Origin of the sequence: Mesorhizobium sp. M0185 (assembly GCF_040322175.1) — a bacterium.
In the GTDB taxonomy this organism is placed as follows: Bacteria; Pseudomonadota; Alphaproteobacteria; order Rhizobiales; family Rhizobiaceae; genus Mesorhizobium.
This window is the reverse complement of the sequence record NZ_JAMYSY010000017.1, coordinates 1-57,671: the sequence shown is the minus strand read 5'-3', so window position 1 is coordinate 57,671 and position 57,671 is coordinate 1. Positions and strand designations below refer to the sequence as shown.

Annotated in this window: 47 protein-coding genes and 2 pseudogenes (1 of these 49 running past the window's edge); 22 read left to right on the top strand and 27 right to left on the bottom strand. The window is 60.9% G+C overall.

Translation table 11 applies throughout. From position 1 onward, the window contains the following. Together NKJ20_RS15810 and NKJ20_RS15805 are read right to left on the bottom strand one after the other, a co-directional pair. Nucleotides 1-6,763, bottom strand: partial view of a LysM peptidoglycan-binding domain-containing protein gene (locus NKJ20_RS15810; RefSeq protein WP_352745162.1) — the 5' portion only. 3,107 nt of this gene lie to the left of the window's left edge; 6,763 of the gene's 9,870 nt are visible here — the first part of the coding sequence; its start codon is at nucleotides 6,761-6,763; its stop codon lies beyond the left edge, outside the window. A 76-nt stretch (nucleotides 6,764-6,839) separates the two neighbouring features. Next, nucleotides 6,840-7,715 carry a MurR/RpiR family transcriptional regulator gene (locus tag NKJ20_RS15805; protein WP_352745159.1) on the bottom strand — a complete coding sequence of 292 codons (876 nt, stop codon included), beginning with the start codon at nucleotides 7,713-7,715 and terminating at the stop codon, nucleotides 6,840-6,842. Between the two features lie 197 nt (nucleotides 7,716-7,912). Between NKJ20_RS15805 and NKJ20_RS15800 the strand changes: the two genes are divergently transcribed. From NKJ20_RS15800 to NKJ20_RS15770, 7 genes are all read left to right on the top strand, one after another. Then, complete coding sequence (locus NKJ20_RS15800) at nucleotides 7,913-8,095, top strand: hypothetical protein (RefSeq protein ID WP_126092905.1); 183 nt, start codon at nucleotides 7,913-7,915, stop codon at nucleotides 8,093-8,095. A gap of 123 nt (nucleotides 8,096-8,218) precedes the next feature. After that, on the top strand, nucleotides 8,219-9,223 hold the full coding sequence (locus NKJ20_RS15795) for a SctD/MshK family protein (RefSeq protein ID WP_352745156.1): 1,005 nt from the start codon (nucleotides 8,219-8,221) through the stop codon (nucleotides 9,221-9,223). Then, on the top strand, nucleotides 9,220-9,651 hold the full coding sequence (locus NKJ20_RS15790; RefSeq protein WP_352449141.1) for a hypothetical protein: 432 nt from the start codon (nucleotides 9,220-9,222) through the stop codon (nucleotides 9,649-9,651). Before NKJ20_RS15795 ends, NKJ20_RS15790 begins: the two co-directional genes overlap by 4 nt. A gap of 25 nt (nucleotides 9,652-9,676) precedes the next feature. Next, on the top strand, nucleotides 9,677-9,988 hold the full coding sequence (locus NKJ20_RS15785) for a tetratricopeptide repeat protein (RefSeq protein WP_352745154.1): 312 nt from the start codon (nucleotides 9,677-9,679) through the stop codon (nucleotides 9,986-9,988). Nucleotides 9,989-10,005: 17 nt separating this feature from the next. Next, nucleotides 10,006-12,153 (top strand): type III secretion system export apparatus subunit SctV, encoded by a 2,148-nt coding sequence (sctV, locus tag NKJ20_RS15780; protein WP_352745151.1) that lies wholly within the window; start codon nucleotides 10,006-10,008, stop codon nucleotides 12,151-12,153. A gap of 47 nt (nucleotides 12,154-12,200) precedes the next feature. Then, on the top strand, nucleotides 12,201-13,559 hold the full coding sequence (locus NKJ20_RS15775) for a type II and III secretion system protein family protein (RefSeq protein ID WP_352454230.1): 1,359 nt from the start codon (nucleotides 12,201-12,203) through the stop codon (nucleotides 13,557-13,559). Nucleotides 13,560-13,571: 12 nt separating this feature from the next. Continuing rightward, a complete protein-coding gene (locus NKJ20_RS15770) occupies nucleotides 13,572-14,021 on the top strand; it encodes a hypothetical protein (RefSeq protein ID WP_352745149.1) in 450 nt (149 codons plus the stop codon). Between the two features lie 83 nt (nucleotides 14,022-14,104). On the opposite strand, the gene NKJ20_RS15765 is transcribed toward NKJ20_RS15770, so the two are convergent. Next, nucleotides 14,105-14,902, bottom strand: coding sequence for a tetratricopeptide repeat protein (locus tag NKJ20_RS15765; protein WP_352449146.1), 798 nt, complete (start codon nucleotides 14,900-14,902; stop codon nucleotides 14,105-14,107). Between the two features lie 90 nt (nucleotides 14,903-14,992). On the opposite strand from NKJ20_RS15765, the gene NKJ20_RS15760 reads away from it, so the two are divergent. Next, a complete protein-coding gene (locus tag NKJ20_RS15760; protein ID WP_352449147.1) occupies nucleotides 14,993-16,033 on the top strand; it encodes an EscU/YscU/HrcU family type III secretion system export apparatus switch protein in 1,041 nt (346 codons plus the stop codon). A gap of 207 nt (nucleotides 16,034-16,240) precedes the next feature. Here the strand turns inward: NKJ20_RS15760 and NKJ20_RS15755 are convergent, their stop codons facing one another. The 6 genes from NKJ20_RS15755 to NKJ20_RS15730 all read right to left on the bottom strand — a co-directional run bounded on the left by NKJ20_RS15755 (nucleotide 16,241) and on the right by NKJ20_RS15730 (nucleotide 23,054). Further along, on the bottom strand, nucleotides 16,241-17,869 hold the full coding sequence (locus NKJ20_RS15755; protein WP_352449148.1) for an ABC transporter ATP-binding protein: 1,629 nt from the start codon (nucleotides 17,867-17,869) through the stop codon (nucleotides 16,241-16,243). After that, on the bottom strand, nucleotides 17,859-18,743 hold the full coding sequence (locus tag NKJ20_RS15750; protein WP_352449149.1) for an ABC transporter permease: 885 nt from the start codon (nucleotides 18,741-18,743) through the stop codon (nucleotides 17,859-17,861). Before NKJ20_RS15750 ends, NKJ20_RS15755 begins: the two co-directional genes overlap by 11 nt. Beyond that, nucleotides 18,740-19,786 carry an ABC transporter permease gene (locus NKJ20_RS15745; protein WP_352449150.1) on the bottom strand — a complete coding sequence of 349 codons (1,047 nt, stop codon included), beginning with the start codon at nucleotides 19,784-19,786 and terminating at the stop codon, nucleotides 18,740-18,742. Before NKJ20_RS15745 ends, NKJ20_RS15750 begins: the two co-directional genes overlap by 4 nt. 100 nt (nucleotides 19,787-19,886) lie before the next feature. Then, nucleotides 19,887-21,494 (bottom strand): ABC transporter substrate-binding protein, encoded by a 1,608-nt coding sequence (locus NKJ20_RS15740; protein WP_352745146.1) that lies wholly within the window; start codon nucleotides 21,492-21,494, stop codon nucleotides 19,887-19,889. A 112-nt stretch (nucleotides 21,495-21,606) separates the two neighbouring features. Continuing rightward, nucleotides 21,607-21,960, bottom strand: a complete 354-nt coding sequence (locus tag NKJ20_RS15735; protein WP_352449152.1) for a Rieske (2Fe-2S) protein — start codon at nucleotides 21,958-21,960, stop codon at nucleotides 21,607-21,609. An 11-nt stretch (nucleotides 21,961-21,971) separates the two neighbouring features. Next, complete coding sequence (locus NKJ20_RS15730) at nucleotides 21,972-23,054, bottom strand: amidohydrolase family protein (RefSeq protein WP_352745144.1); 1,083 nt, start codon at nucleotides 23,052-23,054, stop codon at nucleotides 21,972-21,974. Nucleotides 23,055-23,187: 133 nt separating this feature from the next. Between NKJ20_RS15730 and NKJ20_RS15725 the strand changes: the two genes are divergently transcribed. Further along, complete coding sequence (locus NKJ20_RS15725; RefSeq protein ID WP_352449154.1) at nucleotides 23,188-24,045, top strand: LysR family transcriptional regulator; 858 nt, start codon at nucleotides 23,188-23,190, stop codon at nucleotides 24,043-24,045. 91 nt (nucleotides 24,046-24,136) lie between these two features. After that, nucleotides 24,137-25,213 (top strand): FAD-binding oxidoreductase, encoded by a 1,077-nt coding sequence (locus NKJ20_RS15720; protein ID WP_352745142.1) that lies wholly within the window; start codon nucleotides 24,137-24,139, stop codon nucleotides 25,211-25,213. A gap of 234 nt (nucleotides 25,214-25,447) precedes the next feature. Here NKJ20_RS15720 and NKJ20_RS15715 read toward each other — a convergent pair whose 3' ends face one another. From NKJ20_RS15715 to NKJ20_RS15700, 4 genes are all read right to left on the bottom strand, one after another. Continuing rightward, a complete protein-coding gene (locus tag NKJ20_RS15715; protein ID WP_352449156.1) occupies nucleotides 25,448-26,593 on the bottom strand; it encodes a LacI family DNA-binding transcriptional regulator in 1,146 nt (381 codons plus the stop codon). A gap of 88 nt (nucleotides 26,594-26,681) precedes the next feature. Continuing rightward, nucleotides 26,682-28,211, bottom strand: coding sequence for an amino acid ABC transporter permease/ATP-binding protein (locus tag NKJ20_RS15710; RefSeq protein ID WP_352449227.1), 1,530 nt, complete (start codon nucleotides 28,209-28,211; stop codon nucleotides 26,682-26,684). A 76-nt stretch (nucleotides 28,212-28,287) separates the two neighbouring features. Continuing rightward, nucleotides 28,288-29,124 (bottom strand): ABC transporter substrate-binding protein, encoded by an 837-nt coding sequence (locus NKJ20_RS15705; RefSeq protein ID WP_352745139.1) that lies wholly within the window; start codon nucleotides 29,122-29,124, stop codon nucleotides 28,288-28,290. Between the two features lie 179 nt (nucleotides 29,125-29,303). Next, nucleotides 29,304-30,140, bottom strand: a complete 837-nt coding sequence (locus tag NKJ20_RS15700; protein ID WP_352449158.1) for a PfkB family carbohydrate kinase — start codon at nucleotides 30,138-30,140, stop codon at nucleotides 29,304-29,306. A gap of 90 nt (nucleotides 30,141-30,230) precedes the next feature. Between NKJ20_RS15700 and NKJ20_RS15695 the strand changes: the two genes are divergently transcribed. Together NKJ20_RS15695 and NKJ20_RS15690 are read left to right on the top strand one after the other, a co-directional pair. Beyond that, nucleotides 30,231-31,232: an SIS domain-containing protein gene (locus NKJ20_RS15695; protein ID WP_352745137.1), complete on the top strand. Its 1,002-nt coding sequence runs from the start codon at nucleotides 30,231-30,233 to the stop codon at nucleotides 31,230-31,232. Nucleotides 31,233-31,296: 64 nt separating this feature from the next. Beyond that, complete coding sequence (locus tag NKJ20_RS15690) at nucleotides 31,297-32,424, top strand: NAD(P)/FAD-dependent oxidoreductase (RefSeq protein ID WP_352449160.1); 1,128 nt, start codon at nucleotides 31,297-31,299, stop codon at nucleotides 32,422-32,424. Between the two features lie 682 nt (nucleotides 32,425-33,106). Here the strand turns inward: NKJ20_RS15690 and NKJ20_RS15685 are convergent. The 4 genes from NKJ20_RS15685 to NKJ20_RS15670 all read right to left on the bottom strand — a co-directional run bounded on the left by NKJ20_RS15685 (nucleotide 33,107) and on the right by NKJ20_RS15670 (nucleotide 35,558). Continuing rightward, nucleotides 33,107-33,544, bottom strand: coding sequence for a TA system VapC family ribonuclease toxin (locus tag NKJ20_RS15685; protein WP_352745134.1), 438 nt, complete (start codon nucleotides 33,542-33,544; stop codon nucleotides 33,107-33,109). After that, a complete protein-coding gene (locus tag NKJ20_RS15680; RefSeq protein WP_023679266.1) occupies nucleotides 33,541-33,768 on the bottom strand; it encodes a hypothetical protein in 228 nt (75 codons plus the stop codon). The genes NKJ20_RS15685 and NKJ20_RS15680 overlap by 4 nt, the downstream gene beginning before the upstream one ends. A 343-nt stretch (nucleotides 33,769-34,111) precedes the next feature. Next, nucleotides 34,112-34,705 (bottom strand): DJ-1/PfpI family protein, encoded by a 594-nt coding sequence (locus NKJ20_RS15675; RefSeq protein ID WP_352493019.1) that lies wholly within the window; start codon nucleotides 34,703-34,705, stop codon nucleotides 34,112-34,114. A 151-nt stretch (nucleotides 34,706-34,856) separates the two neighbouring features. Then, nucleotides 34,857-35,558, bottom strand: coding sequence for a GntR family transcriptional regulator (locus NKJ20_RS15670; protein WP_352569970.1), 702 nt, complete (start codon nucleotides 35,556-35,558; stop codon nucleotides 34,857-34,859). A 323-nt stretch (nucleotides 35,559-35,881) separates the two neighbouring features. Here NKJ20_RS15670 and NKJ20_RS15665 point away from each other — a divergent pair, with 323 nt between their 5' ends. From NKJ20_RS15665 to NKJ20_RS15655, 3 genes are read left to right on the top strand one after another with little or no spacing between them, the layout of a single operon-like run. After that, nucleotides 35,882-37,108: an iron-containing alcohol dehydrogenase gene (locus NKJ20_RS15665; RefSeq protein WP_352745131.1), complete on the top strand. Its 1,227-nt coding sequence runs from the start codon at nucleotides 35,882-35,884 to the stop codon at nucleotides 37,106-37,108. A gap of 18 nt (nucleotides 37,109-37,126) precedes the next feature. Next, entirely contained in the window at nucleotides 37,127-38,614 is a 1,488-nt protein-coding gene (locus NKJ20_RS15660; protein WP_352745128.1) for an NAD-dependent succinate-semialdehyde dehydrogenase, read from the top strand. Between the two features lie 8 nt (nucleotides 38,615-38,622). Next, entirely contained in the window at nucleotides 38,623-39,444 is an 822-nt protein-coding gene (locus tag NKJ20_RS15655) for an alpha/beta hydrolase (protein ID WP_352745126.1), read from the top strand. Here NKJ20_RS15655 and NKJ20_RS15650 read toward each other — a convergent pair whose 3' ends face one another. The 6 genes from NKJ20_RS15650 to NKJ20_RS15625 form a co-directional block, all read right to left on the bottom strand. Beyond that, nucleotides 39,445-40,194 (bottom strand): ribonuclease activity regulator RraA, encoded by a 750-nt coding sequence (locus tag NKJ20_RS15650; RefSeq protein WP_352745123.1) that lies wholly within the window; start codon nucleotides 40,192-40,194, stop codon nucleotides 39,445-39,447. Between the two features lie 22 nt (nucleotides 40,195-40,216). Then, nucleotides 40,217-41,380, bottom strand: coding sequence for a mandelate racemase/muconate lactonizing enzyme family protein (locus tag NKJ20_RS15645; protein ID WP_352745121.1), 1,164 nt, complete (start codon nucleotides 41,378-41,380; stop codon nucleotides 40,217-40,219). A gap of 33 nt (nucleotides 41,381-41,413) precedes the next feature. Continuing rightward, the gene (locus tag NKJ20_RS15640; RefSeq protein WP_352745118.1) at nucleotides 41,414-42,511 is read right to left on the bottom strand and encodes an ABC transporter ATP-binding protein; all 1,098 of its coding nucleotides are present in this window, start codon (nucleotides 42,509-42,511) and stop codon (nucleotides 41,414-41,416) included. 10 nt (nucleotides 42,512-42,521) lie between these two features. Beyond that, nucleotides 42,522-43,412 (bottom strand): carbohydrate ABC transporter permease, encoded by an 891-nt coding sequence (locus NKJ20_RS15635; protein WP_023679256.1) that lies wholly within the window; start codon nucleotides 43,410-43,412, stop codon nucleotides 42,522-42,524. Next, nucleotides 43,409-44,368 (bottom strand): carbohydrate ABC transporter permease, encoded by a 960-nt coding sequence (locus NKJ20_RS15630; RefSeq protein WP_352745116.1) that lies wholly within the window; start codon nucleotides 44,366-44,368, stop codon nucleotides 43,409-43,411. Before NKJ20_RS15630 ends, NKJ20_RS15635 begins: the two co-directional genes overlap by 4 nt. 76 nt (nucleotides 44,369-44,444) lie before the next feature. Further along, complete coding sequence (locus tag NKJ20_RS15625; protein WP_352745113.1) at nucleotides 44,445-45,923, bottom strand: ABC transporter substrate-binding protein; 1,479 nt, start codon at nucleotides 45,921-45,923, stop codon at nucleotides 44,445-44,447. A 209-nt stretch (nucleotides 45,924-46,132) separates the two neighbouring features. Here NKJ20_RS15625 and NKJ20_RS15620 point away from each other — a divergent pair, with 209 nt between their 5' ends. The 4 genes from NKJ20_RS15620 to NKJ20_RS15605 are packed head-to-tail and all read left to right on the top strand — an operon-like array spanning nucleotide 46,133 to nucleotide 50,699. Continuing rightward, nucleotides 46,133-46,843 (top strand): GntR family transcriptional regulator, encoded by a 711-nt coding sequence (locus tag NKJ20_RS15620; RefSeq protein WP_023679253.1) that lies wholly within the window; start codon nucleotides 46,133-46,135, stop codon nucleotides 46,841-46,843. Between the two features lie 54 nt (nucleotides 46,844-46,897). Beyond that, a complete protein-coding gene (locus tag NKJ20_RS15615) occupies nucleotides 46,898-48,064 on the top strand; it encodes a mandelate racemase/muconate lactonizing enzyme family protein (protein ID WP_352449172.1) in 1,167 nt (388 codons plus the stop codon). Between the two features lie 56 nt (nucleotides 48,065-48,120). Beyond that, on the top strand, nucleotides 48,121-49,482 hold the full coding sequence (locus NKJ20_RS15610) for a mandelate racemase/muconate lactonizing enzyme family protein (protein WP_352745110.1): 1,362 nt from the start codon (nucleotides 48,121-48,123) through the stop codon (nucleotides 49,480-49,482). A 17-nt stretch (nucleotides 49,483-49,499) separates the two neighbouring features. Further along, nucleotides 49,500-50,699, top strand: coding sequence for a mandelate racemase/muconate lactonizing enzyme family protein (locus tag NKJ20_RS15605; protein ID WP_352745108.1), 1,200 nt, complete (start codon nucleotides 49,500-49,502; stop codon nucleotides 50,697-50,699). Between the two features lie 275 nt (nucleotides 50,700-50,974). On the opposite strand, the gene NKJ20_RS15600 is transcribed toward NKJ20_RS15605, so the two are convergent. Next, nucleotides 50,975-52,561, bottom strand: a complete 1,587-nt coding sequence (locus NKJ20_RS15600) for a serine hydrolase (protein WP_352745105.1) — start codon at nucleotides 52,559-52,561, stop codon at nucleotides 50,975-50,977. Nucleotides 52,562-52,787: 226 nt separating this feature from the next. On the opposite strand from NKJ20_RS15600, the gene NKJ20_RS15595 reads away from it, so the two are divergent. After that, nucleotides 52,788-53,015 carry a hypothetical protein gene (locus tag NKJ20_RS15595; RefSeq protein WP_352745103.1) on the top strand — a complete coding sequence of 76 codons (228 nt, stop codon included), beginning with the start codon at nucleotides 52,788-52,790 and terminating at the stop codon, nucleotides 53,013-53,015. A 294-nt stretch (nucleotides 53,016-53,309) separates the two neighbouring features. On the opposite strand, the pseudogene NKJ20_RS34155 reads toward NKJ20_RS15595, so the two are convergent. Continuing rightward, nucleotides 53,310-53,471, bottom strand: a pseudogene (locus NKJ20_RS34155) (IS91 family transposase); the annotation flags it as partial. 21 nt (nucleotides 53,472-53,492) lie between these two features. Further along, a complete protein-coding gene (locus NKJ20_RS15590) occupies nucleotides 53,493-53,801 on the bottom strand; it encodes a hypothetical protein (protein WP_156937426.1) in 309 nt (102 codons plus the stop codon). Between the two features lie 88 nt (nucleotides 53,802-53,889). On the opposite strand from NKJ20_RS15590, the gene NKJ20_RS15585 reads away from it, so the two are divergent. Beyond that, complete coding sequence (locus NKJ20_RS15585) at nucleotides 53,890-55,566, top strand: winged helix-turn-helix domain-containing tetratricopeptide repeat protein (RefSeq protein ID WP_352645696.1); 1,677 nt, start codon at nucleotides 53,890-53,892, stop codon at nucleotides 55,564-55,566. Nucleotides 55,567-56,051: 485 nt separating this feature from the next. Here NKJ20_RS15585 and NKJ20_RS15580 read toward each other — a convergent pair. Further along, nucleotides 56,052-56,683, bottom strand: a pseudogene (locus NKJ20_RS15580) (tyrosine-type recombinase/integrase). Nucleotides 56,684-57,115: 432 nt separating this feature from the next. Here NKJ20_RS15580 and NKJ20_RS15575 point away from each other — a divergent pair. Further along, a partial coding sequence (locus tag NKJ20_RS15575; protein ID WP_352745100.1) for an ABC transporter substrate-binding protein occupies nucleotides 57,116-57,671 on the top strand: 556 nt, incomplete at its 3' end.

Sequence of the window (57,671 nt, the reverse complement as noted above, 5' to 3'; positions counted from 1 at the left end):
CCTGCGAGGAGAGGAACGTCAGCACGCCGTCGGCAACGTTCTGGCGCACGAAGCCGCCATCGACGATCGACGGGCCGAATTCCGTCCGGAATTGCTCTATCGCCGCGCGCTGGTCGGGTCTCGCCTTCTTTTCCAGTTCGCCGAGGAACTGCTCCAGGGAGGCCTTGCCACCCTTCGGAATGGCTGTCGCCGCGCCGTCACGCGAGGTTTCTAAGGCATGAGCAAGCCAGGCCGGGACCGTCAGCGTTTCATTCTGTCCATCGGCTCGATCGAAGGTCAGCGTCGCTGTTTCATCCTTGGCGATTGAAGGAGCGATCTTGGCAGCCTTGGACTTGTACTGGATTCTCACTTCAGCACTGAAAGCCACCGCCCCGGCAGGCAGAGGAGGTGTCGACAGTGAAAGCGTGTAGCGCGTCGCCGGCGTGCCGTGCGAACCGTACAGGTTCTGATAGATGTTGCCGGCGCTCGGCATATAACGGGGCTGCGGCGTCCCGTCGGGACTGAAGCGCGCCGGCAGCCACGACTGTACCGTCGATTTCACCTTATAGGCCGCGGAAGTTATCGTCCGGTCGGGATTGAAATCCAGCACACCGGGAAGCCTGTTGCGGTCGTTGAAGATGATGTCGACCAGCATCGCCTCGGGATTGACGACGCGTGCCTTCTCACCGGTCAGCAAAACGATGTCTGCCGTGGGCGCCTTGCCCGGTACGGCCGAAAGCCGCAACCCGCTTAGCGTCGGTTCATCAACAAACGAAACTGTGTTCGACGGATCGATCTGACCAGATTTGACGAGGTCGCGGATCGACCGGATGCCATCACCCTGTCCGATCGCTGCGATGAGTTCGGACGCCTTCGCCGGATCCTCGACCGCGAACTGGATCTTCAGGCTTGTCGAGCCGAGAGCGGACTGGATCTGGTCGTAGGTCTGCTTCGACACGATGTCACCCGGCTGGAGCGTGTCCTTGACGGGCACTTCCGGGCGCTTCTCGAAGCCGACGCGTGGCATCTGGTCGACCGCCCCGACATGATTGGCCACGATCGGCAGCCGCAGTCCGACCTTTGTTTCGGTCATGACACGGTCGAACGGAAGCGCACCTTCCAGCTTGACGTGGCCAGCGCTGTTTTCCGCCGGCACGCCAAGGAAATCGTGCTGGCCGGGGGCGAGCGTGACCTCCTCGCCCTTGAGCGAAGGCGTATAGGTCATCTCGATCACGGTGCCTTCGCCGTCTGGCGTCACGCCGACGATGGCAGCATCCAGCGGCTTGGCGTTGTAGCCAGTCGCATCGCTGAATATCGCCTTGGTTGCCGCCGCCGAAAGATCGCTGCTGCGAACCGGGAAAGCCGTCTGATTGGACACCGGCCAGACACCGGCCTGAAGGCCGGTGATGTTCCTGTATTCCCGTGCCCGGTAGGATACGACGCCTTGAGTGCCGAGCGCATCCGTGAATGGTGTCAGGCTGCGCTGGCTGATGCTGTCGACGACCGACCACCCGATCATGCCGACATCGGTCTTTGTCCCAATACCGAAGCCCACGGCCGCGACCGTCGGCGAGCCGATGTCGAAGCCCTGGCCCGTATTTAAGCGCGTCCGGAATGTGACGCCGATGCGGAAGTCGGGCAGTATGTCGCGGAGCGGCGTGCGCGGTATCTGAACGCCATCCGGGCCGTAGCGCTCGGCCAACTCGCGGTTCGAATAATAGCTCTTTTCTGCCTCGTATCGCGCTACAAGCTGCTCGACGCTCAGCCCGTCAAGATAGGCTGAGGGAGTCTTGGTATCCTTGCCACTGGTGTAGATGTACCCGCTTGTGTCGGGTTCCGGCATGCCGGTGAAGCTGCGCGTCTCCGGATCCCAGACGAGGCGCATCGAGTCGTCTTTTCCTGCCGGCTTGTTCGGCACAATGATGGGATCGCTATCAGCGGGAGGCGGTGAATTGCGCCCGGTCGACCCATGCGGATTGCGGCCCGGCAGCATCGTCGGACCGTCACCGCTGGCGTCGCTGGTCTTGATCACTTCTCCCGGTATCACAGGATGGTTGGGATCCTGGAAGACCCGCTCCCCCGTCGGCCTGTAAACGCCGTCGGCGCCAATTTCATAGACATTCATCGGACGTCCGGAGGGGCCGGGTTCCAGCGCCGGAGGCGACTGCCGTGGTCCTCTGCCGTCGGACCAGGGCGGCGGCTGGTGCGGTCCGCCGCTGCCCGGTGGCTGGTTGGCGCCGGGACCATTGGCGCTTGCCTGCGTGCCCGTTCCAGGTCGCAGTGTCCGCAGACCGTGAATGCCGAGGCCCGTGCCGGCAATGCCGGTGCCAAGGCCCGTAAGCGCGTTGGCAAGCTGAAGACCGTTCATCTGGTCTCCGTTGACGGCGAGATCGTAGGCCGATGTCGCCAGCAAAGGTGCACCGACAATCACGGAGCCGACATCCGCTCCCCACGCCAGCTTGTTCAGGCCGGCGGTCGACTGCATGTAGGTTCGGGTTTCGAGCGCCAGGGGCGAGCTGGACCGTGTTGCGCCTATGCTGCCACGGAAGGCCTGCAGGGCCGTCATTTCCTTTCCCGCCAATCCGGCGGCCGTCATTTCCCTTCCTGCTAATCCAATGGTGCGCAGACCGCTGGAAGCCATCGGCAGAACCGTGGTTGCCACGCTGGCGACATTCATCAGCGACTCGGTATCGTCCCACTCGCCGCCATGTTCCAGATGGTTGACCTGGTTTATGACCGCTCGGGTGCCGAGATAGGCAGCGCCCGTATAGGCCAAGGGTGCTGCAATCGGCGCGGCCGGCGTGAACGACAGAATGGTGGCTACACCCGTCCCGATGCCAACCAGCGGATCGACGACCTTGTCCCAAGCAGAAACATTGCGCGACTTGACGACTTCCAGTTCGATCCTGCCGTCATCGCCGGCCTTCATCTCCAGACCCTTGGGGACGACGAGCTTGCCATCTTCGCCGAACTGGTTGTTGTTGTCCTGGAAATCTCCGAGGTCGTCGAACTTTTTGCCGGTCACATCGACATAGCGAGTGTTGCCGTCTCCGTCACGCACAGCAAACAGCGCGACCTGCTGTGTCCCGACCTCGTCGTCAACATAGAAAATCGGCACGCTGCGCACATAAGGATTGTCGCCGCCGATATCGCGGATCTCTTCCGTCACATTCTCGATCGCCTCGCGACCTTCCTCGGTCGAACGATCTATGCCGAGCGTTCTGGCGACCGTCTCCTCAATGGCCGTGCCGCGCTGTTCACGGAACTCGTTGTCGTAGCCGCTGTCGAGCAGTTGCTGGAACTTCGGCTGATAGATGCCGTCAAGCGTCTGCTGCTCATGCTCGTCTAGATAGGTCTTATCCACCGTGCTGTTTCGGTCAACCAGCAACGAGGGATCGCTGGACCGAAGCTCATGATAGTCGCTGAAGCCTTGCACCAGCCCGCGCAGCTCCTCGGCCTGCGTTATCTGAAGCCTTGTCGCGTCCAGCTTGAGTTTGGCGACCGCTAGTTCGGGATCAACCCAGCGTCCACTGGCGTCGTCATCTTTTGTATCCAGGTCGATCCAGACTGCCTTCCCGCTCTGGGTCAACGCATCGATCCCTATCTCGTTGTATGTCTGGGCAACCTCCGGCGCCACCTTGATTGTCTGTCCGCCGACGTTGATCTCGACAGGCTGCACGCCATTGGGCAGGGTGCCTTCAGGAGCATCGACTGTTCCTGGCCCGTGCTCCGTCAACGCATTGTTGAAGTTGGTCTGCAGCGTTGACAGCTCGGAGTTCAGGTCTTCAATGCTGTCGCCGAGCTGCCGATCCAGGACATCGTTGAGATTCTGCGCCGCCTGCGCCTCGCTGGCCCTCACCGCTTCCAGGCCATTTGCCGTGCACACCCGCCCGGTGGAACTGCTGCCGCCCAAAAGCTGCTGCCAGTCCTTGTTGAGTTGCCGATCGCGGTACTCATCCCTGACGTTCGTTTCGCTCAGATTGTAGGTGAGCTGCTGCTCGGTCGTGCCCTCTTCGAACTGGTTGACCACCCACAGCTGGCCGTCGCGGACCTCAAGTCTTTGCGATTGGAAGAGACCCAGATAATCGCCACTGACCCTTTGATGTTTCTTTCCCTGTTCGAACAGAAACTGGTGCTCGCTATTATATTCGGCGAGCAGTCTCTGCTCGAGGTCCGTCTGCTGCGCACCCACTTGCGTGGCATCGGCATGGGCGTTGAAGTAGCTTTGATAGGCTTCCGCCAATTCGAGCTGATTGCCTGCTGTCGTCTGCAGCGCCTTGAGGTCCTGATATTCCTTCGAGTCGGTCGGAATGCCGTCAAGCTCGGCTTGCCCCACCAGGAAGTCGATGGTGAGCTTGTCGCCCTTGCTCAGATGCAGGCCGACTTCGGAGAACAGCTGATCGACAGCCGCATGATCCGCGAGGCCTTGCGCGTACTGCGTTTGCCGATTGGGACCTGGCTGCCCTTGCGCGGATGCAACGTCTGCATTGGGATCAATCAGCGGGGCTAGTTCGCTCTGCTGGGTGATGGCGTCGGCGAGAATGCGCCCGGCAGTCTCATATTCGCCACGGGCATCCTGCGCGTTCTGCTGCAAGGTGTTGGCCTTGGTAAGCCGCTCCTGCGCATCGGCAAGCGTGCCTTCCGGTTTCTGCGGGGTCCATTGCAGACCATGGGGTGCCAACGCCTCGTTTATAACTGTCTGCGCCCCATCAACAGCATCCTTGTAGGCGGAGTCGAGCATATAGACGTTGAACTGTTCCTGCCGCTGACCGGCCAGAGCTCGCGTCTCTGTAATTTGGGACAGCGCGATGTTCTCAGCAATGATGGCCTGGGCCACCTCGGGATCGACCCAGGTCCAGACGCCATCGATCTTCATCGGCGTCCACTTTCCGCCGGAGGGTGCATTACCCTGCGGCGGATCGCCGAATGGATTGACAACCCTGTTCTCACCGTCCAGCTCGGGCGTGGCGACGGTACCTAGACCATATCTCTCGATCAGGTCCTGTTTGTTTTGTCCGGCTTCTTCTGCCGCGTCGATGAGACTGGGCAAGGCGTCACCCGCCAGCAGCCCTTCGACGAAGGTCTTTACGACCTCGCCCTCTTTTGCCTCCGTGGCATCACTGCTGTTTGGGTTCACCGCCAACAGCGTCCTGGCCAACGCCTCCTGCGTACTTCCTGCTTCGATCTTCAGGTCGGTCCCGGTGGTGTTGTTGTGCAGCGTCATGCTGCCATCAGGGCTCGTGGTCAGCGTATAACCGTTGAAGGTGACTTCCACGGTCGTGCGGGTACCGTTTTCGATGGTAACCTTTTCGCCCGGGTGAATGATGTCGGGGTCACGAGGGGAATTGAAGAGCTCGGGGTTCGTTCTCCTCAGATCGTCCAGCGACACGCCATATTGCTGCGCTATCAGGGTCAGGTTGTCGCCTGGCTTCACCTCGTACTCGACGGGCTCGCCGCCATTGATCTCCTCGGTAGTCGTTGTCGTCACCCGACCGTTCTTGTCGGTGACGATCGTGGTTTCAGTTCCGGCCTTCGGATCGACCATTGTGGTTGTGATCTCGCCCGTTTCGGTGTTGCGAACACTGTTGCGCGTCCTGCCGTTCCCGTCCTCCGACACCGTCGTTTCCTTGCCGTCAGACGTCGTCACGACGGTGCGCTCATCATGCTGGTAGTCGTGATAGTAGACGGTCTTGTCGCCGGTGTGCGGATCGACGACTTCAACCGACTGCACGTCACCATTGTCGCTCGTCGGTTCGCGCGTCGTGACCTGATAGCCGGCGGCCTGCAGCTCGGCGATCACCTGCTCGTTGGTCAGACCCCTTTCCTGCGCGATTTGCTCGATGCTCTTGCCGTCCGCGAGATCATCCTTGATGCCCTGGGTGGGTGCCCCGCCCGGATCCTGAGATGCAGCGAGGACGGTCTTGCCACCATCTGGACCGTTGACGGTGGTGACCGGCAAGGCCGGCCCGTTCCCGGGTGTAACGGTTTCCACCGAAGCGCCGTTCGGCAAGGTGGTCCGCTCGGTGACGGTTCCGGTGCGCAGATCGTCTTCGTAACGCGTCGTGATGGCACCGGTGTCGGGATTATGGCTGCTGGTTTCCTTGCGCCCGAGCCCATCCCGGATCGGCGTAGTGGTTGCCGTGCCGTTGGGTTGCTCCACGCTCGTGTAGTAGCTGTCGTGCTGGTAGTCGTAATATTGCGTGATGGTGCGGCCGCTGGCATCCGTGATCTTCGTCGTCAGCACGTCGCCATTGCCGCTCGGGTCAGCGGTCGAAACGGTCATCCCGCCGGACCTGAGCGCGGCGATAACCTGTTCGCGCGTCACGCCCCGGGCAGATGCAATCTGGTCGATGCTTTTGCCGCCGGTAACGTTGCTGACAATGTTGCGCGCAGCCGTCGCTTCCGCGCCGTTGTCTTCGGGCGTGCTGCCATCCAGTTTCACCGGTGTCGCGGCCAGCGCGAGATCGGTCTGCGTGTAGAGAGCCGGCGTCACCGTCCTGCCATTGACGGATGTGCCGTTGCTGGCGTTGACGACGTTGACACTCGGCGCTGCCGAAGCCGCAACCGGCGGCGACTGAAGCGAATCCAGTTGCGTGCTCACATGGGCCAGTTCCTGGCGGGCCTGTGCCGCCCAATCACGCTCGCCCATCCTGTTGGCAAGCCTGATCTGCTCCCGCAGCTTGGCAGCCTGGGCCTCCAGCCGCGCTATCTGCGCGGCGTTTGCCTTGGCATTGACCTTTTGCGGCTGGACCGGCGGCTTGGTGGGCGTTATCGGGCGAACCATGAGGAAGATCTCCGGAAATTAACGTTGCCGGCAGCCTGGCTGCCGTCACGCCCGCCCGATCGCAACCTTTCGGATGTTATCGAGGGGGCTTCCAATAAATGCCGAAAGCAGCAAGCTGCTCTTCCGACTGTTTTACCCGTTCTGCGGCGTTCGTTTCAGACTGCGCTGCCGCCAGCGCCGCCAGAATCTCGACGGCGGCGAACGCCGGCGCCATGCTTCGGAAGAACGACTGCGAATTTGACGTAACGATAATTGTTTCCCGCGCGATCTGTGTCAGCGGCGACACGCTGCTGTCGGTGACCGCCACCACGCCGATGCCCTGCCGAGCCGACTGGCGCGCAACGTCGATCGTCGTGCGCTCGTAGGGCGATAGGCCCACCGCAAGAAGTACCGCGCCGCGTCCCGCGTGCTGGAGGGCATCCAGGCCCGGTCCGGCCATCTCGCCGACAAGCGTCACCTTGCAGTCGGTGCCAGCCAGCAAGGACATGATGTGAACGAAGTGGCTCGCGACCGGATAGGCGGCGCGCGAGCCGACAGCGAACAGATCGCGTGACCGGGCGAGCAGACCGGCTGCCGCGATGAACTGCATGGCGTTGCCGTATTCGCCAAGGCTTGAGATCTGGGCGGCGAGCGTGTCGGCAACGACGCCGGCAGTCGAATATCCCGGATCGCCATGCTGTCCGATACCCTGTCGCGCCGGCTCGCCCGCGATGGTCTCGCGCAGCGCGCGCGCATAAAGGCTGCGCATATCTTCGTAGCCTTCAAGGCCAATCCATCGCGCCAGCCGCATCATCGTGCTGTGCGAAACGCCGGCCTGGTGCGCCTGCTCGCGCATCGACATCAGTGCGACATCCTTGGGATGATCCAGCACGAAACGTGCGGCGACCCGCAACTGCGGTGGCATAGTCTCGAACCGTTCGACCAAAAGCTCGGCCAAAGGACCTTTTTCCATTCTGAAACCCCATTCACCCACCTGCCAAGGTACTCCTTGAACACAGGCGACGCAACAGTTGGAACCGAAGTGTCTCAAATATTCCAACTGGACTTTCATTTTCGGCCATGCTGCCTTAAGCTGCCTTCGCAACCCTCCGGACTGCAGCGATGTGAGTCCGGAGTTTGCAACTTGGATAGTCCCTCAAGGAGACAATGATGGCTGCTACCCCTCCCATTACCTCCGGCTCAGCAGGGTCGCCGGAACAGAACCTGGACAAGATGATCAAGCACCAGGAGCGCATGTTTGGCCTGGAGATCACGAAAGAGATCGCGAAATCCCAGCATGACATGCTGATGAGCACCGCCAGGACGCTCGGCCAGTCGGCTGAAAAGGCCTAAGGCGGCGGATTCCCGAACCATGCGCCGCCGCAAGCACCCGGCGGCGTACTTTGCACGGCGCAATTTTTTCAGCGCCGTCATCAGGCCGCATTTGAAATGGTCATCGGCGGGAGATGAAGTGGCATGACCGCTCGTCCTATCACCAAACATCTGGAACCAGCAGCGCCGGCGCGCCGACTCGGATCGATCATCGCCCCCTCTCCGGAAACCGGACATTCCATTGCGCTGAGCGTGACCCACGGATTTCACGCCGGCGCCGAAGTCAGTCTGGTCGAGCCACAATATACGATCGGCTCCAGCACTGAGTCGGACATTGTCCTGCGCGATGCCGGCATCGCACCGATTCACGCAAGGCTGCGGCGCAAGGGCAGCCAAGTTGAAATCGAAGCCGTCGGCGGCGATGTCACGTTGGCCACGGGCGAGACCATCCATGAGGGACATGGCAGCCGCTGCAGGCTGCCGCTCACCATAAGTGTTGGCGAGGCGCGCATCAAGCTGGTCAGCCTGCAACGCGTACCCAATCGATGGTCCTTTGCCAATCGCCCGCTGCTGGTCGCGAGCAGCGTTCTCTGTGCGGTTCTCGCAATTTCCGTCACCGCGAACGGGTTTTCTTTCGCCAAGCAAGAGATTGGCGCAAAGGCGTCCTCTCAAGACGGGCAACCAGTCAGAGTGGCTTTCGTCGGCCAGGCAGGGGAAAAAATCCTGGACGATTCATCGCCAGCGCAAATCCACACTGCCGCCGAAGCGGAAAGCCAGCTCAAGCTGCGCCTCGAGCAATCCGGCATAAGCACATTAACGGTTCTGCAATCGGAGGGACGCCTCGTGGTCTCGGGTATGATCCCGAATGACAAGAGTGATGTCTGGGCACAAACGCAATCCTGGTTCGATCAGTCGTTCGGCGCTTACCTTCCCCTCATCTCAAACGTCATGGTTGGCAATGCGCAGCAGGCCCCGCGCCTGAGGCTGCAGGCGATCTGGTATGGCGAGCGGCCCTACGTCATCGCAGCCGATGGGGCGCGCTATCACGAAGGTGCATTCACCGATGACGGCTGGGCCGTCAAACACATCGGCGAAACCGAACTTTTCCTGACCAAGGGCGGCGCCACGGTCGCGCTGAAATATCCGTGAACCGGCGGCTTGAAGCGGCACGATTCGACACGGCACGGGTTGACACGGCGGGCCGCGAGGGGCGGCAGGCGGAAGGTGTGCGGGGCCAGGCCATCAGCCGGCGGCGGATGAATGGGGTCGACAAAGCAGCAAACCGTGCTCAGGGGACGAAATCCGCCGCCGGTGCAGAAAGGCCGGAAACGGCGGAATTCCAGGCTTCTCAAGGTGCGGCCGGCGAGTCGCTCGACGAGATACTCGCCAATTTCGTCATGCCCAATATTCCCGAACCAGCCATCCTGCGTCGCTCCGTGCCTATTCTCCAGCATCTTGTAACGCACCTGGTCCCAAGCCTGGAGGGCGGGGAGCAACTCAAGACGCTCGCCAGAACGCTGATGGAGGATGAAATCGAGCGTCATCGCGATCTGCTTGGTCGCATGCAGGAAGGATAGAACTCTGACCGAGCCGCGTGACACCGTGCATCTTTTGCATGTCCTAGGCTATCTCTACGGGTGTCACGGGCAGGCAAAGCGGGGCGCGGCCTACCTGCTTATTGCTGCACAGCTCTCGCCGGGAAATGCCGGCATCCTCAGAACGTTGGCGCACCTTCTCATACTCGATGGCGAGGCGGAAAAGGCGCTTGCCACGATTGCCAGGCTGGAGACCTTGGAAGGAATGGATCACCCGGTGCTTACATTGCTGAAGAGCCGCGCCTTGCTCGTGGCGGGGCGCAAGACGGAGGCGCGCAGTGCCTTGCTTAACTTCCTGTCGCAACGAGGCGTCGGATGACCGTCTCGGAACGACTGATGCAATTTCTTGCCAGGCTGTCACGCCGCAGCGATCTGGTCATTGCCATCCTGATGCTCGTCGCGGTGGTGATGATGCTCATTCCATTGCCGACGTTTCTCGTCGACATTCTCATCACCGCAAACATCGCCATCAGCGTGCTTATCCTGCTGGCCTCGTTCTACGTTTCTCATCCACTCCAGTTTTCGTCACTGCCGTCGGTCATCCTCATCGCCACTTTGTTCCGGCTGGCGATCACGATCACGACCACGCGACTCATCCTGCTCCAGGCCGACGCAGGCGAGATCATTACCGCCTTCGGCACCTTCGTCGTCGGTGGCAGCATTGCGGTGGGCCTCGTCATCTTCCTGATCATCACTGTTGCGCAGTTCATCGTTGTTGCGCGGGGTGCCGAACGCGTCGCCGAGGTGGCCGCGCGCTTCACGCTCGATGCGCTACCGGGCAAGCAGATGAGCATCGATGCCGAGTTGCGCAACGGCGACATCGATCAGGCGGAGGCACGCCACCTGCGCCAGCAGCTGGAGCGCGAGAGCCAGCTGTTTGGCGCAATGGATGGCGCCATGAAATTCGTCAAGGGGGACGTGATCGCAGGCATTGTGATCATTCTGGTCAACCTGATCGGTGGTTTCGCAGTCGGTACGCTGCAGCACGATATGTCGATCGGCGACGCGGCTGCGACCTACACGCTGCTCACCGTGGGCGACGGCCTGGTGGCGCAGATACCTGCACTGCTCGTCGCTGTGGCCGCCGGCACAATGGTGACGCGCGTCGGCAGCGCGGACGGAACGGGCGATCTTGGCCGGCAAATAACCAGCCAGCTGCTGCGCGACTCCCGCGCGCTCGCGCTCGCCGCGGTGATCATGGTCGGCCTTGCCATGGTGCCAGGCTTCCCCTCCATCGCCTTCCTAGTCCTAGGTGCCTGCTGCGGAGCCGGCGCCTATGCAATCAATCGCCGCACCGCCCAGGAATCCGAGCCTCAAGACATCGGCCATATCGCCGCGCCTGCACAGCGGGGGAATTCCGCGTCGCTTTCGGCAATCTCCACCGCAACACTGTCTCCGTCCTACCGCGTCGTCGTGCGCTTCGGAACCGAGCTCGGACGCTTGGTCCCGGAGCTCGAATTTGCCGCGCTCGCCGACGGCGTGCGCCGCGACCTCTTCGGTGATCTCGGTGTCGACGTTCCGGCCATCGGTATGCAGGTCGACGAGATGCTTTCGCCACGAAGCGTCCGTGTCGATCTGGAAGGTGCGCCCATCTTGGATGCCGAAATTCGTGCCAACCGTGTTCTTGTCGAAGCGGACACGACGCATCTCGATCTGCTCGAAATACCCTACGAAAAAGGTTCTCCGATTGCCGGTCTGCGTAAATTCGAATGGGCCGATGACAGCTACCTGTCAGCACTGAAGGAAGCCGGGTTCGTCTTCTCAACGCCGGTGCAAATAGCGGCCAAATGGACCGGCCATGCACTTCGTCTTTATGCCGGCCATTTCGTCGGGATTCAGGAGACACGCAGGCTGCTCTCGGACATGGAACCGGATTATGCGGATCTGGTCAGGGAGGCGCAGGAGACCGTGCCGCTCCAGAAGATCGCGGAAGTGCTCCGCCGGCTCGTCGGGGAAAACGTCCCGATCCGCAATCTGCGCCTTATCCTCGAGGCACTCATCGAATGGGGCCAACGCGAACAGGACGTCCTCTTGCTGACGGAACATGTCCGCACATCCTTGAAGCGCCAGATCAGCTTCCGCTTCGCCGGCCGCAACAACATCATCGCGGCCTATGTGCTGCAGCGGTCGGCCGAAGACATCCTGCGAAACGCGGTGCAAAGCACGTCGACCGGCACCTTCCTGAATCTGTCGGACGATGATGCGCAGGCTTTGGTCACCGAAATCGAGCGAGCCCGGTCGCAGAACGCCACCGATGTTTCACCGGTCGTCCTCGCCGCGATGGATGTGCGCCGTCACATGCGCAGCCTGCTGGCACACAATGGCATCGAGCTTCCGGTCCTATCCTTCCAGGAACTCGCACACGAGTTCAATGTCCAGCCGCTGGCCACGATCGCCGGCCGCTCCGGCAAAGCCGGCGCGCGCGTCGTCTCCCATTCGCTCCCGTCGGCTCAGGCGAATGCCGCGCAGGAGGCGCCCTCCTGACGCCAGCCGGACGGATGGGGACATCGGGGATTCAGGAGAGAAATGGCATGACCATCCACAACACCGCGGCAGGCGTAGGATCAGCCGCTTTCGCCCGGCGGGCAGATTTAGGCCGGCTCGCTATCGCGACGATTGGCGTCCTGCTGGCGTTGTTGCTCACACTGGCCGATGCGACGGCACAGAACATATCAGCGTTGCCGAGCAAACCAACGGTCGGCTTGCCGGTCGGGCAAGGACGCTTATTGCGGTTCAATGAACCGGTCGAATCCGTGCTGATTGCCGACACCACGATCGCGGACCTTCAGGTCGTGTCGCCGAGCATGGTCTATGTGTTCGGCCTCAAACCCGGCCTGACCAACCTCATTGCGATCACGGCCGATGAACGGATCGAGGCAACGGCCCAGTTCCGCGTCACCCCCGATGTCACGCCTGCTACCGAGGCCAAGCAAGCAATGCAGCCGAGCTCGGCGACAAATCTCCACATTTTCGGGACCCGTATCGTTGCAACAGGCGAGGCGCGAGGCGTCGATGAGGCAACGGATCTGGACAATGTCGCCCGGACCTTCTCGCCACCGGAACAGCCGCCGCTGAACAACATGACCGTGCAGGGCTCACAGCAAGTCAACATTCGGGTTCGCTTCGCCGAGGTCTCGCGCACGGAACTGCAGTCCTACGGCGTCGACTGGTCCGTCGGCTACAGGAGCGGCGGCTTCGAATTCAACATGTTCCAGGACAACGGTGTGCCCTCGGGCAACGGGAATTTCGGTTTGAACATGGACCAGGCGCATGGCCTGAACTTCGACATTCTGATCGAAGCCCTGCAACGCAACGGCATCGTCAAGATACTGGCCGAACCGAACCTGACGGCCATGACCGGTCAGACGGCAAGCTTTCTCGCCGGTGGCGAAATTCCGGTTCCGATCCCGCAAGGAACCGACGTCGTCACCGTCCAATACAAGCCCTTCGGCGTGTCCCTCGGCTTCACCCCGACGCTGATCGGCCGCAATCGCATCGCGCTCCATGTCCAGCCGGAAGTCAGTTCTCTATCTGAGACCGGATCCGTAAGCGCCAACGGTTTCGCCATGCCGAGTTTCGTCGTGCGCAAGGCCGACACCACGGTCGAAGTGGCGAGCGGTCAGACATTTGCGATCGCCGGCCTTTTCCAGCAGCGGACTTCGCGCAATCTGGAAAAGTTTCCGGTGCTGGGCGATGTACCGGTGCTTGGCCCGCTTTTTCAATCACAGCGTTTCCAGCACGAAGAGACCGAACTGGTCATTTTGATTACGCCCTATCTGGTGGAACCGGTGCGCGACAGCCTCGCCACGCCGCTTGATCGTCCGGCAGCCAAGCACCGCAGCCGCAAGCACGCCAATGACGCATCGGCGACGGGTCTGATCATCAAGTAACGAGGACCGGATATGACATCCCCCATCGCATTTTTCTGCGTTGTTCCAGCGCTGGTTCTGGCCGGCTGCGCGAGCAGCCCGCAACAGCGGCAGGATTATTCGCCTGGCTACAACTATGTTTCGACGGATGCAGGCGGCTCCGAGAAAGGTGTCGGCGGCTCAGTTCTTGCTCCCGATGCCTGTCTGGCCGAGCCAGCCGACGACGACAACTCTGCTGTCAAGACGAATCTGACGATCGTCTCCGGCGTCGGCTCCCATCTGCCGCCCGGTTGCGCCAATGCCTTCAATCTTCAGCGGATGTCCGAAAGCCAGCGTGACCTCGTAGAAGGCCGCCGCATGGGCCCGGCGGCGGCGGCACCGACCGCGCGGGCGGCCCGTCGCTACCTCGATGGCGAGGAGGCTCCGATAGGCGGCGCCAACAGCGCGCCGTCGGTGCCGCAAACAACGCTCCCAGTCGAGTGAGCCGGCGCGGTATTCGCCCGCGTAGTGTCACCCTACGCGTCGCGCTTGGCGGAAGATCGCTTCAGGCCCTCCGGCCCGATTCGCTAGCCGAGGATGGAGCCGAGCGCCTTCGCTTTGGCCTGAGTGCTGCCCTTCAGCCGAATGGTTCTTGCGCGGGCAAGCAGGGTGGCCACCTCCTTGGTCGTCAGCCCGATTGGCGGCGAGGCCTTGACCTGGTCGGCCTGGCCAAGAAGCCCGTACACCACCACAATGTTGCGCTTGTGGTGCAATTGCGCATTGGGAGCGGCGGCAATTTTCTGCACCAGCGGCAGCGCCGCAGCGGAATTGTCTTCGAGGGCTGCCGCCAATGCCATGTTGGTCTCGACGTCAAGATCGCCCGGCGCGAGTCTCAACGCCTGGGCGAAAGTCTCCTGCGCCTGCCCTGTCTGCCCGGCGAAAGTCTGCGCAACGCCCAATCGGTTGTAGGCGCCGCTGGTGTTGACCAGCGGCGCTGCCTGCGCAAGCGCGCGCATGCCTGCATCGATATCGCCTACCTCCATCATCGCCGAGCCAAGCCCAAGCATTGCTCCCCCGTCATTGGGAGCTTTGGCCAGCGCGGCCCGATAAGCTTTGGCGGCATCGGCAGGATAGCCTGCCCGCATGTAAGCGTCGCCTGTCTTGACGAACGCGCTCGCCTTGGCGCCCGGCATTGCTGCGGCGCGCTGGTAGAGCGCGATGGCGGTATCACTTTCTCCGCGCGCATCAATATCGTCGGCAAGCTTGATCAGGCGCTCGGATTGAGACGATGGGCCCTGCGCCTTGGCCTGCACGGAGCCGGTTTGGGTCGTCTGGCAACCGCTCAGCGCCAGCGCGACGACGACTGGCATGAATACGACACGCAACCGCAAATCCACCTCTCCGTATTCAAGCCTGTCCCACCTTACACAGGGCATCGGCCGACTGGAACCACGATAGTGCGGTAAGATTGCAACATGGCCGAAGAAGCTGAGGAAAAGAAATTACCGGCGTCCGACAAGAAGCTTCGTGACGCCCGCCGCAAGGGCCAGGTTTCGCAAAGCCGCGACCTGGTATCCGGCTTCACTCTTTTCGCAGCGCTTGGCTATCTCTATTTTTGCTGGCCGCTGCTCTTCAAATATCTTTCGGAACTCGTGCAGACTGTGACGGTGCCCGGCGGCTCTTTCGAGGAGGTCAGCCTGCGTGCCATCCACCACTCGTTCTCATTGCTGATGCTTGCCACATTGCCGCTAGTCGGCATCGTTGTGGTTCTCACCGTAGCCTTCGGCATGCTGGCCACGTTCGGGCCGGTCTTCTCGTTCGAGCCGCTCAAGCCGCAGTTCGATCGCATAAACCCGGCGAAGGGCCTTCAGAAGATCCTGTCGCTCCGCAATGTCATCGAGTTCGCCAAGGGCCTCGTCAAGGTGGTGTTCCTGGCAAGCCTTTTCGTATTCATCCTGATCGCCTGGCTACAGCCTCTCTTCGATGCGCCAGGCTGTGGTCAGACATGCCTGGAGCCGACCATCAAGGCGGTGATGACACCTCTCGGGACTGCCGCCGCCCTGGCCTTTATCGTCATCGGCTTGATCGATGTTCCTATTCAGCGCTGGCTGTTCCTACGGGACATGCGCATGACAACAACCGAATACAAGCGCGAACACAAAGATCTCGAAGGCGATCCATTGATCCGCCGTGAACAGCAGCGACAGCGGCGCGAAGCAGTGATGCAGCCTGCGAAGCTAGGTGTGAAAAACGCGGTCATCGTCTTGGTGTCAGGCGACCGCGCCGTGGCCTTGCGCTACGTCAAGGGCGAAACGCCTGTGCCGACAATTGTCGGCAAGGGTCAGGGCCGTGCGGCCGAAGATATGATGGCTCAGGCGCGCGAGGCAGGTATCCCCATAGTCGAGGATGCCGTTACCGCCCAAGCGATCTTCGAAAATGCGAACATCGGGTCTTATATCGGCCAGCAGATGTTTTCCCCGGTCGTTCGCCACCTCGTCCGGCACGGGCTCACTTGAGCCAAAATCCTGCGATTGTCGTTCTATGCCAGTTTAGCCCTGTCGGCTGGTGGAAGCGAAGCGGAAGTCCGCTGGTCGCGCATCCGTCAGTGTCAAGGCGGCACGGCGGAAGACCGACCAGGCCGATTCAATGAGGGCGTTTCGGAGGACCTGTCATGCCGCCCGATCCGCAGCTTGCGTTCATTCGCGTTGAATAACAATGCGTCCTCAGCCCCGGCTGGCCAGCAGCCTTGTCAGCCAATCCGGATCCATTTCCGGCACGGAGGATAAAAGCCGTTCGGTATAGGGGGCATGCGGCGGCGTGAGAATTTCGCTCTTTAATCCCTGCTCAACGACTTTCCCCTGGTGCATGACCACAATCTCGTCGGCGATCGCCCGCACGGTGGCAATGTCATGGGTGATGAAAATGTAGCTCATGCCGAGCTCGCGCTGAAGCCGCATTAACAGCTTGAGGATTTCCTCCTGCACAATCTGGTCGAGCGCAGACGTGATTTCGTCGCAGATGATCAGTTCCGGATCGGCGGCCAACGCTCGGGCGATGCAAACGCGCTGCTTCTGGCCCCCCGACAGTTCGGCCGGCACACGATCCAAGTAAGTTTCGCTCATCTCGACCATGTGCATGAGTTCGCCGATCCGCCGATCCCGCTGCGCTCCCTTGAGGCCAAGATAGAATTCAAGCGGCCGAGCTATGACTTCTTCGACCGTCTGGCGCGGATTTAGCGCGTTGTCGGGCATTTGATAAATCATCTGTATGCGACGCAGAATCTCTTTTGGGCGGGTCTCCAGGGTCTTGGAAAGGGCCTGGCCGGCAAAGGAAATCGACCCCGAAAGCCGCGGCAACAGGCCGGTAACGACGCGAGCGAGCGTCGATTTCCCGGAACCGGATTCGCCGACCACAGCCACTGTTCGTCCACGTGGAACTTTGATGGAGACATCCTGGAGCACCTTGACCCTCCGCGCGTAAGCCGCGGTGACGTTGTCTATCGTAAGCAGATATTCATCGGCCGGAACTTCGGGCTTGGCGAGCTTGCGCACGGCCCAGAGCGTTTTGGTATATTCCTGGCTGGGCGAGGCGAGCATCTGGCGTGTTTCAGCCTCCTCCACGGTAAGTCCATCGCGCAAAACCATGATGCGGTCCGCCATTTGCGCCACCACCGCCAGATCATGCGTCACATAAATTGCAGCCGTGTTGAATTCCTCCACGACATTGCGAATGGAGGCGAGAACTTCGACCTGCGTCGTCACATCGAGCGCCGTCGTTGGCTCGTCGAAGACGATGAGGTCCGGACGACAGGCCATCGCCATCGCGGTCATTGCCCGTTGCAACTGTCCGCCGGAAACCTGATGAGGATAGCGAAAGCCGATGGTCTCCGGGTCTGGAAGCTGAAGACGCCGATAAAGATCGACGGCACTCCGGTTCGCTTTCTCTCGGCTGGCAATCCCATGCGCCACCACAGTTTCGACAGTCTGGTCGAGGAGCCGGTGGGCCGGATTGAAAGAGGCCGCGGCGCTTTGTGCGACATAGGCGATACGGGAGCCTCTGAGGCGACGCCGCCCTGTTTCGCTGAGTGCCAGAAGATCGAGCCCGTCGAACAGGATCGAGCCCTGTGTGATACGGCAGCCCGGCTTGGCGTAACCCATCGCGGCGAGGCCAATGGTGGATTTGCCGGCGCCTGACTCGCCGATCAGGCCAAGAACCTCCCCCCGCTTCAGCGCCAGATCGACCCCGCGGACAATGGGATGCCATCGCTCGTCCGAGAAGCCCTCCACATGGAGATTGCGGATCTGAAGTAGATCCTTACCTTTTTCGCGCGAGGCCGGACCGCTACCTTTCATCCCGCAACCCGCTTGTTGCGTGCAGGAACCAGTCGACGACGAAATTCACGGATACCGTGAGGAGGGCAATCGCGCCGGCCGGCAGCAGCGGCGTGACATCGCCGTAGGTGATCAGGGTTGCATTCTCGCGCACCATCGATCCCCAATCGGCGGTCGGCGGCTGAATGCCGACGCCCAGGAAGGACAGTGCCGCGATCGTGAGGAATACGAAGCAAAATCGCAAGCCGAACTCCGCGACCAGCGGCGGCATGACATTGGGAAGGATTTCCTTGGCGATGATCCATTTCGGGCCTTCGCCGCGCAATCGCGCCACCTCGACATATTCCATCACTGCTACGTTAAGCCCGACGGCGCGTGCGAGCCGAAAGACGCGGGTGGAATCGAGCAGCGCAATGATGATTATCAGGCTGGTGATCGACGACCCGAAGATCGAAAGCAGCACCAGGGCGAAGATCAGGCTTGGGATCGACATCAACACGTCCACCGCACGCGACAGTATCTGGTCGAGCCATCCCCTGTACAATGCGGCAAGAAGGCCGAGCGAGACGCCGACGGCGAAGGACAGCAGTGTGGTCGCGACGGCGATACCGATGGTGTTGCGCGCACCGTAAATCAAGCGTGTGAGCATATCGCGGCCGAGCTGGTCGGTTCCCAGTTTGAACTGCTGGCTCCACGGTGCGAAGGCTTCGCTGAAGACCTGCGTTTCGCCGTATGGGGCGATCCAGTGCGCGAACACCGCAACGATGACATAGCCGATGATGACGAGGATGCCGAACCAGGCACTGAAGGGTGCCTTCTTCAGCGCCGTTTTGGCCCGGGTGGCGCGCGAGCGCCTCAGCCTGTGAACCTGAGCGATGGGTTCGTAGCTGGTCATCGTGGATGCAAGAGCCTTGGATTGGTGGCGATCGAAATGATGTCGGCAGTCAGATTGAGCAGGATGTAGGTCGCCGCGAAAATCAGGGCGCAGGCCTGGACAACCGGAACATCCCTGGATTTGACCGCATCAACCATCAGCTGACCGATGCCGGGATAGACGAACACCACTTCGACAACGACCACTCCGACGACCAGATAAGCAAGATTGAACGCCACCACCGTGACGATCGGAGCCCATGCGTTGGGCAAGGCATGCCTGAGTACGATGGCCATGGGCGACATTCCCTTCAGCCGCGCCATGTCGATATAGGGGCTTGCCAGCATGTTGATGATCGCCGCTCGTGTCATGCGCATCATGTGGGCGACGATGACGAGCGTAAGCGTGGTTGCCGGCAAAGCTACTCTCCAGACGTGATTCCAGAACGGCGTCTGGTCGTTCACGTTGGACAAGGTCGGGAACTTGGGAACTGCGTTGAGTATCCAGTTCAGTGACACTGCGAGCCAGTGCGGCAGGGATTGTGCGAACTCGGATCCGATGAACGTGTCGCGCGAGATGACCAGGTAGGCAAGCATATAGGCGACGAAAAACTCCGGGAACGAAATGGTTGTCAGCGTCACTGCGTTCACCAGCCGGTCGAACCAGCCATTGCGGTAGAGCGCAGCGAGGATGCCAAGTCCCAGGGCCAGCGGAACTGCGATCAGCGCGGTCATCGACGCGAGGAACATCGTATTGTAGAGGCGCGGCGCGATGATCTCGGCCACGGTGCGCCGATACCCGGTGCGGCTCGCGAACGAAGAGCCGAAATCCCCGTGGAGCATCTGCCCGACCCAGACGAAGTAGCGCTCGACAGGCGGACGGTCGATGCCAATTTCTCGCTGGAAGGCGGCGACCGTTTCGGGTGTCGCGGATTGTCCGAGCGTCGCCTTGGCGAAGTCGCCCGGCAGCATTGCGATCGCAGAGAAGATAATGATGGAGACGATGAACAGCGTGACCAGGCCGAGGCCAAGGCGCTGCAGAACCGTTCTTGCGACGGGGTTCATGGGTACGCGTTTCTCGTTGCTGCCGCCGCCCTGCCACACCAGTCAGGGCACGCGGTTGCAAGCCGGAGCCTGGTAGCGATCGCGGGCCCGGCCCGCACTCTCACGCAGTGGCGATCCACCAGCGTTCGGCCATCTTCAGTCCATCGTTCTCCCAGTTCGGCGCCACCTCGCCATGTGCGAGCTTATTGGATTTGGCGCTGACGAAATTGTTGAAGACCAGCACGATGCTGCCGCCATCATCATGGGTCAGTTGCTGCATCTCGGCATACATTGCCGACCGCTTGGCCTCGTCCGTCTCGGCGCGCGCCTGGACAAGCAACTCGTTGAAGCGGGGATTTTTCCAGAACGACTCGTTCCAGCTGGAGTCTGCGGCGAAGGCTTGTGTGAACATCCAGTCGGCGGGCGCGCGACCGCTCCAATAGGAAGCGCACCACGGTTTCTTGAGCCAGACATTATCCCAATAGGCGTCCTCGGCCTCACGCACGACGTTTACGTCGATGCCGCACTGGGCTGCCGTCTCGCGGATGAGCGCAGCCGCGTCCACAGCGCCTGCAAAAGCGGCATCGGCGACCGAGAGATCCACCTTCAGTTTTTCCATTCCGGCCTTTTTCAGATAATGCTTGGCTTTTTCCGGATCGAAACTGTGTTGCGGCTGGGGGTTCGTAGCGAACTTGATCGCCGGCGCGATTGGGTTGTCGTTGGCAACAGTGGCGTGGCCGAGAAAAATCTTGTCGACGATCTCCTGACGGTTGATCGCCCATTTCAAGGCCATTCGGACGTCCGGATTGTCGAACGGCGCCATCGTGACATTCATCGGCAAGGTATAGTGGCCATAGCCGGTGACCTCGACGATCTCCACCTTGGGATTGCGTTTCAACATGCCGAGGGTCTTGAGGTCGGCGCGGCCAATATAGTCCACCTCCCCTGTCGATAACGCGGCCATGCGAGCGGCGAGATCGGTGATGGCGATGAACTCCACCTCGTCGAGATAGGGTTTGCCGTTCTTGAAGTAGTTCGGATTGCGCTTGAGCTTGGCCGAAACTCCGGGCTGGAAGTTCTCAAGCGCGAAAGCACCGGTGCGAACGCCTGATCCCCAATCCGCATTGCCATCCTTGGCCGGCATGATGACCAGATGGTAGTCACTCATGATGTAGGGGAAATCGGCGTTGCCGCTCTTGAGCGTGAAGACAACCGTTTCCGGGCCATCCGCCTTGATGCTGGCTACGGGTTCAAGCAGCGGCTTCGCCGCCGATTTGGTTTCGTCGCCCATATGATAGCGCAGCGAAGTCACGACGTCGTCCGCCGTGACATTCTTGCCGTTGTGGAAGGTTGCGCCCTTGCGCAGCTTGAAGACCCAGGTTTTGGCCCCGTCCGATGATTCAAAGCTCTCGGCCAGGTCCGGTTGGACGTTGCCTTTGGCGTCGACCTCGGTGAGGCTGTTGGACATCGAGCCCGAGAACGCGGTTTGTGTGAACGTATCCGGGTAGCCGGCCGGATCGATCGAATCCGTTGTTGCGCCATGTGCCATGCCGAGCTTGGCGAAGCCGCCCTGCAGCGGTTCGGCCCGTGCCGTACTGACGAAGAGCTTGTTCGCAGCTGCGACGCTCAGCCCCGCGGCCAGTCCAAGATGAATGAAGTCGCGACGAGAAATCTTGCCGCGACCAATCAGGCTTTGAGCGATACCAAGCTTGTATTCAGATTCTGACATTTGACTCTCCCATTGCGGATTTTCCGCGTTATTGTTCGTCAAGCACCTGTGAAGAAATCTGCTCGTCAGCCGCGATCACCCTTTCTTCTGACCACTCAAATCCGCACCTCGATCAGGCTGTCACATAGATGCTGCCCGCCTCGACGGTGACTGGAAATGTGCGCGCGCGAACGGACGGATCGACCAGGGCCGCGCCTGATTTGATGTCGAATTCCCAGCCATGCCAGGCGCAGCGCACGATCTCGTTTTCGCGGTGATAGATGAATTGCGCCCCTTCGACCGGTGCAGTTGTTCCGCATTGCGGCCCCTCGCAAAGCGGAGCGCCGCGGTGCGGACAAACATTCAGCAGGGCGTGGAATGAATCTCCGATGCGGAAAACCCCGACCGAAAGGCTGCGGATCTTAGCGATGAAGGGAGATCCGGTTTCGATCTCGTCGACGCGGCAGATGTATGTCTTCTCGGGCATCGTCTGCTTCCTCAGGCGGCATTCGCCGCTTGCGCGCGGGGAATGCGTTTGTAGACCTCCAACGCATTCAGCCCCATGATCTTGCTCTTCCAGGCGGGAGGGATTTGCAGCGTGTTGGCATCGTCATAGTCCCAATGCGGATAATCGGAGGCAAACATCAGCGTATTTTCGCCGTCCATCGCCTCGAGAGTGGACCAGAGATGCTGAATGTTTGCGGGCTGCTCCAGCGGCTGCGTGGAAAAGCGGATGTTGCGCCGGCAATATTCCGACGGCAGCATCTTCAGCCATGGCGTCTCTTTGCGCAGCGCTTTGTAATCCGCATCCAGGCGCCACAATACCGACGGCACCCAGGCCACGCCGCATTCGACGACGACGAAGTAGAGGTCCGGCCATTTTTCGAAGACGCCATGCGCAATCATGCTTGCGACATGTGAAATCGCCGACATGTGCAGGATGGCGTGCGTCTCCCAGAAGAACGTCGTTGGGGCAGGAGCAATCGCGGTCGAGTTCACGCCGCCATGGCCGCCCAGATGAATGGCAAAGGGCAGCCCGACCTCGGCGCAAGCCTCATAAATTGGATGGTAAAACGGATCGCCATAGGGCTTGACGGAGCCTTGCGAGGCAAGAACCTGAACCATCCGCGGATGATTGCCCAAGCGGCGTATCTCGGTGGCCGCGAGCTTCGGATCCTGTGGCGCAATGATGATCGAGCCCACGAAGCGATCGTCCTTCGGCAGCCAGTGGTCGATCTGGTAGTCATTGTAGGCGCTGACGAGAGCGCTGGCATAATAGGGGTTGGCGAGGGTAGACGCCTCGATCGGCTCATCGCCGGTCAGGATCGCCACGTCGACCTTGTACTTGTCGAGGTGTTTTTCCTTCATGATGAGATAGTTGTCGGCTTCAGTTTTCGGACGGACGTCCTTGCGGGAGAAGTCCTGCGGATGAAACCAGGGACGATGGCCATGCGGGAAGGCGCCAACGGGACCTGTCTTCTCGCCTTCGACGAACATGTCCTTCCACAGGCCGGAAAGGTAGGGCTCCAGTACAGTGGCGCTTGACCAGTAATTGTGACAATCGCAGTCGACTATGAACACGTTGCTCAGCTCCGTAGCTTCAGCCTGGTCGATCTGCCGGCCGATTTCACCGCGTGAAGCTTCCGCCTTGAGTATTGTTTGATCAAGCTTATGATCCAGCGCAATATGATCGACTTTTTCGATTGGAGGTAACGTGCAGCTAGATCACATCGAAACCTTTCTCGACATCATCGAGTCGCGAAACTTCAATCGCACCGCCGATCGGCTGGGATTGACCCAGTCGACGATCAGCACCCGGATCAAGAATCTGGAGAGCGCGATCGGGTCCGAGCTCTTCCAGCGCGGGCGCGCCGGTGCTGAGCCCACAGCCGCCGGACGGCGGTTCGAAGCTTACGCCAGGTCCCTGCTGTCGACCTGGTCGCAAGCTCGACACGACGTGCGAGCGTTCAACCGGTTCGAGGGCACCTTGCGCATCGCCGCACAGGTAGGCATGACCCGCTCGGTTCTGCCGGGATGGGTCGAGACACTGTGCCAGGCCCTTCCAAAATCCTCGATCCATGTCGAGTCGGATTATTCGAACCAGATGGTCAGCGACCTAAGCATGGGAAATCTCGATATCGCCGTGCTTTATGCACCTCGTTACCTGCCTGAGATCGCCTACGAACATCTGATGGTCGAGGAATATGTAATGGTTTCGACGGCTGCCAGAACGCTGCCCGACGTCGACCCTGAAACCTACATTCGCCCGGGCTACACCGCCGTGCTGGAAAAGACGCACGCAGAGCTGCTGGCCGAGTTGGCGATCTGTCGGCTTTCGACGGGATCGGAAACTCTGGCGGAGATCATGCTCCGACGAACGGGCGGCACCTGCTATATGCGTAGCGACGATGCGCGCAGGTTCACTGCTGAACTCCCATCGTTTCTCGTCGAGGGAGCGCCGACGCTGCACCAGCCAGTCCACACCGCGATACTCGCGCGCCGCAAACATGAACCAATTATTCGCAAAGGCATCCGAGCTCTCCAGGTTGCTGTGATGTCACTGGAAGTCTAATCGAAATTACCGATCATAAAGGCAGGATTGCGCGGCTGTTCAGCGGGGTTTGAAGTGGCATCTTGGCTCGACTTCAAACCCGAGTTGACTGATGAATGCATACGCGGCCTTTGCAGCCTCCGGCTTCGTCCCAACAAAGCGTCACCGGCATTGGGCACAGACCACACCGCAGCTTGTGCTCTGCCGGCGCGTGATCGACGAAACGCACGATGTGAAAACATTCGTTCTCACACCCACTTCAGATCGGATGTTCTGCTTCAGCGCTGGCCAGTATGTTCTGGTGCACCTTAGGATCAACGGTGCCGCGGTGACGCGCTCCTACTCCGTTTCGTCACCGCCGACGCGACCGCTCGACCTTCAGATTACCGTGAAACGGACGCCGGGCGGGCTCGTTTCGAATTGGCTCCATGACAATTTCAGGCCAGGCGATGGGATCGAAATCGAAGGCCCGCTCGGCTCGTTCAATCTCGACGATCTGCCGCATGCAAAGTCCCTCTTCCTCTCAGGTGGCAGCGGGATAACTCCCGTCATGTCAATGCTGCGGGCATTTACCGACCGCGCAGCCGACCAGGAGATCCACTTCATTCATAGTGCGAGAACGCTGGACGACATCATTTTTCGGCTCGAACTGGACGCACTTGCCGCTCGCTTTCCCAATGTTCATGTGACTTGCATTTGCAGTCACGGAGACCCGGCCTGGACGGGTCCAACCGGGCGAATTAACAGTGAGATGCTCGTGACCTTGGTTCCCGATCTCCACAGCCGCACGATTTTTGCCTGTGGGCCGGAATCCTACATGAAGGCTGCACGCAGCTGCCTCGATGCAATCGGGCTCGCCCCTTCACAGTATCATGAGGAGAGCTTCGGGGGCGGCAACATTTCGCGTTCGCTATCGGACTCAAAGGTTTCGTCTTCGGTCCGCTTCGCCCGCTCCGGCCTTGCATATCACTGCGCGCCCGGAGAGACCCTGCTGGAAGCGGCGCGCCAATGTGGCGTCTATGTCCCAACCGCTTGCCAGCAGGGAGTTTGCGGTACGTGCCGGATCGCCAAGCTGTCCGGCGAAGTCGTCATGGATGACCTAGGCGGACTGACCTTGGAGGACAAATCGGCAGGCTACGTCCTGGCGTGCTGCAGCCGCCCACAAGGCGACATTTTGCTTGATCTCTAATTCTACCCATCGCGGAACGAAATCGGGCAGCCTATGCGTTCAACGACCGAGCCATACTACTGCGACCGCAAGTGATTAGGTTTCGGAACCCGGATGGGCTCGCCCGATTTCTGGCGCAGCTCACGCTGGGCATCGCAAGCGACAAAAGTCCTACCCAGCAATACGCTTGAGCTATCATTCAGCCGTTGCATGGGATCGACCTCGGCACAAAGAGGCGCGGCAATTCGGCTCCAGCTACACCGTCGCGGCCGGATCAGGGGCGTTGCGGTTGAGATGAACCGCAATCGAATTACGGTTCACCAGGCGACCCGCGAGGACACGGTGTTCAAACGGTGCGGTGTCGCCAGCCAGCCTCTTCAAGAGAAGCTCGGCTGCCGTCGCCCCGATCAGATGCGCCGGCTGCGCGATGGCTGTGATACCTTGGGCCACGAACTGCATCCAGTCGAGATCGTCGAAGCAAAGCAGCGAAACCTCTCCCGGAATCGCAAGCTTCAGTGCGGATGTCGCCTCCAGAACGCCTGTCGACATCACACCGTCCGCGGTAAACAGGGCGGACGGCGCATTGCGCATTGTCAGTAGATCGAGTGCCTCCTTTCGTGCTGCCTCGCTGGAATAGACCGCCACGCGGCGGATCAACTGCGGATCCGGCGAAATGCCCGCAGCGCGATGGGCTTCGAGATAACCCAACAATCGTTGCCAGCTTGGATGATGGTAGCGAACGTCGGAGCTGGAGAGATCAGCGTTCGTCACAAAGGAGCCAACATCATCGCGTTGGTCCGGCCCGAGTTCCGCCAATATTCCGATGCGGCTGTGTCCGGCGGCGATGATCGCCGCTATGCTGCTACGCGTTACAGAAACGTTATCGACCACGACCGAATCGGTTTCCATGCCCGCCACGATGCGATCGAACTGCACGACGGGACAGCCGGCCGCGACTGCGTCACGAAGATGATCCGGCTTGTCCAAGAAGGTCGATGAGACGACTAAACCATCGACCTGCTTTTCCAACAGCAGCTGCACCGCCTCTCGCTCGAGTTCGGCATTTTCGTCACTATTCGTAACGATAACCCCGAAGCCGCCACGGCGCGCGACGTCCCCTATTCCGCGCAGCACGCTTGCATAGAATGGGCTTTCGATGTCGCCCACGACAACGCCGATAGTCTGGGTCTTACCGGTGATCAGACCTTTGGCCAGGCGATTGGGTCGATAACCCAGCGCAGATGCTGCGGCGCGCACCTTCTCCTGAACCTCGGGGCTGCTGTAGCCGTAGTCACCAAGCACGCGCCCAGCCGTGGCAGAGCTCACTCCAGCCCGGCGAGCGACTTCGATGATAGTTGCGTTTTTGGATCTTTGAGTCACCCAGCAAGTCCCGCCGACCATGCAACGTCGTGGCGACGAACTAGCGGCAGTTAGGCACGCCCCGCAAGGCCGTACACCGTAGAACCCGCCGCTGCGCACACCATTTGAATCACAGCACCTCCGACAGAAAGCGTCGAAGACGAGGGCTCTGCGGATTGTCGAATAGGTCTTCTGGTCGGCCTGCCTCGACGATCCGGCCCTCGTCCATGAACACGACCTGGTTCGCGACCTTGCGAGCGAAATTCATCTCGTGTGTAACGACCACCATCGTCATCCCGCCCCGCCCGAGGTCGGCCATCAAGTTCAGGACACCTTTGACCAATTCTGGATCGAGGGCGCTGGTGACTTCGTCGAACAGCATAATTTCGGGTTCGAGGGCGAGCGCACGCGCGATGGCCACCCGCTGCTGTTGCCCGCCCGAGAGATTGGCCGGCCGATGGTCCTTACGCTCCAGCAGTCCGACTTCATTTAGCCTCGCCAAGGCCGCGTCATTAGCCTCCTCGCGCGACATGCGTTTAACTTTGCGCAGCGCCAAGGTGATGTTGGCGAGCGCGCTACGGTCGGGGAACAGATTGAACTGCTGGAAAACCATGCCCACGCGCCGCCGGAGTTGGTCAGGGGTCTGCTTGTAGATGCTTTCGCCATCGAGCAGAATGTCACCGGCTCGACACTCTACGAGACGGTTGAGGCAGCGCAGCAAGGTCGACTTGCCCGATCCGGACGGACCGATGAGGCAGGTGACGGTCCCGGGCTCCACTTTCAGACTGACGTCATGCAGCACCTGGACGGCGCCGTAGGCCATGTCGATATTCTTGACCTCGATGCCGCCACCCTTGAAGCGTGTGGGCGCTGCTGCAGGCAACGTCGCTGCTCCCGGCACGACGGCTTCGGCAAGCTCGGCGACCTCCTTGAGGCCACTCTGCACGGCGGTTATTCGTTTGCCGACGCGCATGCGCGCGTCGATGTAGTTGACGAGATGGGTCAGCGGCACCGTGATCACGAGATAGAACACGCCGGCCAGCAATAGCGGCGACAAGTTGCCGGTCAGCACAGCCTGGTCCTGGCCGACGCGGAACAGTTCGCGTTCGGAGGCGAGCAGACCAAGGAAATAGACCAGGCTGGAGTCTTTGACATTGCCGATGAACTGGTTGACCAGTGCAGGCAGGACGCGACGGATGCCTTGCGGGATCACCACCAGGCGCATGCCTTGGCCATACGTCATACCGAGAGTGCGCGTGGCGTCGATCTGACCCCGCTCGACGCTCTGAATGCCGGCGCGGAAAATCTCTCCGATGTAGGCTCCGGCGATCAGGCTGAGCGCCAGAATGCCCAGCGGATAAGGCGATGGACCGAACAGATCTCGGCCCAACCGCGCGAAGCCTTGGCCAATGATCAGGATTGTGACAATGGCAGGAAGCCCACGGAAGATATCGGTGTAGACTCGGGCGAGGAGTTTCAGCGGCCGGTTCTCTGAAATCCCCATGACCGCGAGGACGATACCGATCAGCGTCCCGAAAAACGTCGAGGCAAGGGCCAGGATCAAAGTGTTCTTGAGGCCGACCATCACCATGTTTGGCAGAACTTCTGCCATCGCCTGGAAATCAAGGAAGCTGCGGGCGAAGGTATCGAACCAGCTCATATCAAGTCCATCAATAACTCGGCCGGGCACCGTTGCTGACGGGCCCGGCCGGAAACGAAAATGAATACGCGCGAATTTACTTCTTGGGCAGATATTGATCCGGCATCGGAGTGCCCGGGAACCATTTCTCATGCAGCCGTTTCCAGGTGCCATCGTCCATGGCCTCGCGCAGCGCCTTGTTGAGCGCCTCGCGGAAGGCATCGTTGCCTTTCTTGACCACGAATCCGGCCGGCGCATCGAAGGACGGCACGTTCATTGTTATCTTCAGGTTCTTATAGCGCTCGACATACTGCTTGGCGGACTCATAGTCAGTGAAATGGCCATCAATCGTGCCATTATTCAGCGCCGCCACCGCAGTGTTGTTGTCGGGAAATTTGACAATGTCGCCCTTGAGGTTCTTCTCGGCATAGATTTCCTGCAGCGTTCCCTGGATCACGCCGATGCGCTTTCCGGCGGTGCTCTCATTGCTCGCCAGTGCTGGATCCGCCGAAATGATCGACAGGTAGCCGGCGAGATAGCCGTCGCCAAAATCCACGGTCTTCTTGCGCTGCGCCGTTGTGCCGATGGCGGCGACAGCGACGTCGAAGCGGCCGTTGGCAACGGACGGCAGCAGCGCCGAGAATTCCTGGCCGGTGAAAACGACCTGCTCCTCCTTGAACCCGAGCCGGCGCGCCACATCACGGAAGAGTTCGGCGTCGAAGCCGGTGAAGTTACCGTTGGCGTCGGTGAAGACATAGGGTTTCGCATCGCCCATGGTTCCGACGCTGATCACCGTCGGGTCGATGAGGTTGTAGGGGTTGTCCGCCGCGTTTGCCTGAGTTGACGAGGCCAACGTGCCAAGTCCTGTCAACAGCGCGATCGTCAGCGCCAAACCGGATTTCAAAAGTAGGCGCCTGCTCGAATTCGTGTGCATGTCTTCTCCTCTTACGATTGGCCGAACTCGGCCTTGCGATCCCACTGACGTCTCATCTATCAAAACGCTCTTAGACGGCGTTCGGTCAGGAAGGTGAGAACGTTATCATTTTCTCTAGCATTGTCCATTTCTCGCGTCAATTGTTTCGGAGAGTTTCGCAGCTAGATGGTTTTCCCGTCTTAAGCGTGGGGGATCTCCGGCGTCATCTTTCCTAAGTCGATTGCTGTCGCATGGCCGATTGCCCCGTAGTACCGGCAGGTAGCAGCCGCCGCGTCCGCGGCATGGCCGAGGATGTCTTGAGGCGCCTCTTTCTTAAGCAGGCCGAATAGCGTTCTTGCGATGAAGGTGTCGCCCGCGCCCAGGGTGTCGACGGGTTTGACCAACCGCGCCGGGGTGCGGTAAGAGACGGTGTCGCCGTGAAGCACCGCGCCGGCTCGACCACGAGTCACAAGAACCCACTTTGAACCACATGCAAGCAATTCGGCCGCGATTGCGGCCAATTCCTTGTCGTCGAGACCGTCACCCGAGACACAAGCCAGATAGCAATGGGGGCCAATCTCGCGTCGATGTCCCGGTTCCCGTCGCGTGGAAAAATCATAAGACAACAGTGACTTACTTGATACAGTGGCAACCCACGGGTCCAAACCGCTGGACTGGCCGATGTGGACGGCCTGAAAGCCCGAGAGAAAATCCAGATCTTCTTGCGTCGGCGTAAACACCGAAACTCCGAGATCGAAGTCCAGGAAAATCCGATCGGCGTTGCGGTGACCTATGAGGCAGTAAGCGGTCGGTCCCTCGAGGCGCCGTAATCGGGTGATGTCCACGCGCTCCGACGCCAGTGCAGTGCAGATAAGGTCCCCCGCCCGGTCTTTGCCGATCGCTCCGACATAGGCCGATCGCCCGCCGAAGCGGCTGACATAGACCGAGACATTGAGGCAATTTCCACCAGGATACATCTCGCCGCGAGCAAGATAACAATCGACCACGTTATCGCCTATCGCGGCAATCTTGACCATTGCAGGACTTTCAGTTTAAAGGGTGTGATAACGTTCGCACAATGGCTGCCCACCTGTCAATGTGGGCCGGCCAACGAGACGAGGAAGCTCATGATTTCCGCCCTGCCCGCCGACGTGGAACGCGCTCTGATCGCTACGGCGGGCACGCAGTGTTCGCACCTATTCCTCGTGGCATGCGGCGGTTCGCTCTCGATCATGATGGCAGGCAAATACTTCGTCGACCGTCACAGCGGCACATTCGCCTGCGACATCTACAACGCGGATGAGTTCGTCTGCCGAGCTCCGCGACGGTTGGGACCTGACGCGCTCGTTGTCCTTTGCTCGCAGACCGGCACCACCCGCGAAACTGTGCGAGCGGCCAATTATGCAAAGGATCGAGGCGCAACGACAATCGCCATGACACTCGACCAGATATCGCCCCTCGCGCTGGCGGTCGACCACGCAGTCGCCTACCAGGCCTCCTACACGACGGGCAAAGCAGTCGATTCAGCCTGCAGCAACTACGGCGTGCTCTACATGTTGCTCGCCGGCCTGATCGATGCTCGGGAGGATGCCGGGCTAACTGCCGATCTGCTGAGGAGCCTGAGCCATCTTCAGCCGGCGATCGAGCGTGCGCACCGGACCTATGCCGACCGGTTTCAGGCCTTCGCCCCCCGTTTCGCGCCGCGCAATGCGATCTACACTCTGGCCAGCGGTGCCAGCTATGGTGCGGCCTATTCGTACGCCATCTGCGTGTTGATGGAGATGCAGTGGTACGACTCGCAGGCCATACACGCCAACGAGTTCTTTCACGGCCCATTTGAGGTGGTCGACCGGGACGCTTGCTTCGTGGTCTTAGTGGGTTTGGACGAAACGCGGAGCCTTTCCGAACGGGCCCGCGATTTCCTTTTCAAGTACGGCAGCCGGGAAAACATCCTGGTGCTCGATGGAGCGGAACTCGACCTTCGCGGTATGTCCGAACACATCAAACCTTATCTCGTGCCCTTGGTCTTCTTCGACACGCTTTGGCGTTTTGCCTACGAGCTGGCCGCCCTGCGCGGCCGGCCAATGCTTGATGGCCGGCGCTACATGAAGAAGCTCACCGACTATTAGTTCCGCCGCGCTCTGCAGCCATCCAACAACTCCCAGCCCGGCTTCTGCGAAGAAGGATTTCCCTATGACTGCATCTGCAAAACCGCGCCAAGTCGTCGTTGTCGGCGCAGGCATCTTCGGCACCTCTTCCGCGCTGCACCTCGCTCGTCTTGGCTTTGATGTAACCATTGTCAATGACGGCGCGCCGGCCAACGGTGCATCCGGCCGTTCACTTTCCTGGCTGAACTCAGCGCGACGTGCCGACACTGCCTATCACCGCTTGAGGCTTGCAGGCATCGACCGTTATCGGACCCTGGCGGCCACAAGACCGGAAACCGCGTCGTGGCTTCGCTTTGACGGCGGCCTCACCTGGGATGCGGATGATGAGGCGAACCAGATCGCGTCCATCTGCCAGCTGGAGCAGGAAATTGGTTATGACGCGCTTCTGCTCGGCCCTGCCGAAGTTGGTGCAATGACGCCCGGCGTCAATGCCAATGCAATCACCCCGCAGGGCGCAATCTTCAATCCTGGCGAAGGATGGGTCGACCTGCCCTCCCTGATCGATCTACTACTCAATGAATTCCGCTCCCGCGGCGGCAAGCTTATCCAGGACGCTGGACGCGTGCGGATAGATGCCACAGGTGGTCGCGCGCGTGGCGTCATCACTGCCGATGGTGCGCCGATAAAGGCGGATGCAATGGTCCTTGCCGTTGGGCCAGCGACGCCTGTCATGCTTGCGGAGATCGGCGTCCGTGTCCCCGACGCCACGCCGATTTCACTTCTTTTGAAGACCAAGCCGACCAAGACCGAGCTCCGTGCCGTGCTGAATACGCCGCGCGTGGCAGTGCGGCCGACGCCGGATGGCGCATTTGTTTTGGATTCGGCATGGTCGGAGGAAGAAGTCGTGGTCAACCCGGACGGCACCTACACCGTGCACGACAAGACCATCAAAGGACTACTCGACGAGGCCAGTGCCGTGCTCGACGGCAATCCGCGGCTCCAACTCGCTACCTATGCTGTCGGCCCGAAGCCTATCCCCGGCGACGGCGAGCCGGTGCTTGGCTCAGTCGAGACCGTCGCCGGTCTTCACGTCGCCTTTAGCCACAGCGGCGCCACGCTTGGACTCATCGTCGGCGAATTGCTTGCCAAAGAAATCGCCTCCGGCAATCCGCACCCGATGCTTGCAACCTTCCGCGCCAACCGTTTCAGCTGACAGGGCATCGCGGCCGAGGTCGAACTGGCCAGATGGGCCGCGGGCCTGGGGAATCCTGGCAAGGTCGCTAAACAGCGAATTTCTGCCTCTTGCAGCTTCAACGTTGGACCGAGGGTGGTCAAGGCCAAGAAGCTGAGGTGCCCGGAGGAGCATCTCCAACCCGAATCCGAGCGTGAACTCGGCCGCGCCAGCCATCGAGATGAACACGTCCCGCGGCATACCGAAGGTCAGAAACGGCTTATCTTCGACCAGCGGGTAGAACCACTCCGGATAGGCTCGATGTCGCGAGGTCCTAGAGGTGGTAAGGTGGGACACGAACGTGCGGCGCGTCTGTCTGGCGCCAGTCTCGAAAGTATTGGCGACTACACCGCCAGCGCCCCTGAGCACCGATGTCTTGCAATGGATCACCCAGCAAACATTCGTCGCCAAGAAACAACAGCTTCGCTTCGTAAGCCGACGCATTGTACCAGTCGCAGGCAGCCGCGCAACGGTTCAAGCCCGACCTTGACTGGAAGCTGGAGAACGAACCATCCAAGAGGGGCGGCATGTTGAGACACTCGTGGCCTTGGACGAACGGTAGCGCATTGCGCCTGAGCGCACCGGCCTGATGGTGCTGCGCGGCTATGCCTATCTCAACCTGCGCGGTTCGGCGATGCAGAACAGACAAAAAGAGCCTGGCGGTCTACCTTGTGGGAATCAGGTGCAGTGCAGACCTCCCGCCCTTCACGGCCGCGACTGACAGCTTGCGGTCAAAGCTCGCAAGTTGGCCGCCACGCGCCTTGGCGAGCGCGAGAAGATACGTATCCGTGACCTGTGCCGAGGTCAGGATTTTCGCTGCATCGATGTCGCCCGAGCCAACCAGGCTCACATCGTCGGGCCAGAAGCTGTGCCCGTGCAGAGCCCGCAACTTGGTAACGATTTGCGCAACGATGGCGGGCGAGCCGGGAGAATTGGGATATCTTTGGTTGCCGACGATGCGCAGGACGCCGTTTTCGGTGATGGGACACGTAGCCCATGCGGCGTTGCCGGTCTGTTCGAACCAGCCATGCGCGTCGTCATGGGCGACGTGGCCAGGATCGATCAGTGCGATCAGCACATTGACATCGAGCAGGAACGTCAAGGCAGTTCGTCTCGCAGGGCATTGACCGTCTCAAGCGTGACAGGAGGTGCATCCGGCCGAGGCGACAGTAGAGGAATCCCGTTGCGCTCGCCGCCGGCTTGAGGCCGGCGCAGCGAGCGCCGGGCGAGATCGGTGATGACCTCGCCGAGGCTGCGATCCTGCTGCCGGGCGATGGCCTTGGCCGCGACCAGGACGTCGTCATCGATCGCCAGTGTGGTTCTCATGTCGCCCTCCTGGTGCGCATCAATCATCACGCATCATATAGAGCAGCAACGTCGGGTACTCAAGCGGTGCGACTTCCGACAGCGGTGCGACTTCGTAGCGTCGTAAGCAGATGAGTTGTCCGGATTAGGTAGCAGACGAGTTGTCCGATCACTCGTAAGCGAGTTTGGTTTCCCTCACCCTTTGACTACCGACAAAGTTGCGCAGGGCCGAGGGGACCGTTATGGCCGCGCTACCTAAGGGACGTGCCTTCCGGAAGCTTATCAGCTCGGGAGACTATCGGCAGAAGCTACGGAGGCTGCAGCAAGGACCGACGCACCCTTTTGGATGCGTCGGAGCAAAGGTCTACGCGTGGCGGATCTCCGTTCCGAGCACCTTCAGGCATTCGCGGATGAACGCTGCAAGCGCCGTCCAGCCTTTTGCCGAAACCATCGTGCCATCCACATATGCCTCCGTTGGAGACAGGTCGATATAGGTGCCGCCCGCAAGCGTCACTTCGGGCTCGCACGCCGCCAGCGCGCCGACCTTCTTGCCACGCACGACGCCGTCCACCGCAATCAGGATCTGCACGCCGTGGCAGATCGTGAAAATCGGCTTCTTGGTTTCGTGGAAGTGGCGCACCATCGCCTGCACGCGCTTGTCGGTGCGGATGTATTCGGGGCCACGACCGCCCGCGCAGTAAACGGCGTGGTATTGCTCCAGCTGCTTCTCAGCGTCGGAGAAGGTCTTGTTGATCAGCGCATAGTGGCCGAGCTTTTCAGTGTAGGTTTGATCGCCCTCGAAATCGTGCAGCGATGTTTTGATCAGGTCTCCGGCGCTTTTGTCTGGGCACACGACGTGGACGGTGTGGCCCACCGCTTCCATCGCCTGCTGGTAGACGAAGATTTCGTATTCCTCGGTGAATTCACCGGTCAGCATCAGGATCTTTTTGCCTGGCATGGTACTTCCTTTCCTGTGGCAACGGCCGGGCGAGACCTGTACTCGCCTGGTAGGTTTGAGTTTCTAGAAGGGTGAATCGGGGAAGTAGTCTTCGTTGGCACTGACCGGCGTGATGACCGTCAACGGCGGGTACGGGGACATCGGGACAGTCTCAGTCGAACGCCAGCAACAAACGGTCGCGGGAATGCTCGATATGGCGACGCATCGCCTGCTCGGCAGCGGCAGGATCGGCCGCAGCGAAAGCGGCCAGGATGGCCTCATGCTCGTCAAGCGCCTCTTCGGTGACGCGCGAGTGGAACATCAGGCGAAATATGTGGAAGTGGGTATGCTGGTGCGCCAGTGTCTCGCGCACGAGTTCGTTGTTGGCGAATTCCATGACCTTGTCATGGAAAATGGCATCCTGGCGGGCGAAGTTGGAATACCGCAGGCGCTCGTCCTTGCCCTCACGGCGCGCCATGACGCCGGCCGATGTCTGAAGCTGTGCGAGCTTTACCTCGTCCATGAGCACCGCTGCCTTGGCTGCACCATGAGGCTCCAGCAGCAGGCGAAGCTCGTAGAGTTCATCGAACCGCCGTTTCGTAATCTGCGGCGCAGCGCGGTAACCGATCAGATGCGTCTTCAGCACCAGGCCTTCGCCTTCGAGCCGGCCGAGCGCCTCGCGGATCGGCGTGTGGGATACGTTGAATTCCTTGACCAGGCTGTCGACGGTGATGCGCGAGCCCGGCGCAATCTTCAGGGACATGAGTTGCGCAAAGATCGCTTCGTAGACGTCCTCAACCAGGCTGCTGGAGCGCTGGATACGCCCGCCGGCGAGGTTCGCTTCGTCTAGACTGGGTAAGTTCATGGCCTGCATGTTTTGCCTCTTGACACATCAAGTTGCTAACACGATGCTCCGGCCAATGCAATCCTATATCCTATACGATTTTATAGAGGATATCATTTGCGGCAGACAGGAGACAAAGCAATCGAATTTGCAGTGGCCCTGCTGGAACAGCGTGCCGCCCTGGCAGCCCGTGCTTCCTCACCTGCTGAACGGACAGCCAGCGTTGCGGGCGATGGTTCGGCACGTCGATACGCAACCGCGCTGCGAGACGGGTTTTACATCGAACCCGGCCTTTGGGCCGAGTTGAACGCCATCTCGCATTCCAATCCAGTCATCATCACAGGATGCAGGTCATGAGCCTTTTCGCTGCCCTAAGGCTGCCGCGCGAAATCCTCTTCGGGAAGGGCCAACGCCACGTCGTTCCGGTTGTCGCGGCCAGGCTCGGGCGTCGCGCACTCGTCTGCACCGATGAACGTTTTGCCGCAACGGGCCCGTTCGCAGAGATTGTCACGGGGCTGCGAGCCGCCTCGATAGACGTACTGGTGCATGATCGTGTGCTGCCCGACGTTCCTCGGGACACCGTTGCCGTCTGCGTCGAGGAAGCACGGAAGTTCGCGCCCGACGTGGTGATCGGCATTGGCGGCGGCAGCTGTCTCGACATGGCCAAATGCGCCGCGCTGCTCATCAGTCACGGCGGTCGGCTCCAGGATTACTACGGCGAGTTCAAGGTGCCCGGCCCGACGCTGCCGCTGATCGCGGTGCCGACGACAGCCGGCACCGGCTCTGAAGTCACCCCGGTTGCCGTGATCTCGGATCCGGATCGCACGCTGAAGGTCGGCATCTCCAGCCCGTATCTGATCGCGGCCGCGGCCATCTGCGACCCTGAGCTGACGATGACATGCCCGCCGGGATTGACGGCGATCGCAGGCGCCGATGCGCTGACGCATGCAATCGAGGCCTTCACCGCCGCCAGGCGCGGAACCGATCCCGGCCTTCCGCAGAAACATGTCTTTGTCGGCAAAACCGCCTTGACCGATCACTTCGCGCTGCTGGCGATCAAGCTGCTTGGCCGAAGCCTTGAAACGGCATACCGCCGGCCCTCCGACGAGGACGCCCGGGCCGACGTCATGATGGGTGCACTTGCAGCCGGCTGCGCGTTCGGAACGGCCGGCACAGCGGCAGCGCACGCCGTACAATACCCGGTCGGCGCGATAACCCACACCGCTCACGGATTGGGTGTCGCCACCATCCTGCCATTCGTCATGAAGTACAACAAAACAGCCGCAGCGGCCGAGATGGCCGAGATCGCCAACGCGCTCTGCCTCGATGGAAAAGGCCGGACGCCCGAAGAGTTGGCCGACGCGACCATTGGCGAGGTCAGTCGGCTGTTTGGGGCAATCGGGATCACCCCCACGTTGGCCGAGCTGGGTCTGCCTGCCGACAAGCTCGATTGGACGGCGGAACAGGCGATCGGCATCGAGCGCCTCATCAAGAACAATCCGCGGCCATTCGATTTGAGGTCCATGCGACGTCTGGTCCAGGCCGCCTTTGATGGCGACCTCGCCAGCTGCGTCATGTAAACAATCGGGAATATCGAGATGAACACGTTTTCACAGGTTCTGTCGGATGATCAGGGCGTCAGCGACTTTCACACAATTTCGCACCGGCTGTATATTGGCGGCCAATGGCGGCAGTCCGCGGATGGCAGGGTAATTCCGGTCATTGATCCGTCGACGGAAGCCATCATCGCGGCCGTACCCGATGCGACCTTGGAGGACGCGGCCGCCGCCGTTGACGCCGCTGCCAAAGCAGCCCATGGCTGGCGGACAACGTCGCCGCGAAAGCGCTCCGAGATCCTCAGACGCTGCTTTGAGCTGATGACGGAACGATCGGAGGCACTGGCTACTCTCATCGCACTGGAAAACGGCAAGGCCCTGCGGGATGCCCGCGGCGAGATCGCTTATGCCGCGGAATTTTTCCGTTGGAATGCCGAGGAGGCCGTTCGCATTACCGGTGAATTCGGTACTGCGCCTTCCGGCACCAACCGCATTGTGGTCGACTACGAACCGATCGGCATATGCATCCTGATCACGCCCTGGAATTTTCCTGCCGCGATGGCGACGCGCAAGATCGCGCCGGCACTTGCCGCTGGATGCACCGTGATCCTGAAGCCGGCCAGTGAGACCCCGCTTACCGCCTACGCGCTGGCCGCGCTCTACCAGGACGCAGGCGTTCCACCGGGGGTGGTCAACGTCCTGACAACCTCCAGTCCCGGGCCTTTAACAGCCGCCATGCTGGCCGATCCGCGGGTGCGCAAACTCTCCTTCACCGGTTCGACGGGTGTGGGTCGCGCTCTGCTGGAAGAGGCTGCCAGGCACGTCGTCTCGTGTTCGATGGAACTGGGCGGCAACGCACCGTTCATTGTGTTCGACGACGCCGATCTCGAAGCGGCGATCGATGGCGCAATGGTGGCCAAGATGCGCAACGCCGGCGAGGCCTGCACGGCGGCAAACCGCCTCTACGTGCAATCTGGCATCTACGAAGCCTTCTGCGAGGGCCTCGAGAAGCGGATGTCGTCGCTCAAGGTCGGCGCGGGCACCGACCCGGACACGGAATGCGGGCCTATGATCACGAAGAAGGCAGTCGAGAAGATAGACCGACTTGTCGTCGACGCCGTCACACGCGGCGCGCGGGTCTTGTGCGGCGGCTCAGTCCTGTCCGGACGTGGTTTCTTCTACCCTCCGACAGTGCTTCGCGACGTGCCGGGCGACGCAAAGATGGCGCATGAGGAGATATTCGGGCCGGTGGCGCCAATCTCCAGCTTCGAAACGGAGGCCGAGGTCATCGCGCGCGCCAATGACACCGAATATGGGCTTGCTGCCTACATCTACACGCGCGATCTGGCACGCGGCATGCGGGTGGCCTCCCGGATCGAGGCCGGGATGATTGCTCTCAACCGTGGGCTGATGTCCGATCCGGCAGCCCCCTTCGGCGGCGTCAAGCAGAGCGGGCTCGGCCGCGAGGGAGGGCAGCATCACGGCATTGCGGAATTCATGGAGGCGAAATACCTCGCCATCAGCATGTGAGCAGAAGAATGCAAGGCGATCCCTTTCGCATCCGCGACCACGTCGCGGATTTTGACGAAATCGTGCAGGACTTCGTTGATCGCAGCGAGGTCGCCCGCGCCACCATTGCGATGACCGCTGACGTGGCCTACGGACCGGATCCGACCGAGACCATGGACCTGTTCTTTCCCGCGGGCAAAAGAACGGCGCTTCCGGTGCACATCTTTGTCCATGGCGGCTACTGGAGAATGTTCTCCAAGCGCGACTATTCATATATGGCGACGACGATTACCCAGGCCGGGGCCATTGCCGTCATCCTTGATTATGCTCTGATGCCCAAGGTCCGAATGGCGAGGATCGTCGACCAGGTGCGCCGGGCCAAGCAGTGGGTGCTCGCCAACATCGCCGATCATGGCGGAAGCCCGGCGGCCCTGACCGTCAGTGGTCATTCGGCTGGAGCCCATCTTGCAACGTTCCTGTTCGATAGGGCGCACACCCCCTCGAATGTAAGGGCAGCCCTTCTGTTGAGCGGGCTCTACGATTTGAAGCCGCTCCAGGATTCCTTTCTCGCCAACGAGATTGGAATAACCGACGAGGAAGTCGCCATGTTCACGCCGCTCGCCTGTCGGCATGATCCTCAAACCAAGGCGGCGGTTCTGGTCGGAGCCAATGAGACGCCACCCTTCCATCAGCAAGCCGATCGATTCGAAGCAAGCTTGCTGCGGCAGGGATCGTTGGTAACGTCGCATGTGCTCCCGAACCGCAACCACATGGACAGTGTCAGAGATCTCGGCGTGCCGGGGACCGGGGCTGCCGATTGCCTGGCAAAACTGATCGCCAAGGCCTGCTGACTAACTCGTGTTCTCCAGGCGATTTGTTTTGCGCCACTCCTCGTACTCCCCGCGGGCATCGTCATGCAGCGGATAGTAACGTTGCAACGGGCCGCCCTCCATGAGCTTCACTCGTGAGAATTCCTCCCAATCATGATGCTTTTGTGATTCTTCGATCACCTTCGGGGCCATCACGACGGGAAGTACCACCACCCCGTCGTCGTCGGCGACGATGATGTCGCCGGGGATCACCGTGACACCGCCGCAGGCAATCGGAACGTTGACGGCATTGGGATAGATGCTGGTCTGCACATGATAGTTTGGCGTCCAGCCGCGCAGCCATAGGGGCAGATCGAGCTTTTCGACATTGGGCCGGTCGCGCATGCACCCGTCGATGACGATACCCGCCCCGCCCCTGCCCTTGAAATACGTCGACATCATATCGCCGAAGACGCCCGAGCTCATATCGCCGCGCGCGTCGACCACGACCACATCGCCCTCCTGCGCGTGATAGAGCACGTGCCGGTGCAGCTGCGTCTCCGGATCGGCATATTCTCCTTCGGTGAAGAGGTCAGGCCGCTGCGGCAGGAACTGCAGCGTCAACGCCGGCCCGACGATCGACTTCCCGTGGTTTTGCGCCACCGGACCAACCATGTGCGGATTGCGGAAGCCCATGTGGCCAAGCGTGCCGGCTACCGTCGCGGCGCCGATCTCCCTTAGCGCGTCGATCAGGTCTTTAGGCGGCCGCATGATGTCGGAAGTATGCGTCATTGTGGACTCCGATTGAATGGAACTACCAGTTCGTAACAGAACCATCGCGGCGCTTAAGGTGAGGCGCTTCCCAGAAACGCAAACTCTGCGCCTGGACCGCAACTTCGTTGACCTCGACGCCGAGTCCCGGCAGATCGCCGACCGGGTAATCGGTCCCGTCGAGCCGTGGTTGCACGGGGAAGAAGTCGGAATTGTCGAAGCCCAGCTTTGTTTCGGGTGCCCTGGTCTCGAGCCACGCGAAGTTGGGTACCGCGGCAGCGAGATGCACGGTCGCGGCCGTGCACACTGGACCAAGCGGATTGTGCGGCATCAGGTCCACATAATGCGCCTCGCTCCAGCCAGCGATTTTCATCGCCTCGGTGAGCCCGCCGACATTGCAAACATCGATCCGGTTGAACTGATGGATGCCGCGCTCGATGTAGGGCAGGAACTGCCACTTGCTGGCAAATTCCTCGCCTATGGCAAATGGGATATCGGTCATCGTGCGCAGCGATTCATAGGCCTCCGGCGTTTCGGCCCGTATCGGCTCCTCGAGAAAATCAAGCACGCCGCGACCGAGCTTGTTGCAGAAGCTCGCCGCCTCTGCCACCGACAGCCGATGATGATAGTCGAGGCCGAGGACCACGTCGCTGCCCAGCGCCTCGCGCGCCTTGTTCAGCATACCCGCGGTAGCGCCGATGGACTCGCGCGGCTCGAAGATGTCCTTGCTGTTTTGCCCGAAGGGGAAGAAGCGGATCGCCTGCCACCCCTGCGCGCGAAGTTCGCGGGCCCGTTCGATGGCAATGTCGCCCTCGGCCTCGTCGCCGGTCGAGGCAAAGGTGGGAATGCGGTCGCGCTGCTTGCCGCCCAGCAGCTCGTAGACCGGCACGCCCAGCGCCTTGCCCTTGATGTCGTGAAGGGCGATGTCGATGGCGGAAATCGCCGCCTGAAGGACTCGCCCGCCTTCGAAGTACTGGCTGCGGTAAATCTCCTGCCAGATCCGCCCGATCTGCATCGGGTCGCAGCCGATGAGAAACTCGCGATAGTGCTCGACCGCGCCGGCCACGGCCCTCTCGCGACCGCTCAAGCCGCTCTCGCCCCAGCCGAAGATGCCCTGGTCGGTCTCGACCTTGACGAGCATCTGGTTGCGCGTTCCTACCCACACCGGATAGGGCTTGATCGCGGTGATCTTAAGCTTCTCAGTCATCCACGCCCACGTTTCACGCGCATTCGCCCTATCTCAGTTGGCCTTGAGGGCCATTTCAGTTTCGCCATCGAACAGATGCATCCGCTCCTGGTCGAACTCGAGCCAGATCTGCTCGTCGGGCGCGACGGCAATGTTCGGCGGCACGCTGACGTTGACGATGGCCCCGGACAGGAACGCCTGAACGAAGGTGACGTCGCCGGTCGGCTCGACCGTGTAGGCCTTGGCCGGGACGCTGCCTGGCACCGCACTCTTGTGCAGCCTGATCGTCGAGTGACGTGCGCCGAGCACGACTTTCCGGGTCGTCGCTTTCGCCACCTTTTGGGCATTGCGCGGTGAGAGCTCAAGGCGCCAGCCCTCGGCGCCGGTCAACACCGTGTTGCCGTTTGCCGTCGAGGCCTGCAGCGGAATAAGACTCATCGCCGGGCTGCCGATGAAGCTGGCCACGAACATGTTCACCGGATGGGCAAAGACCTGCGCCGGTGAATCGTATTGCTGCAGGTAGCCGCCATTCATCACCGCCATCTTGTCAGCCATGGTCACGGCTTCGAGCTGGTCGTGCGTCACATAGATGATCGTCGCCTTGAGGTCCTGGTGGAAACGCTTGATCTCCGACCGCATCTGCACGCGCAGTTTGGCATCGAGGTTGGACAGTGGCTCGTCCATGAGGAACACGGCGGGGTCGCGAACGAGGGCACGGCCAAGGGCCACACGCTGCTGCTGCCCGCCCGAAAGTTCGCGCGGCTTGCGCTCGAGCAGATGCGTCATGTCGAGCACTCGCGCCGCTTCCTTGACCTTCTTGTCGATCTCGTCCCTGGGGAGTTTGCGCATCTGAAGCGGGAACGCCAGGTTCTTGTAGACCGATTTCTGCGGGTAGAGCGCGTAGTTCTGGAACACCATTGCGATGTCCCGGTCCTTGGGGTCGAGGTCGTTGACCACCCGCTCGCCGATGATGATGTCGCCCGCTGTGATCGGGGTCAGCCCGGCGACGAGATTGAGCGTGGTTGTCTTGCCGCAGCCTGAAGGCCCGACGAGCGCAACGAACTCGCCGTCATTGACCGTCAGCGAGACGTGGTTGACAGCTTTGAAGCTGCCATAGCTCTTGACGAGATCTTGGAGGACCACGTGGGCCATCGGCAACTCCCTAGTGCTTGACCGCGCCCTCCGTAAGGGCGCGTACAAAGTATCGTTGCAGGACCAGGAACAGCACCACGACGGGCACGCTCATCATAAAGCTGGCCGCCATCAGGCCCGGAAAGTCCGTCGTATTTTCCGAGAAGAAGCGTTGGATGCCGACCGGCAGGGTCAACTGCTCGTTCTTGGAGAGGAAGGTGTAGGCGTAGATGTACTCGTTCCACGCGCCGATGAAGGAATAGATTGCGGTGGCGATGATGCCCGGCGTCGAGAGCGGCATCACGATCATGATGAAGGCCTGGAACCGTGTTGCGCCATCGATGCGCGCCGCCTGCTCAAGCTGCACCGGGATATTGTCGTAAAAGCCCTTGAGCAGCCAGATCGCCAGCGGCAGGCCAAAGGTGAGATAGGTGAGTATCAGTGAGCCATGCGTGTTTATCAGACCGATCGCGCGCATCAGGATGAAGAGTGGCACGAGGAAGATCACCGCCGGGAACATGTTGCGCAGCAGCACGGCAAAGAACAGGAAATTCCGGCCGGGGAAACTGAAGCGCGAAAACGCGTAGGCCGCTGGGACAGCCACGATCACCGAAAGGATTGTCGTGACGGTCGACACGAAAAGGCTGTTCCAGAAGAAGCGGAGGAAGTCCTGGCCGACGCTGTTCTGCGGATCGAGCAGTTTCTGATAGCTGGCGAGGGTAGGTTCGTCCGGCCACCATTGCGGCGGGAATTGTGTCGCCGCGAATCCGGACTTGATCGAGGTGATCAGCATCCAGATCATCGGCAACGCGGTATAAAGCAGCATGAACACGAGGAATATGCGCCCGGCCCACCGCCATCCGTCGACGCGCATGCGGCGACGGGTCTGGGCTCGAGGGGCTGTCTCGGCAATCGTGCTCATGCGCTCCCCTCTTTCCGCTCGTTGCCGCTTAACGCACGGACGTAGAAGTAGCCCAGCGTCATCAGCGTGAGGAACAGGAGCACCGAATAAGCCGATGCCACGCCCCAGCGCTGCCGTCCGAAGGCGAGCTCATAAATGTGGGTTATCCAGATATGCGATGCGTTCGACGGCCCGCCGCCGGTCATGATCCAGGGGATGATGAAGGAATTGAAGTTGGCCACCGCGAGCAGCAGCATCGTCACCACCGAGACGTTGCGCAAGTGCGGGAAGGTGACGTGCCAAAAGCGCTGCCATGCATTGGCACCGTCGACTTTTGCGGCACGCAGCAATTGGTCGGGGACTGTCTGCAGGCCGGCCATCATCATGATCATGGCAAACGGAAACTCGCGCCAGATATTGACGACGATCAGGGAGGGCAGCACCGTGCTGACATTGTCGATGAAATTCGGCGGCTGGGCGGCCAATCCGAGGCCGACCAGCACCGCGCCGATGATCCCGAAGTCCGAATGGTAGATCCACTTCCAGATGTAGGAGGCGGCGACGGCGCTGATGACCCAAGGGATGATCAGGACGGCGCGCAGGACACCACGGCCGATGAAGTCGCGGTGGAGCGCCAGCGCTGTGGCAAACCCCAGGACAAAGGAGATGAAAGTTGACCCCAAAGTCCAGATCAGTGTGTTCCAGGTGACTTTCCAGAACACCTGACTGGTGAGGATGGTCGTGTAGTTGTCGAAGCCGATGAAGGTCTTGTCGCGGAGTTGCAGGCCAGGCGGTGTCTTAAAGAACGACAGCTCGACCGTGTAGTAGATCGGATAGGCGATGACGATGAGCATCACGGCGATCGCTGGGAGCACGTACGCGTAGTCCGCGCGATGCTCCCAGACCTTCCGCAGCGCGCCGGACCAACCGGGTTGCAATCTTCGGCGAGCCTCGGCCTTGCCGGTCACGATCGTCACTTGTGGCGTGCCCTTTTTCTTCGGAACGAGGCGGCTGCGCCAGCGGCGCAGCCGTCAGTCGTAGATCCGGCCTGGACTAGAGTCCGCCCATCAGGTCTTTTACCTTCTTGGCCGCGTCGTCGGCTGCCTCGTTGACGGTCATCGCTCCGGTCAGGGCATTCTGCAGCATGTCCGGGATGATGATGTTCATGATCTCGGGGGCCTGCGGCAGAGCTGGGAACGGAATGCCGTATGGCAGCATCGAGGTGGTGACGTCGAGGAACTTGATGTTGTCCAGACGTTCCTTCATCCACTTGGTCTTGAAGCCGTTGAGGTTGCCCGGGTTTGATCCGGCGTAGGCCATCTTCAGCGACCATTCAGGGCTCGTCCACATGCAGATGATAGCTTTCGCAGCCGGCTCGTCTACCTTGCCGCCCTCGACATATTCGGGTTTCAGGATGTGAATGTTCGAGCCGCCGAACACGACGGCGCGCTTGCCGTCGGGACCAGTCGGGATCAGGCCGTAGCGCATGTTGTCGATGACCGTCTGCGCCTTGTCCTTGTCGGTGCCCGTCGCCTTTTTCTGCAGGTCGAGCATGACGTTGTAATCGGACGGGTGCGAGATCATCATGCCGAGCTGGCCGGCGACGAACAGGGGCTGGTTATCGGCCTGCTGGTTGGTGAGTGCCGAAATCGGAACCGACTTGTCGCGAACATACATGTCGTACGAGGCTTGCAGCGCTGCCTTGCTCTGCGGGCTATCGAGCTGGACCTGCTCATAGGTCGGGTTTGGCGTCGCTTCGTCGAAGACGCCGCCGCCATAGGCCCATAGCTGTGGCATGAAGCGGTACGGCGTATTGCCGGCATTCTTGCGAGCCACGAGGCCGTAACCGGCAATGCCAAGCTTGTCGTGGATCTGCTTGGAATATTTGACGACGTCGTCCCAGGTTGCCGGAGCCTTGTCTGGATCGAGGCCCGCACGCTTGAAGATGTCGGCATTCCAGATGAACGCCATCGTCTCATTGTTGGTCGGAATGCCGTAGGTCACGCCCTCCCAGGTCACTGCCTTCATGGCGCCGGGCCAGAAATCCTCGGTCGAATACCCCACGTCCTCTGGCTTGAGCGGCTGCAGATAGCCCTTTGAGGCGAACTCGGTACCACCCAGGATTTGCAGGCGGACCGCCATCGGCGCGGCATTGCCCAGGAGCGCGGTGCGGAACTTGTCGAGAAGGTCGTTATAGGTGAGGGCTTGTTCCTCGAGCTGGATGTTCGGATAGGTTTTGCGGAAGGTCTCGAAGAAATCCTTGTAGTACTGGCGCAGGAGGTCGGGGTCGCCCTCGAACACGCCCTGATACCAGAATGTCAGTCGCCCCTTGTAATCGAGCGGTGTGACCTTGGCGCAATCGGCCGCCGTGTCAAAGTCCTGTGTGCCCGCAATCGAGCGTACATATTCCGGCGACCACTTGCTCAGATCGACCGGCGGCGCACCCAGCGCCGAAGTAGACGTCAGGGATGCCATCAAAGCAGTGGCGACAGTGCCGCGCAGGACGGCACTGCCGAGCGCAATTCTCGTCATAGGTATCCTCCCTGGTTCTCCCATGCCGCCCTAAAGCGGTCCTTGCTCGTTTCGATCGCGAGGATGCCTCTTTCAACTCAGTGTATCCTCTCGATCGCTTGGTACGCTTTCAGATCATGGATTGCCTGTCAACGCGCAGAATCGTACATTGTTTGCGAAAGCCGTGTGTGATATCGGGCAAGGTATGTATTAAATTGGGGAGCCCGGCCTTGGCCGAAATAAGCGATTTCAAAGCGATGCCACCGGTGGGGACCGATCCCATCGGGGCCTCCAGCGAGGGCGCCTCGCTTTATGAATTGATCAGGGAAGATATCATCGAGGGACGGCTCGCTGCCAACGAACGGCTTGTCGTCACCGATCTCGCCCGGCGTCACGGCACTTCGACCAATCCTGTGCGCGAGGCCCTGCAGTTGTTGCGCGGCGAAGGGTTTGTCACCTTTGTCGCCAACCGCGGGGCGCGCGTGCGACCCATTGATCAAGATTTTGTCCGGGATATCTACGAGATCGGTGTTCTGATCGAGCCAGCCCTGACACGATGGTTTGTGAATATGGCTACCGGCGAGGACATCGCCGAACTCGAACGTCTCCAAGGCCTGATCGAAGAGAATAATTTCGCCGACACATTCAGGCATAGTGAGCTGGATACCGCTTTCCACACCGTGATGTACCAGCGGCACTACAACCGCCACGCCGCCGAGCTTTGGTGGAAGCATCGCGAAGTGCTGCGAGCCGTGAGCCGCCGTTTCAATTTCACGCTGGCGCGACGTGCCGCGATCATGCGCGAGCACCGCGAACTCATCGCGCTTGTGAAGGCGGGAGAGGCCGACAAGGCGGCCGAACTCGTTTCCCGCCATGTCGAGGGTTCGGGCCGGCATATTCTCGAACAGATGCGAGCGCGCAACGCCGCTCGGGCCGGATAGAATGTCCAGTCCAGAACATCGTTAACTGACCACTTCCAGGCAAAGGTAGTTGAGATGAAAATCACGAGCATTCGGCCGTGGCTGATCAAGTCCGATGCTTCCTACTGGGGAGAGTTCCTGTTCGTCGAAGTGACGACCGACGAGGGAGTGAGTGGCTGGGGAGAGATCACCACCACGACAAGGCTCGCCAACCGCGCTCTCTGCACGATCCTGCGGCAGATCGGCGTCGCCGTAACAGGCGAGGATCCGGCGCGTATCGAGCATCTCTGGCACAAGATCTTCCGCAGCTTCACCTACATGGGAAGCCGCGGCGCCGCCGTCGAATGCGTGAGCGCCATCGATATTGCCCTCTGGGACATCCGGGGCAAAGTCCTCGGCAAGCCGATTTACGAGCTGCTTGGCGGGCCGGTACGCGATGAAATCGCGCTCTACACCCATCCCAACCAGGCCAAATTCACCAGCAAGGAGGCTGTGGTCCGCGAAATTCTTGACATTGTCGAGTCCGGACACACTGCGCTCAAGTTCGATCCCTACCCCCACCAGGGCCGCAGCGCCGATGGCCTGCCCCGCGAACAGCGAGACGGCTACCTCGATGGCAGCATGACTCGCAAGGACGAGCGCGAAGCCGCCGAACTCACGGCTCTGATCCGCGAAACGGCAGGACCCGATGTCGACATTCTCATCGATGCGCACGGCCGCTTCGATGTCCCCACCGCCATTCGCCTCTGTCGGAGCCTCGAGGAGGCCGGCCAGATCGACTGGTTTGAGGAGCCCTGCCCGCCCGAGAGCCTTAACGCCCTCAAGCAGGTACGTGAGAAGGTCAATACCGCCATCTCGTGGGGCGAGCGCGGCCACACGAAGTGGGATTTCGTGCCGGTACTCGAGAACAGGCTCGCTGATTACATCATGCCCGACGTTACCTGGACCGGCGGCATTACCGAACTCAAGAAGATTTCTGCGCTGTGCGAAGCCTACTACGTGCCGGTCTCGCCACATGACGCCGCGGGACCGATCAACGTGGTTGCGGGAGCGCAGGTGATGATGACCGTTCCCAACTTCTACAAACTCGAAACATCGGAGTGGAACCTGGGCAAATACGATCACCTGATCGACAGACCACTCGACATTTCGAACGGCAGCCTCAAGCTGACGTCGAAGCCTGGTCTCGGTATTGAGATGGACCGCGACTACCTGCAGGCCCACGAGATTGAGCTGGGCTAGCAACACGCTGTGCCGGCCCAGGGTGCGGGACGACAAGCCGAAAACGAGGATAAGTCATGGCAAAGACAGGTGGCGCCGACGAAGCGCTCAATCGGGTGAACGCGAACTCCAAGCCATCCCAGCTTCGCATTACCGACATGCGGGTAGCCGAAATCGTCGGCGCGCCGTTCACCTCAACCCTGCTCAAGATTTACACCAACCAGGGCATCGTCGGGCTTGGCGAGGTGCGCGACGGCGCCAGTGCCACCTACGCGCTGATGCTGAAGAGCCGGCTGCTTGGCGAGAACCCTTGCGACATCGACCGCCTGTTTCGCCGGATCAAGCAGTTCGGTGGCCACGGCCGGCAAGGCGGCGGCGTCTCGGCGGTCGAGATCGCGTTGTGGGATCTCGCCGGCAAGGCCTATGGCGTTCCCATCTACCAGATGCTCGGCGGCCGGTTTCGGGAGAAGGTGCGCGTCTATTGCGACACCGACGCTACCGTGCCGAGCGGCACCGAGACCGGCAAGCGCCTCAGGCAGCGCATGGCGCTCGGCTTCACCTTCCTCAAGATGGATCTGGGGCTGATGCAGATCGCGGATGTACCCGGTGCGGTCGTCTCCCCTGCCGGTTCACTTGAAGGGTACCGCATCCATCCCGGCCGCGGCCCGGTCAAGACCATGGCGGAGCGGCGCGCCCGCAATGCCGCTTACGATTTGCATAACGTCCCCCATCCGTTTACCGGCCTCCACTTTTCCGACAAGGGCCTCGACCTGCTTGAACAGTACATTGCCGAGGTTCGCGATGTTATCGGCATGGATATTCCGCTCGCCATTGACCATGTCGGCCACATCTCGCTGCAGAACGGCATTCGGCTCGCCAGGCGGATTGAAAAATACGTGCCGGCCTGGCTCGAGGATGTGATCCCATGGCAGTACACCGAGCAGTTCCGGCAACTGCAGGCCGCCACTACGGTGCCGATCTGCACCGGCGAGGACATCTACCTTAAGGAAGGCTTCGAGCCTCTGCTCAAGAGCGGCGGCCTCTCCATTATCCACCCGGACCTGCTCACCAGCGGGGGCATCCTCGAGACCAAGAAGATCGGCGACATGGCCCAGGACCACGGCGTCGCAATGGCCATCCATATGGCCGAAAGTCCGATCGCCGCAATGGCCGCGGCACATGTCGCGACCGCGACCGAAAACTTCATGGCGCTCGAATACCACTCTGCCGATGTCGACTGGTGGGACGATATCGTCACCGGCGTTCCCAAGCCGCTCGTGAAGGACGGCTTCATCACTGTTCCGGACAAACCTGGCCTGGGGATTGACGACGTCGTCGACGAGGTGATCTCGCAGCATCTGCAGCCGGGTGTCACCGGCATCTGGCAGCCCACGGATCACTGGGACAACGAGTATTCCTGGGACCGTATTTGGAGCTGAGGCGAAAAGAACCGAAGATGAAGATCACCGATCTCCGCTGCGCCGTCATCGGCAAACATCCCATCGTCCGCATCGTTACCGACGAGGGCCTCTATGGCCTTGGCGAAGTCGAGTTCACCAAGACCTATCTCAAGCCTTGGGTGCTGCATTTCCGTGAGGCGCTGATCGGCGAAGACCCTACCGACGTCGAGCGGGTGATGCTGAAGATCCGCCAACGCGGCTCTTTCAAGCCCTATGGCGCGGCGGTAAGCGCTATCGAGCATGCGCTGTGGGACATAGCCGGCAAGGCCGCAGGCGTGCCGGCCTACAAACTGTTCGGCGGCAAGGTGCGCGACAAGGTGCGCGTCTATAACGGCTCGATCCGCCAGAAGCGAACGGGGGACCGGCCGGAGGATTACGCCGCTGACGTGAAATGGATGATGGAGCAGCCGCAGAATTTCTTCATGATCAAGCAAGGGATCTCGTTCCACTCCAACATGAAGGACACCATCGAGGACTTCCATTACGGCGTGAAGCAGAATAAGGCCGGCTACCACGGTGCCATGGATCAGGGCGTGATCAGCGAGCGCGGTTTCAACCACATGCTCGACTGCGTGATCGCGATGAAGGAAGTGCTGGGCGACAAGGTCAGCCTGGCGCTCGACTGCGGCCCGGGCTGGATGCTGCCCGATGCGATCAAGTTCGCTCGCGCGGTCGAGAAGTACAATTTGATGTGGCTCGAGGACATGCTGACCGGCGACTATGTGCCGTGGGTCAATCCGCAGGCGTATCGGGAGTTGACCACCTCCACCTCGACGCCAATCCATACCGGCGAGCAGATATACCTGCGGCACAATTTCAAGGAGCTGATCGAAACGCAGGCGGTGCGCGTCATCGGCCCCGATCCAGCCGATATTGGCGGCATTGCCGAGCTCAAATGGGTCGCCGAGCACGCCTGTATGCACTCGATCCTGATGGCACCGCACGGCACCGCGAACGGCCTTCTCGGCCTCGGCGCGCTGATCAACGTCTGCGCCACCCTGCCCGCCAACTACATCGCGTTCGAATACCCGAGCGCCTCCGACCCCTGGTGGGAGGACCTCGTAATCGGCCTGCCGTCACAGATCGTGAAGGACAGCATGGTGGACTTGCTGGAAGCGCCGGGGCTGGGCCTCGACATCGACGCCAAAGCAGCCAGGAAGTATCTCGGGGATGAGGATGCGGGCTTCTTCGACTGAACCATGCTTGCGCCACACTGCACCGCGCGGACTGATTCTCGCAAATTGGCATCCAGAATGACCGTTTCGGGGCCGGTAGCCGTCGGTCTGCTTCGGATCAGCGGCTGGCCAAAGCCGACATGACTTGTCGGAAGCTCCCGAGCAAATGCCGGCTTCCTGATTTCCATGCCCGGAAGCGAACCGTCACAAATCCGCCATCTCAGGCATCATCTTGCAGACGGCCGGTTCGCCTTTTCGACGGCATAGGGTGTATGGAGCACCCGACGCCCCCACCCCTACCTCTGAAAATGCCCCAACCCGTTCTCATTGAGATAGTCCACCGTCATCACCCGCGCGCGAATGCCGCCGGGGGAACCAACGAACTTCACCGATGACAGCGAGCCGGTCGGCGCGTTCTCTCCGCGGGGCGTGAGGGCGTAGGTGTCGCCGTCCCAGTGTTCGAGCGTGAACTGCATGGGCTTGGGGCCGAGTTCGAGCATCAGCTTGTCGGCATCGGCCCGCACGGTGGCGGTGTCGAAATAGTTGCTCGTATATTGGCCCTCGTAGAAGGATGGACTGCGCGCCTTGGCGGGGTTCGTCGGCTTGTCCTTGCCTGCGAGGTCGCCCACCGGCTTGTAGTAGCCCATGAACCGCGGCTTGATGTAGGGATACCAGTCGCGGGTGACCTGGCCATATTGCACGACGTCCATGAAGCTGGCGGCGACCGCCTCGGCGGCGCCGACGGGCGAGCCGTTGGTGAGCACGACGATGCCGACATCGGCCGAGGGCAAGATCTGGAAGGTGGTGCCGGCGCCGAGCAGGAAGGCGCCGGAATGGCCCATGGTGGTGCGCCCATTGGCGTTCACCCCCACATTGAAGCCATAGCCATAGGAGCTGGCCCGCGTATCGGGCGTCTCGCCGCGGTAGGTCACGCTCTGCGGTGTGATGGCGGGCTGCAGGATCTTCGGGTCGATCATGGGCTGGCCGTTATAGGTGCCGTCGCCAAGCAGCAGGATCATCCACTTGGCAAGGTCCTGGGCGCTGGAGGAGACGCCGCCCGCCGGCGCCTGCTGGTCGGGGTCGCGGTCATAGAGCGGCTCGAACACATTCTCCGCCACGCGCGCATGCAGCAGGGCGCGGTTCTTGCCGGCGGCAATGAAGTCCTCGTGCCGATAGCTGCTCGAGCGCATGCCGAGCGGATCGAACAACAGGCTCTTGGCCAGCGGCTCCCAGGGCTGTTTCTCGGCGTGGGCCACTGCCTCGGCGCCGATCGTCGTGCCGAAATTGGCGTAGTGATAGGAGATGCGGAAGGGATCGAGCGGCACCATCCACAGGCTCCCGACGATCTGCTTGCGCTGGAAGCCGAGATCCTCGAGTTCGTCGCCCGCCGCCATCGGCAGGCCCGAGCGATGGGCGAAGAAATCGCCGATGGTGGCGTTGCCCGAGACATAGTCGAGATTGAGGCGAAAGCCGTCCCAGACCTTGCCGACCGGGGTATCCCAGTCGAAGCTGTGGTCCTTCGTCATGGCGATCGCGGCCACCGTGGCCGAGATCGACTTCGACACCGAGGCGACCTGGAAAATGGTGGTGCTGCTGACCTTAGAAGTGTCGTCCCGGTTGTCGCGAAGGCCATAGCCCTCGTCAAAAATCATTTTGCCGCCATGCACCACCGCCACGGCGAAGCCGGGAACGTCGGATGCTTCCTTGACTTTCTTGACGATGTCCGGCAGCGCGGCCAGCGCCTTCTCGACACCGCCGGGATACAGCTGCACAGCATCCTGCGGCGGCGATGGCCCAAGCTCCGGCAGGCAGGACTGCGCGGCTGCCATGGCGGGCAGCATGGTAACGAGGGAAAGCACGACGAGAGCAGCGGCCTTCTTCATTGCATGTCCTCAAACTTGCACCGGCAGATGATCGGATCATACGCGGCAAGATGAAAGATGGTTACAGCTATTTTCTACTGATATGTTTAAGTTCAAAGATCAGACAGAGACGGCGGCTGCGTGTCATGTGATTTCGGGACCTGGTGAAGTATCCGTGTTACCTACGCGGGCGGCAATTGGATGGGACTGCGCGGGAGAACGTCAACTTTCCAAGCCCGAGCGGCAAATGGCATCCGATCACGAGTTGTTCGCCAACGGGCTGGCCGCCAACCAGAAAGTCATCGAAGCCAGCTATATGGCCCATCGCGGGGCCCTATGGCCTGCTGCATGGAGTCCGATGGCCGAGGGGCCGGGACGCTTCGTCTTCACCGATCTTGCCTGCGGCACGGGGCCGTTTGCTGTCCGTCCGGTTATTGCCGCAGGACCAGTTAAAGCCGCCGTTCGGCTCACGTGAAGAGTTTCGGGCGCCGGCAGGCGTACGAAAGTCCCCGAGGAAGGAACCCGCGGGCCGCAGACGATGGCTATGGGGATTTCGGATTTCGGCAGACGTCGGCGATGGCGTGACCGCCGTCGGGAAGCGCTGGGGTGAATGCGGACAGACCGCTTCGTTGCGCCCCCGCGCGGTGTTGTCGGCTTGGTCGGCAGCTGGACGCGACCTCTTCAGCACCGAGGATCATCATGGACGTGCGTCGACCCGTTGCCGGAGGCTGAGTGCCTGCAGCTGAAGGCTGAACCATTCCATGCCGGGTCATGGCGTGCTGCTCCCGGTCGACCGGGAGCCGTGTGGTGGTCCGCGCGGTTGCCTCCACCGTTCAAACAGCTCGATGACGATCATGCGGCCGCCGCAGCACGGGCACGGCGGGCGGAAGTCGTCCGGTTCGTCGGGGTCGCCGTCGTCGGGCGGCGCGGCAGGGGCAGTCGAGGATCGCCCTCACTGACCCTCCTGGGTAAGTTGGAAGATACTGGCCGTCCGAGCAGGACCAACGTTAGTTAGCTCACAGTACGTGAAAGAAGCAAAAGAACCCGGTTGCGGCGGAAGAAATTCCCCCTGGTGCTTCCATGCGAGGCAGGTTTTGATCGTGTCGAAAGATTTTTGTTCTCGGCGTTCATCGATGCGGCCATCGATAAATACAAGAGAAATTACATGCGCGGTTGCATTTAGAGATTGAGGATCTGCTTTCGCAGCCGTTGGCACTGCCAAGAGAAGAGCCAGAGCGATGATGAGCTTGGTGCGATTCATGTCGTCCTCCGTTTCATCCGGTGCTGCTGGGGTCGCTTGGAGGCGAAGGCCGAATGGGCTAGACTAGGAAGCGCGCCAGGAAGGTGAAATGTCCCGAACGGCCCCTGAAATTGACCTGAAATCTGCTGAAACGATCACGTTCCGCGGTTTCGTCTTCCTGACCAAAAGCAAAGAACTCCGAACCGTCGAAGGCAAAGCGGTCAATCTTCGCAGCCAGTCCGCCGAGGTGCTCTCGGTGCTCGCGGCGCGACCGGGCGAAATCGTGTCCAAGGATGCTCTGATGCAGGCGGTTTGGCCCGATACCTTCGTGACCGACGACAGCCTCACTCAATGCATTGCCGATATTCGCCGCGCGTTGGGGGACGACGCGCACGTGATGGTGGAAACCGTCCCAAAGAGAGGCTACCGACTGAACGCCGATCTATCGGACGCGGCGGACCCAAACGCCGCAGCCGGCACGGAACGTGCCAGGACCCGATTCTCGCAGCGCGGCTTCATTCTTGCTGCACTCGCTCTCCTTGCGGCAGCGATCGGCGCATACTACGGCGCGGAAGCCTGGCGAGCCGCTCCCGTTCGTTCGAGCGACATGCCCAGGATTGCGATCCTTCCCTTCGACGACATGAGTGCAGGTGCGGACAAGGGATATCTCAGCGATGCCGTTGCCGAGGGGATCATCACCGAGCTGGCGCGGAGCAAGACTTATGCCGTCATCGCCCGGAACTCGAGCTTCAGGTACCGCGGTAAGCCGATCGACGCCAGACAGATTGGAGATGAACTCGGCGTCGACTACCTGCTCGAAGGCAGCCAGCAGAAGATCGGAGACCGGCTGAAAGTGTCCGCCCAGTTGCTGAATGCGCATGACGGATCACATGTCTGGGCCAACTCCTACAACCGGGAGATTGGCGATCTTTTCGTCGTCCAGGAGGAAATCATCCGCACGCTTGCGGATCGGGTCGGAATAAGGATCGAGCGACCGTTGCCACAGAGCGATGCCGCGCAGGTCAGCGCGCTCCGCTATTACCTGATGGGGAGGGCCAAGATCGGAGAGGATATCTCAGCCGAGGGGAACGAGCTGTTAAGGCAGTTCAGCCTCAAGGCGATCGAAGAGGATCCGAACTCCCAGTTCGGCTATATCGGGCTGGCCTGGTACTATCGCAATGACGCGGTATTCGGGTGGCACGCGCAGGAACACAACCGGAACGAGGCGTTGAAACTCGCTGCCAAATACGCCGACAAGGCCATCCTGCTCGCTCCTGATGACGCAGAAGCGCATGAGGTCCGCGCCAGCATCCACACCGAAGCCGGAGAGGTCGAGCAGGCCCTTGCCCAGTACGATCAGGCGATCGCCTTGAACCCGAGCAACTCGCATATCCTCGTCATGAGTACGAACGTGCTGCTGTATGTTGGCCGCGCCGACGAAGCGATCGATCGGATCGAGCAGGCCAAAGGCATCGATCCCTTCCACCCTGACTGGTTTCACTGGCAGATGGGCTGGGCGCTCTGGGAAAAGAACGATTGTGGGGCGGCGCTGGCTGCGATGCGGAAAATGTCCAGGATCCCGAGCGGCGCACAGCGCATGCTTGCGGGGATCCACGCTTGTCTAGGAAACAAGCGAGAGGCAAAGGAAGCGCTTGCGGTTTTCCTCCAGAACACTCCCAGTGAATCCATCAGTAAAGAACGCAGGGAGTGGGACAAGATTTGGACCGCACCCGGAAGCCTCGACCGCTGGATCAAGCAGATGCGGTTCGCGGGGTTGCCGGAGTGACGGCCGACCGTATGCGGCCCAGCAGAAGTCATGGGCTGCAAACGACCCTTGAAGTGGGCCACGAGCGCTGGTGGCCCTCACGCTCAGGGCGCCGATGCGTACCAAACACCTTCATTTCCTCAGTTTTATGTTGCGACTTGCCAGGCTGGCCGATGGCCAGCCTGATGCGGCCGCGGAGACGAATCGCGGTAATGCGCCAGGCCCATCCGCGCTTCACACTCAAGGTCTTTCGTCGCTAGGAACCCTACAGGGAGGCGGAGGTGCTCGATAAGATTGTCACGCTCCTGCGCCGTGCCGGTATTCCGGACTGACCTTGGTCGTCTACTTGCCGCCTCGCCTGAACCAGTGACAGCTGCGTCCGCAATTACTATCCTGGCGACGCATGCCGCTGCGTCCGCTTTGGGGAATCAAAGAACGCGAGCCCGATGACCGACATCGGCGCATTGCCGATCGCGGCTCCACCAGTCGAGCGGAGCCGCTTGTGGTCAGGCCTCTGTCGCCTCGGATAATGCGAGCGCATCTTCTACATCCACACCGAGATACCGCACCGTGTTCTCGATCTTGGTGTGGCCGAGCAGGATCTGCACCGCACGGAGATTGCCTGTCGCCTTGTAGATGATGGAGGCTTGGTGCGGCGAAGCGAGTGCGTGCCATACTCTTCTCGGCGCAGACCGATCGCCGACACCCATTCATCCACCAGTCGTGCATATTGGCTCGTGCTCAAATGCGCGGCGGCATCAACACCACTGGGAAACGCGAAGTCGTCCACTGTTCCGCTACGTCTCTCAAGCCATGCCAACAGACTTGCTCGCGCATCTGACGTGATACTCGAACTGAACCGGTCGCCGGTCTTCTGCTGAACCACCATTGAAGCGGGCCCGGATTTCCGGACCCGCCACAAGCATACCGATCTTGATCTTCACTAGGTCGCAACCCCGCAGCTTGCTGTCGATCGCGAGGTCAAGCAGGCATGATCCCTCATTCGTCCTTCGCGATTGAGGAAGAAGCGGATTGCCCACATCTGCCGCGGCTTCGGGGCTCGCTTGGCTCCGACCTGCCGACCAGCGTTCCATACCGGCCGCCCCTTGGCTGCCGGATCGTATTGTGAAATGCCCATCGTCATTCTCCTTCGGCCAATATTGGCCATTGGAGAAACGATCCGAGGGTCTCGGGCGCGGCGTGGCCGACAGCGGAATTGCGGCTTTTGGCGTCCCGCCAGCACCTCGCTGTCAGTGGGAGACCGTTTGCGCGGTTGCGAATGGCCACTTCGAGTTTACTGCGGCCGGCCCCACCCGCTGAACGTCCGCTATCGTTCTTCGGACGCGGATTGGCGTAGTAAGTTTTGCGCTCGCAACCTACGCAAATTGGGCGTATCGTCGGTATATCGTCGGTTGCTAATACATGGGCCGGCGACTGAGAGCGCAAGACTCCCGCATCGGACTAGGCGCGCTAGGTTCCACAACCACTCGTCGCGCTCTGCCTCTGCCGAACCTCTTTTGCTCGGTTCCGGCCAGTATTGCCTTTTGCCAATCGGAAGAGGAGCGTTCTGATGCAGATCATCCAAACCCGCCGCCGATTCCTGGCCGGCGCTGCAATGGCAGGCGCTGCCGGTATCGTCGGACTTCCAGAGTCACTCCACGCGGAACCGCCGTTGGAAACGACCACGGTTCGTCTGCCGCGGTGGGTTGGTGGTTCCTACTGCTGGGCAGGCGCGTTCATCGCCGGAGAACTGATGCGCGCAGATGGCTTCACCGACGTTCGGTACGTAGAAGCCGACAGAAGCGTCGACCAATCGGAATGGATCGCACGCGGTGAGACCGATTTCTCTGTGAACTTTCCGCCGAATCAGATCGCGTCGATCGACGCCGGCGTGCCGATCAAGGTGCTAACCGGGTTGCACTCGGGATGCCTCGAACTGATCGCCAAGGAGAGCATCCGCAGCGTCACGGATCTGCGGGGTAAGAGGGTGGGGGTGGATGGTTTCAACAACTCGCGACACATGTGGCTGACGCTCATGTCCGCGTATGTCGGGCTCGATCCCGTGAACGATATCCAGTGGGTCTTGACTAAGGACGTCAAGCCCACGGAACTCTTCATCCAAGGGA

Excerpts from the sequence above, each read along its gene's own strand:
- NKJ20_RS15805 (WP_352745159.1), bottom strand. The coding sequence starts at position 7,715 with ATGGAAAAAGGTCCTTTGGCCGAGCTTTTGGTCGAACGGTTCGAGACT.
- NKJ20_RS15800 (WP_126092905.1), top strand. The coding sequence starts at position 7,913 with ATGGCTGCTACCCCTCCCATTACCTCCGGCTCAGCAGGGTCGCCGGAA.
- NKJ20_RS15795 (WP_352745156.1), top strand. The coding sequence starts at position 8,219 with ATGACCGCTCGTCCTATCACCAAACATCTGGAACCAGCAGCGCCGGCG.
- sctV (WP_352745151.1), top strand. The coding sequence starts at position 10,006 with ATGCAATTTCTTGCCAGGCTGTCACGCCGCAGCGATCTGGTCATTGCC.
- NKJ20_RS15775 (WP_352454230.1), top strand. The coding sequence starts at position 12,201 with ATGACCATCCACAACACCGCGGCAGGCGTAGGATCAGCCGCTTTCGCC.
- NKJ20_RS15770 (WP_352745149.1), top strand. The coding sequence starts at position 13,572 with ATGACATCCCCCATCGCATTTTTCTGCGTTGTTCCAGCGCTGGTTCTG.
- NKJ20_RS15760 (WP_352449147.1), top strand. The coding sequence starts at position 14,993 with ATGGCCGAAGAAGCTGAGGAAAAGAAATTACCGGCGTCCGACAAGAAG.
- NKJ20_RS15755 (WP_352449148.1), bottom strand. The coding sequence starts at position 17,869 with ATGAAAGGTAGCGGTCCGGCCTCGCGCGAAAAAGGTAAGGATCTACTT.
- NKJ20_RS15750 (WP_352449149.1), bottom strand. The coding sequence starts at position 18,743 with ATGACCAGCTACGAACCCATCGCTCAGGTTCACAGGCTGAGGCGCTCG.
- NKJ20_RS15745 (WP_352449150.1), bottom strand. The coding sequence starts at position 19,786 with ATGAACCCCGTCGCAAGAACGGTTCTGCAGCGCCTTGGCCTCGGCCTG.
- NKJ20_RS15740 (WP_352745146.1), bottom strand. The coding sequence starts at position 21,494 with ATGTCAGAATCTGAATACAAGCTTGGTATCGCTCAAAGCCTGATTGGT.
- NKJ20_RS15735 (WP_352449152.1), bottom strand. The coding sequence starts at position 21,960 with ATGCCCGAGAAGACATACATCTGCCGCGTCGACGAGATCGAAACCGGA.
- NKJ20_RS15720 (WP_352745142.1), top strand. The coding sequence starts at position 24,137 with ATGAATGCATACGCGGCCTTTGCAGCCTCCGGCTTCGTCCCAACAAAG.
- NKJ20_RS15715 (WP_352449156.1), bottom strand. The coding sequence starts at position 26,593 with ATGGTCGGCGGGACTTGCTGGGTGACTCAAAGATCCAAAAACGCAACT.
- NKJ20_RS15710 (WP_352449227.1), bottom strand. The coding sequence starts at position 28,211 with ATGAGCTGGTTCGATACCTTCGCCCGCAGCTTCCTTGATTTCCAGGCG.
- NKJ20_RS15705 (WP_352745139.1), bottom strand. The coding sequence starts at position 29,124 with ATGCACACGAATTCGAGCAGGCGCCTACTTTTGAAATCCGGTTTGGCG.
- NKJ20_RS15700 (WP_352449158.1), bottom strand. The coding sequence starts at position 30,140 with ATGGTCAAGATTGCCGCGATAGGCGATAACGTGGTCGATTGTTATCTT.
- NKJ20_RS15695 (WP_352745137.1), top strand. The coding sequence starts at position 30,231 with ATGATTTCCGCCCTGCCCGCCGACGTGGAACGCGCTCTGATCGCTACG.
- NKJ20_RS15690 (WP_352449160.1), top strand. The coding sequence starts at position 31,297 with ATGACTGCATCTGCAAAACCGCGCCAAGTCGTCGTTGTCGGCGCAGGC.
- NKJ20_RS15680 (WP_023679266.1), bottom strand. The coding sequence starts at position 33,768 with ATGAGAACCACACTGGCGATCGATGACGACGTCCTGGTCGCGGCCAAG.
- NKJ20_RS15675 (WP_352493019.1), bottom strand. The coding sequence starts at position 34,705 with ATGCCAGGCAAAAAGATCCTGATGCTGACCGGTGAATTCACCGAGGAA.
- NKJ20_RS15670 (WP_352569970.1), bottom strand. The coding sequence starts at position 35,558 with ATGCAGGCCATGAACTTACCCAGTCTAGACGAAGCGAACCTCGCCGGC.
- NKJ20_RS15665 (WP_352745131.1), top strand. The coding sequence starts at position 35,882 with ATGAGCCTTTTCGCTGCCCTAAGGCTGCCGCGCGAAATCCTCTTCGGG.
- NKJ20_RS15660 (WP_352745128.1), top strand. The coding sequence starts at position 37,127 with ATGAACACGTTTTCACAGGTTCTGTCGGATGATCAGGGCGTCAGCGAC.
- NKJ20_RS15655 (WP_352745126.1), top strand. The coding sequence starts at position 38,623 with ATGCAAGGCGATCCCTTTCGCATCCGCGACCACGTCGCGGATTTTGAC.
- NKJ20_RS15650 (WP_352745123.1), bottom strand. The coding sequence starts at position 40,194 with ATGACGCATACTTCCGACATCATGCGGCCGCCTAAAGACCTGATCGAC.
- NKJ20_RS15645 (WP_352745121.1), bottom strand. The coding sequence starts at position 41,380 with ATGACTGAGAAGCTTAAGATCACCGCGATCAAGCCCTATCCGGTGTGG.
- NKJ20_RS15640 (WP_352745118.1), bottom strand. The coding sequence starts at position 42,511 with ATGGCCCACGTGGTCCTCCAAGATCTCGTCAAGAGCTATGGCAGCTTC.
- NKJ20_RS15635 (WP_023679256.1), bottom strand. The coding sequence starts at position 43,412 with ATGAGCACGATTGCCGAGACAGCCCCTCGAGCCCAGACCCGTCGCCGC.
- NKJ20_RS15625 (WP_352745113.1), bottom strand. The coding sequence starts at position 45,923 with ATGACGAGAATTGCGCTCGGCAGTGCCGTCCTGCGCGGCACTGTCGCC.
- NKJ20_RS15615 (WP_352449172.1), top strand. The coding sequence starts at position 46,898 with ATGAAAATCACGAGCATTCGGCCGTGGCTGATCAAGTCCGATGCTTCC.
- NKJ20_RS15610 (WP_352745110.1), top strand. The coding sequence starts at position 48,121 with ATGGCAAAGACAGGTGGCGCCGACGAAGCGCTCAATCGGGTGAACGCG.
- NKJ20_RS15605 (WP_352745108.1), top strand. The coding sequence starts at position 49,500 with ATGAAGATCACCGATCTCCGCTGCGCCGTCATCGGCAAACATCCCATC.
- NKJ20_RS15600 (WP_352745105.1), bottom strand. The coding sequence starts at position 52,561 with ATGAAGAAGGCCGCTGCTCTCGTCGTGCTTTCCCTCGTTACCATGCTG.
- NKJ20_RS15595 (WP_352745103.1), top strand. The coding sequence starts at position 52,788 with ATGGCATCCGATCACGAGTTGTTCGCCAACGGGCTGGCCGCCAACCAG.
- NKJ20_RS15590 (WP_156937426.1), bottom strand. The coding sequence starts at position 53,801 with ATGAATCGCACCAAGCTCATCATCGCTCTGGCTCTTCTCTTGGCAGTG.
- NKJ20_RS15585 (WP_352645696.1), top strand. The coding sequence starts at position 53,890 with ATGTCCCGAACGGCCCCTGAAATTGACCTGAAATCTGCTGAAACGATC.